This is a genomic window from Erwinia sp. 009765445 (genome assembly GCF_058137865.1).
Genome location: NZ_JBYUWC010000026.1, coordinates 1 through 53,280 on the forward strand (window position 1 = coordinate 1; position 53,280 = coordinate 53,280).

A 53,280-nucleotide genomic window follows, 5' to 3' on the forward strand; every position below is an offset into this window, starting at 1 on the left:
TTCCTGAACCTCTCAACCCGGCGGCCTGTAAGCCGTTGTTCCGTGTCGATGGAGGCGCATTATAGGGAGTTCCTGACCGCTGACAAGCGTTTATTGCAAATAAATGACTGACAGCGTCATTTTTCAACAAAGCGCTTTTTTTTACTGCGTTTTGTCTGATAATGCAGCAAATTCATGGGCAAACCGACTCACCTGCTCCCAGTCTGTGTAGTCCACTTCTTTTGTCGCATCCGTTTCGCCTCCGGTCATACGCATAATCAACTGGATCATGATGCGATCAAAGAACCTATAACGTGGGTAACGCAGCGCACCAGCGAAAACCGCACAGCAGTCTGGCTCCCACGGAGAGTGCAGCAGGAACTTCCGCGTATAGGCATTAGTTTGTGGAGTACGCTTTTCCGGTTTGCGGGCGGTAAGGTTCACCGAGAAAAAACCAGAGGGACGTTTACGCAGTTCCTGGAGATGTTGCTTAACGAACTTCACCACTTTTGGGTGGAAGTGACCATAGCGAATCGAAGCCCCAATCAGCACACGGTCGTATTTCGTCCAGTCAACCGCATTGGCATGCAGGATATTGACCAGATCGCACTCCTGCTGCTCTTTAAGCTGGTTAGCGATATAAGAAGCAATCTCGCGGGTCTGCCCGTCACGGCTGGAAAACAGAATTAACGCTTTCATATAAGAACTCAACAAAAGTTATTCGCGCCAGAAGGTCGGCGTGAACAGGACTAACAGCGTGAAGACCTCAAGGCGACCAAAAAGCATAGTCAGGATCAAAATCCATTTCGCCGTATCATTCATGGTAGTGAAGTTATCCGCCACCACCCCTAACCCCGGCCCCAGATTATTCAGCGTTGCCGCAACGGCAGCAAAGGCTGAAAAATCATCCACGCCGGTGGCAATAATCGCCAGCATACTCAACAGGAATACCAGCGCATACGCTGAGAAGAATCCCCATACCGCTTCGAGGATGCGTTCAGGCAGCGCCCGCTGCCCTAGCTTAATGGTATAAACCGCATTTGGGTGCACCAGCCGCTTCAGTTCGCGGTTACCCTGCTTGAACAGCAGCAGGATACGGATCACCTTCAGTCCGCCGCCTGTTGAACCGGCACAGCCACCAATAAAAGCGGAACAGAGCAGCAAAACTGGCAGGAACAACGGCCAGCGCGCGATGCTGTCCGTGGTGAAACCGGCGGTGGTCGCCATCGACACGACCTGGAAGAAAGCCTGATTAAGCGTTTGCAGCCCGGTACTGTAGACATCGTGGAACCAAAGCACCACGGTGCAGATGATCACCAGCGTCAGCTGCACGCCAATAAACATACGGAACTCCGGATCGCGCCAGTAAACACGAAGGCTGCGGCCACTCAGCAGGGAAAAGTGCAGGCCGTAGTTACAGCCGGAGATCAGCAGGAAAATGGCGATGATAGTATTAAAAGTCGGGCTGTGGAAATAACCGATACTGGCGTCATGCGTGGAGAAACCGCCAATGGCGATAGTGGAGAAGCTATGCCCAATCGCATCAAACAGCGGCATTCCCGCCAGCCAAAGCGCCAGTGCGCAAATCACCGTCAGCAGCACATAAATCAGCCACAGTGTTTTAGCCGTCTCGGCAATACGCGGCCGCATCTTATTGTCCTTCAGCGGCCCCGGCATTTCGGCACGGTACAGCTGCATCCCCCCTACTCCGAGGATTGGCAGGATAGCCACCGCCAGCACAATGATCCCCATACCGCCCAGCCACTGCAACATTTGCCGGTAGAACAGAATTGCTTTCGGCAACGAGTCCAGCCCCACCAGCGTGGTAGCCCCGGTGGTTGTCAGGCCGGAAAAGGATTCAAAGAAGGCATCGGTCACCGACAGGTTCGGATGCTCGGCAAAAATGAAAGGCATCGCCCCCACGCTGCCCAGCACCGTCCAGAACAGCACCACGATCAGAAAGCCTTCTCGCGGCTTCAACTCACGTTTCTGTTTGCGATTCGGCCACCACAGCAGCGAGCCGATCAGCAGTGCCATAAAGAAAGTCTGGGTAAATGCACGCCCGGCACCGTCACGGTAGATCAAAGCCACCAGCCCCGGGACAATCATGGTTCCCGAGAACAGAATGACCAGTAAACCCACGATGCGGGTAATGGCACGAAAATGCATGCAGCCGTTCCTTTCCTGACAGTAAATAGATTATTTGAGCGGAGCGAGGTGCAGCGCCCCTCTGCTGAAGTCCGTGAGATTTTGCGTAAACCCGGCAACCTGTGCATGAGGCAGGGCCAGCGTCAACGAAACGTATTGTAAAAATTCGCAGTGCTGTAATTGTCCATGAAACCGGACAATCATTCTTTCGATCTCAGACAACTGCGCATAATCGCAAGTGAGCATAAACGTCAGCATCGGCACTTTTTGCAAGCGAGGTAATAACTTAAGCGCCTGCTGCACACCACCGCCATATGCCTTCACCAATCCGCCCGTGCCTAACTGAATGCCGCCATAGTAGCGGACCACCACGGCGGTTATCTCCCCAATATTATTACCCATCAATTGAGCGAGCATTGGTTTGCCTGCCGTACCTGAAGGTTCGCCATCATCAGAGAAACCCAACTGCTGAGAATCCGCCGGCGAACCGGCTACCCATGCCCAACAGTGATGCCGGGCGGTTGGATGCTCGCTTTTCACCCGCTGTACAAAGGCGCGAGCCGCTTCCACACCGTCAGTATGGGCTAACAGCGTGATAAAGCGGCTTTTTTTGATTTCCTCGCTGAAGCTGAACAGCTCCGCAGGGATGTCATAGGCGTCCATCAGTCCAGCTTCAAATCCCGCGTCATATTTTCCACGCCCTGCTCGCGGACCACCACGTTATCCTCAATTCGGATCCCGCCATAAGGTTTCAGTGCGTCAATACGCGCCCAGTCGAAGTGCTGGCTGAATTTACCTTCACGCCATGGGGCCAGCAGCGAGTCAATAAAGTAGATACCCGGCTCAATGGTCAGCACCATGCCTGGCTCAAGAATGCGGGTGAAGCGCAGATAAGGATACTGCTGTGGCGCGGCCAGGTGCGTGCCATGGTCATCCTGCATAAACCCGGCGACGTCATGTACCTGCAGCCCGAGCGGGTGGCCCACGCCATGCGGCATAAACGGCCCGGTCAGATCTTCCGCCACCAGCGCTTCTTCGCTCAGCCCTTTCACCAGTTGATGCTTCAGCAGCAGCTTCGCAATACGCTGGTGCATTTGCTGATGGTACTCGGTGTAGCGCACGCCCGCTTTCAGAGTGGCAATCAGCGCCAGCTCTTCTTCATTCATGTCTCTGACCAGCTGAGCGTATTCGCTGTCAGCTTTCGCGGCGTAGGTCCGGGTCAGATCTGCAGCATAACCGTTGTATTCGGTACCGGCATCAATCAGGAAGCTGCGTGACTCTTCCGGCGGCAGGTGATCCAGTTTGGTGTAGTGCAGCACCGCAGCATGTTCATTCAGCGCAATGATATTGCCGTAAGGCACGTCGATATCACGGTGGCCGGTTGCACTGAGGTAGGCATTGTTGATATCAAACTCACTCATGCCGGACAGGAAGGCCTCCTTCGCCGCACGATGACCGATCACCGCCGTTTTCTGCGCTTCACGCATGCAATACAGCTCGTAATCCGTTTTATAAGAGCGATGATAATGCAGGAAATCCAGCGCCCCTTTCGGGTTGATCTGCTCAGCTTTGATCCCTAACTGGGTTGCGCGTTCCGGCACCGGGCCGATATAGGCGATGTTCTGACGTTGAGCTGGCAGCAGCTGGCCGATCTCATCGGCTTTCTTCAGCGCCATGATGTCGATTTCATCAGTCCAGAAGCTTTGCGGCAGTGGCTCGACGTTATGCCAGTAATCCACCGGGGAGTAAAACCACAGCTTCGGCTTATTCACGCCATCCACCCACAGCCAGCAGTTTGGTACGGAGGTCACCGGCACCCAGGCTTTAAACTGCGGATTGACCTTAAAGGGATAGTCATGATCGTCCAGGAAAACCGTCAGCAGTTCTCCGGAGTGGATCAGCATGCCGTCCAGTTTAAAGCGGGCTAAAACCTGCTGCGCACGCGCCTGCAGCGTTTTGATATGGTCCTGATACAGGTTAACCAACGATTCCATCTCATTGCCTCCGTTAACACCAATTTGAGCGCATCTTATCACAGCCGTTTGCCCGATGCCGTTTTGCCGCGCCTGTGATCTTGTTTGCAAATAAGCAAAGTATCGTTTGCAAATAATTAACATCCCTTCCACACTCCTGATCATCTGGTATGACCAGATCCCCTTATCGCGGCTTCAGGAGATTAACATGCTCTACCAAGGCGAAACCCTTACCTTGAACTGGCTGGACCATGGCGTCGCCGAACTGGTGTTTGATGCTCCCGGCTCGGTAAACAAGCTGGATACCCAAACCGTCGCCAGCCTGGGTGAGGCGATCTCAGTGCTCGAAACGCTGCCAGAGCTGAAAGCCGTGCTGCTCAGCTCGCGCAAACCGGCCTTTATCGTCGGAGCCGATATCACTGAATTTCTCTCGCTGTTTGCCGCCCCGGCGGAAAAACTTTCGCAGTGGCTGGCTTTTGCCAATGGCATCTTCAATCGCCTTGAAGATTTGCCGGTTCCGACCCTGGCGGCCATACAGGGCTATGCCCTCGGTGGCGGCTGTGAATGCGTGCTGGCTACCGATTTCCGCATCGCCACGCCGGATGCCCGCATTGGCCTGCCGGAAACGAAGTTGGGCATCATGCCCGGTTTTGGCGGCTCGGTTCGTTTGCCACGCCTGCTCGGCGCTGACAGCGCACTGGAAATTATCGCCGCAGGTAAAGATGTGGATGCGCAAAAAGCGCTGACCGTCGGCCTGGTGGATGCGGTGCTCCCCGCCGAAAAATTGCGCGAGGCCGGGATCAAAATTCTGCTTGAGGCCATTGAAGGTAAGCAGGAGTGGCGCGCGCGACGTCAGCCTAAGCTGCAACCGCTCAAGCTGAGCAAAATTGAAGCCGCAATGAGCTTCACCGTTGCCAAAAGCATGGTGTTGCAGACTGCCGGTAAACACTACCCGGCACCGATGACCGCAGTAAAAACCATTGAAGCCGCTGCCGGTCTGGGCCGCGACGAAGCGCTGAAGCTGGAAACTCAGGCTTTTGTGCCGCTTGCCCGTTCTGACGAAGCGCGGGCGCTGGTCGGCATCTTCCTGAACGATCAGGCGGTGAAGGCCAAAGCGAAAAAACTGACCCGCGAAGTGGAAACGCCAAAACAGGCAGCCGTGTTGGGCGCTGGTATTATGGGCGGCGGCATTGCTTATCAGTCGGCATGGAAAGGCGTGCCGGTGATGATGAAGGATATCAACCCGGCCTCGCTGGAGCTGGGTATGAAAGAAGCCGCCAAGTTGCTGAACAAACAGCTGGAGCGCGGCAAAATTGACGGCATGAAGCTGGCTGGCGTGATCGGCACCATCCAGCCAACGCTGAGCTACGAAGGCTTTGAACGGGCGGACATTGTGGTCGAAGCGGTGGTAGAGAACCCGAAAGTGAAAGCCGCCGTGCTGGCTGAAACGGAAGGCCATCTGCACGAAGGGGCAATCCTGGCATCCAACACGTCCACCATTCCTATCAGCCAGTTAGCAAATGCTCTCAAGCGCCCGGATAATTTCTGTGGCATGCACTTCTTCAACCCGGTGCACCGGATGCCGTTGGTTGAGGTTATTCGCGGCGAGAAAACGTCTGACAGCACGCTGGCGAAAGTCGTGGCCTGGGCCAGCAAAATGGGCAAAACGCCGATTGTGGTCAACGACTGTCCCGGCTTCTTCGTCAACCGTGTGCTGTTCCCCTACCTTGCCGGTTTCAGCCTGCTGCTGCGCGACGGTGCGGACTATCGCCAGGTGGATAAAGTGATGGAGAAACAGTTTGGCTGGCCAATGGGTCCGGCCTGGCTGTTGGACGTGGTAGGGATTGATACCGCACACCATGCGCAAAGCGTGATGGCGGACGGCTTCCCGGACAGAATGAAGAAAGACTATCGCGATGCGGTGGATGTGCTGTTTGAGGCGAAACGCTTCGGACAGAAAAACCAGCTTGGCTTTTATCGTTGGGAAACTGACAGCAAAGGAAAACCGAAAAAGGTGGCCGATCCGGCGGTGGATGAGCTGCTGCAAAGCATCTGCAAGACGAAACGGGTTTTCAGCGATGACGAGATTATCGCCCGCATGATGATCCCGATGATCAATGAGGTTGTGCGCTGTCTGGAAGAGAAGATTATTGCCACGCCTGCAGAAGCGGATATGGCGCTGGTTTACGGCCTCGGCTTCCCGCCTTTCCACGGTGGCGTGTTCCGCTATCTGGACACTCAGGGCAACGCCCGTTTCGTCAGCCAGTCCGAGCCTTTAAGCCAGCTGGGCGCCCTGTATCTGCCTCCGGCCGGCCTGCGGGATAAAGCGCAGCGCGATGAGAGCTGGTATCCCCAGGTAGCGCCAATTGGCGATGCCATTTTAAAAACGGCGTGAGGATAAGAAGATGGGAAAAGTTGTAATTGTTGATGCCGTACGCACGCCGATGGGACGTTCCAAAGGCGGTGCTTATCGCCATGTCCGCGCGGAAGATCTCTCTGCCCATCTGATGCGTAACGTGCTGAGCCGCAACCCGGCACTCGCCGCAGAAAGTCTGGACGATGTTTACTGGGGCTGCGTGCAGCAGACGCTGGAGCAGGGCTTCAATATTGCCCGTAACGCGGCCCTGCTGGCTGAGATCCCACACCGGGTGCCGGCCACTACGGTTAACCGCCTTTGCGGTTCTTCAATGCAGGCGCTGCACGATGCCGCCAGAGCGATTATGGTTGGCGATGCCAGTGCGTGTCTGGTTGGCGGCGTGGAACATATGGGCCACGTGCCGATGAGTCACGGGGTGGATTTCCATCCCGGCCTGAGCAAAACCGTGGCGAAAGCCGCTGGCATGATGGGCCTGACCGCAGAGATGCTGGCGAAGATGCACGGCATCAGCCGTGAAATGCAGGATGCATTCGCCGCCCGCTCGCACCAGCGCGCATGGACTGCCACTCAGGCAGGGCACTTTGCCAGCGAAATTGTCGCCACCAGCGGCCATGACACCGACGGCGTACTGAAACGTTATGATTATGATGAAGTTATTCGTCCAGATACCACCGCTGAAGGTCTGGCGGCCCTGCGACCGGCGTTTGATCCGGTCAACGGTACGGTCACGGCAGCAAGCTCTTCTGCGCTGTCAGACGGTGCGGCAGCCATGCTGGTGATGAGTGAGTCCCGCGCCAGAGAGCTGGGCCTGAAACCCCGCGCTTATATCCGCTCTATGGCGGTAGTGGGCTGCGATCCGTCGATCATGGGCTATGGCCCGGTGCCTGCGTCAAAGCTGGCGCTGAAAAGGGCGGGTCTGAGCGTCAGCGATATCGACCTGTTTGAACTGAATGAAGCCTTCGCGGCCCAGACGTTGCCATGTATTAAAGACCTGGGATTAATGGACGTTCTGGATGAAAGGGTCAACCTGAACGGTGGCGCGATTGCGCTTGGTCACCCGCTGGGGTGCTCCGGCGCGCGCATCAGTACCACATTGTTAAATCTGCTGGAACGGCGTGACGCTCAGTTTGGCCTGGCGACCATGTGTATTGGTCTGGGTCAGGGGATAGCGACCGTCTTTGAGCGAATCTGATACGTTGACTGGAAGTTACACTGCTGTTCTTCCCGCCTGTCAGGGGCGGGTTTTTTCATTCAGGGGCAGAGTGCTCCACCCCTGAAAAATCAGATGAAAGCGAAGGCATCGCCGTACATCTGATCCTCTTTAGCTCCGCGCTCGGCACAGAAACGTTCCCGGGCAATTTTCGCCATCTCAAAACGTCCGGCAATATAGATGTCATGACCGGCCAGGCTGCCGTAATCATTCATCACTGCCGTCAGCACCGTGCCATTACGCCCTTCCCAGCCCGGTTCAGGCTGTTCGACCACCGGAATGATCTTCAGATTAGGATGCTTGACCGCCAGCGCTTCCAGCTCTTCCATATCATAGAGGTGCTTCAGCTCGCGGCCGCCCCAGTAGAGCGCGATATCGCGATCCGGCTGCTGCGACAGGGCAGTGAGCAGGATAGAACGCGCGTAAGAGAAGCCCGTACCACCCGCAATCAGGATCAGCGGACGATCGCCCTCTTCCCGCAGCCACGCATCACCGTGCGGAATATCCACGGTGATTTTTCGCTGCTGCTGGATCCGCTCCATCACCGCCATGGCGTAGAGGTTCAGCTCCGAGGCACCAATGTGCAACTCAATGATGTCTTTTTCCATCGGCGTGGATGCCAGGGAGAACGGACGCTTGTCCCGCTCATCCATCACCACCATCAGATACTGACCGGCACGGAAGCTGAAGTCGGCCTCTGGCACCATCCGTACCCGGTAAACGGTATCGGTAATTGCTTCTACCGAGATCACTTTACAGCTTAACGTTGTCATGCGTTCCCTCTGTCGGGTCGAACAATTATTTGCCGGGCGCAGTTTTGCGCCCGGGCGTCTTACTGAAGATAGCTAACTCATCCCAGATCGCATCAATTTTTGCCGTAACGGCAGGATCTTTGCGGATCGGGCGCCCCCACTCACGCTGGGTTTCCCCCGGCCACTTGTTGGTGGCATCCAGGCCCATCTTCGAGCCAAGGCCGGAAACCGGCGAGGCAAAATCCAGATAGTCGATTGGCGTGTTTTCTACCAGCACCGTGTCTCTGGCCGGATCCATACGTGTGGTAATCGCCCAGATCACGTCATTCCAGTCGCGCGCGTTCACGTCATCATCGCAGACAATAACAAATTTCGTGTACATAAACTGGCGCAGGAATGACCAGACGCCCATCATCACCCGCTTGGCGTGGCCTGCATACTGCTTTTTCATGGTGACCACGGCCAGCCGGTAGGAACACCCTTCCGGTGGCAGATAGAAATCCACAATCTCCGGGAACTGCTTCTGCAGGATCGGGACGAAGACTTCATTCAGCGCCACGCCCAGCACTGCAGGCTCATCCGGCGGACGGCCAGTGTAGGTTGAATGATAGATTGCATCCTGGCGCTGCGTAATGTGCGTGACGGTAAATACCGGGAAGCTATCCACTTCATTGTAGTAACCGGTGTGGTCGCCATAAGGGCCTTCCGGTGCCATTTCACCCGCCTCGATATAGCCTTCCAGCACGATTTCAGCGCTGGCCGGAACTTCAAGGTCATTGGAGATGCACTTCACCACTTCGGTTTTGGTGCCACGCAGCAGTCCGGCAAAAGCATATTCCGACAGGGTATCCGGCACCGGCGTCACCGCGCCGAGAATGGTCGCCGGATCGGCACCCAGCGCCACAGCTACCGGGAATCGTTCACCGGGATGCTGCCGTGACCACTCCTGGAAATCCAGCGCGCCGCCACGATGCGACAGCCAGCGCATAATCAGCTTGTTTTTGCCAATGACCTGTTGACGGTAAATCCCGAGATTTTGCCGCTCTTTGTTCGGCCCACGGGTGACCGTCAGGCCCCAGGTGATCAGCGGAGCAGCATCTTCCGGCCAGCATTTCATCACCGGAATTTTGTGCAGATCCACCTCTTCGCCCTGCCAGATTTGCTGCTGGCAGGGAGCGTCCCGCAGGCGTTTGGTCGGCATATTCAGGACCTGTTTCCACTGCGGAATTTTATCGAAGAAATCACGGAAACCCCGCGGTGGTTCTGGCTCTTTCAGGAAAGCGAGTAACCGACCCACGTCACGCAGTGCCGTCACCTCCTCCTGGCCCATGCCCAACGCCACCCGGTCCGGCGTACCGAACAGGTTACAAAGCACTGGCATGCTATAACCTTTGGGATTTTCGAATAACAGCGCCGGGCCGCCAGCCCGCAGGGTGCGGTCGGCAATTTCGGTCATTTCAAGATCGGGATCGATCTCTTGCGTAATGCGTTTTAATTCTCCGCGCTGTTCAAGCAGAGAAAGGAAGTCGCGTAAGTCGTGGTATTTCATGACTTCTCATCAATACGGTCAGTGAATCGGCCATTATAGGGAGGATTAAAGCAGGATGCTTAGTTTTTCGAGTCGGATTTTGTTATTCTTAACGTCCCTGTAATTGTGAAGTGACGTTATGGAATCCTGGTATTTACTTTATTGCAAACGTGGGCAGCTGCTGCGCGCGAAAGAACATCTTGAGCGCCAGGCGGTTCATTGCCTCAGCCCGATGATTGCATTAGAGAAATTGGTACGTGGCAAGCGCACTCAGGTGAGCGAACCGCTGTTCCCGAACTATCTGTTTATTGAGTTCGATCCGGAAGCCATCCACACCACCACCATCAGTGCAACCCGTGGCGTCAGCCATTTCGTTCGCTTTGGAAGCCTGCCCGCTAACGTGCCGTATGATGTGATCGCCGCTTTGCAAGCCGATCAGCCCGAAACGCTGGTCGATCCCGATCTGCCGCAGCCGGGTGACCGGGTCATTATCACTGCGGGCGCTTTTGAAGGATTGAAGGCGATTTTTACCGAGCCGGACGGCGAAGCGCGTTCCATGCTGCTGCTTAACCTGCTGAATAAGCAAATCATGCGCAGCCTGGACAACAAACAATTCCAGAAGCTCTGAGGCTTCTTCTCCCCCTGCTGCCCGCCGCGTCTACACTGGCTAAACGGTCAGCCTGAACAATTCCCGGGCATTACGATCGCACTGCTGTCCCAACGCTGGCGCCTCCTCACCACGTAACGCCGCAACCTGCTCAACAATATGCGGTAAAAAACAGGGTTCGTTGCGGCGTGATACCGGGCGGGGACGCATATCACGCGGGATCAGATATGGTGCATCTGTTTCCAGCAGCAGGCGATTCTGTGGTATCAGCGGCATCAGATCGCGCAGTTCCATCCCGCGACGTTCGTCGCACACCCAGCCAGTAATTCCGACATAAAGTCCTGCAGCCAGGCAGGCTTCCAGCTCTGCACGGGTGCCGGTAAAGCAGTGGATCACCGCACCGGCCAGTTTCGGCAGCCACGGCGTCAGGATAGCCATAAAGCGGTCGTGCGCTTCGCGGCAGTGGAGAAAGACGGGCAGTCCCACCTCTGCGGCCAGCGCCAGTTGGGCATCGAAGGCGTAGGCCTGCTGCTCGGGTTCGGAGACATTACGGTTAAAATCCAGCCCGCACTCGCCAATCGCCACCACCTCCGGGCTTTCAGCCAGACGCTTCAGCGTGGCCGCCGTTTCTCCTGACCATTCACTGGCGTGATGAGGATGGACGCCCGCGGTTGACCAGCAATAGCCCGGTCGGCGTGTGGCCAGGCTCTGCGCCTGCTGGCTTTCCAGCGCGTTGGTCCCGGTGATCAGTAAACCGGTCACCCCTGCATCTTTCGCACGTTTAACGACCTGATCGCGATCTTTCGCGAACTGCGTGCTGGTCAGGTTAACCCCGATATCAAACATAGCTTGTTCCAAACAGTAACCGCCCTTTCGGGCGGTTATTTCACTTCAACGAGGCGGAGCCAGAAAAGCTATTCTTCTGTCCCGGCTTCATCCTGGTCGTTGTCTTTACGCCCTTTGCCAACGTAGAAGCGGGCGAAGAACACTCCCACTTCAAACAGGCAGTACATTGGGATTGCCAGAAGCGTCTGCGAGAAAACATCCGGTGGCGTCAGTAACATGCCCACCACAAAAGCGCCGACCAGTACGTACGGGCGCTTTTTCTTCAGTTCTTCAGGTGTTGTCACGCCGGTCCAGCACAGCAACACAATGGCAATCGGCACTTCAAAGGAGACGCCAAACGCCATAAACAACGCCATCACAAAATCGAGGTAGTTGTTGATGTCGGTAGCGATCACCACGCCCTGAGGGGCGGTCTTGGCAAAGAAGCCAAAGGCCAACGGAAAGACAACAAAGTAGGCGAAAGCCATCCCCACATAGAATAGGAATGAACTGGAAAACAGCAGAGGCATAACCAGCCTGCGCTCATGCCGGTACAGCGCAGGCGCAATAAAGGCCCAGATCTGATAGAGGATCACCGGCACCGCAAGGAACACTGAGACAATTATCGTCAGCTTGATCGGGGTGAAGAACGGCGAGGCAACATCGGTCGCGATCATGCTGGCACCCGCTGGCATCTGTCTGATTAGCGGTGCAGAAACGATCTGGTAGATATCATTGGAGAAATAAGCCAGGCAAAGAAAAATCGCCACAACGGCGATGATGCAGTTCAGCAGACGCTTACGGAGTTCAATCAAATGACTGATAAGCGGTTGGGTATCTTCAACAGCCATGTTTAACGTTGCTCTCCCGGTTGAGTGGTGGAAGCAGGAGCACGGCTGGACAGGATTGAAGGTTCCGTGCCTGTCGCTGCCACAGGCACCGGCTCAGCAACTGCCGCAGATCTCTGCGCTGACGCACTGGCCGCTTCAGAGACGTGCACCACCGGTTCAGCGGTTTCTGCCGGCGCGGTTGCAGCCTGAGGGCACGCGGGCGCTTCAGGCGCCTGCGCCGGCGCACTGGCCTGATGGTCAGCATCCGCTGGCGTTACGCCATCGTGAGATTCGGCAGGGTTTTTCACCAACGGATTATGGATAGTGTGGGCTTCATCATCGGCTTTTTCGTTCTCGCCCAGGTAGGAGCGCTTCATGGATTCCGCCGACTGCTTCAACTCTTCCATTGAGGCTTTCAGCTCTGGCGTCAGACTGTTTTTACTCGCCTCTTCGACCTTTTTCAGGCTGTCCTGCAGCTCCTGCAATTTCAGCTCCTGAGCCAGTTCATTCTGCACGCTGGTTGCCAGCGATCGCAGAGCCCGGATCCAGCCAACGACGGTTCTGACCGCCACCGGTAAACGCTTGGGACCCAGCACCACAAGCCCGATGACGAAGACCAATATCAGTTCACTAAAGCCTATGTCGAACACGGTTTATACCTTGTCGTTCTTAACGTCTTCTTTCCTGGCTTCTGTCTGCTGTTTGTCAGCCAGTTTGGCATTGAAATCAGCATCATCGGCGTGTTTTTTTTCATTCTCATCTTCATCGCTCATGGCTTTTTTAAAGCCCTTGATGGATGACCCCAGATCGGAACCCATGGTACGCAATTTATTGGTACCAAAGAGAAGAACCACAATTACGGCAATAATTAATAACTGCCAGATACTTATACCGCCCATATTTTGCCTCTGATAATCAGTTGTAATGCCAGTTTTGCAGTATATAACAGCTCAGGGCGCGCTGACGATGAACAAAGCAACGCCAACTAACTCCTCAGGCCCTTTTTACTTTTCATGACAATCAGACCGTTTTTCGCCAGCCTATCAGCCAGGTCACCAGTCCGGCAGCGATCATTGCTGCGGAAATCAGATCCCATTGTGGCCGGGTCAGCAATATCGCCGTTCCGCTCAGCAACAGGGTTGCGCCCACCCCGAACAGGTAACGCGACTGATGCTGCCTGACGCGCTCCCCTTTCAAATCGGTGGTCAACTTATCCACGCTGTGCTGCAAATGCTTGTGCTGACGGAGGCTGTCGTAAAACAATTCAGGCAGTTCTGGCAGTTTTTCCGCCCAGAACGGAGCCTTTTCCTTCAGCGCACGGACGATAGCCGGGATGCCGATCTGATCTTTAATCCAGTCTTCAAGGAACGGTTTGGCGGTTTTCCACAGATCAAGCTGCGGATACAGCTGCCGTCCCACCCCTTCAACATACAGTAATGTTTTCTGCAGGAGAACCAGCTGAGGCTGAACTTCCATATTGAAGCGGCGTGCGGTGTTGAATAAATTCAGCAGCACGTGGCCGAAAGAGATTTCCGCCAGCGGCTTTTCAAAAATAGGTTCGCAGACCGTGCGGATGGCAAATTCAAAATCTTCCACATTGGTGTCTGGCGGAACCCAGCCAGAATCCACGTGCAGTTCGGCCACCTTGCGATAATCGCGGTTGAAGAAGGCGATGAAGTTCTCCGCCAGGTAGCGCTTGTCTTCTTTGTTCAGCGAGCCGACGATGCCGCAGTCGATCCCGATATACTGCGGATCTTCCGGATGGTCATAGCTGACGAAGATATTGCCGGGATGCATATCCGCATGGAAAAAGCTGTCGCGGAACACCTGGGTGAAGAAGACCTGCACGCCGCGCTCGGCCAGCAGCTTCATGTTGACGCCCTGCTGCTCAAGCTGCACCACATCATTTACCGGAATACCGTAAATGCGCTCCATCACCAGCATGGTTTCGCTGCAGTAGTCGGAGAAGATTTCCGGCACGTAGAGCATTTTGCTGTTGTCGAAGTTCCGGCGTAGCTGGATGGCGTTTGCCGCTTCACGCAGCAGGTTCAGCTCGTCGATCAGGGTTTTCTCGTAATCCGCCACCACTTCCTGCGGGCGCAGACGGCGGCCATCAGGCAGCAAGCGCGGTACCCAACGGGCCATACGTTTGATCAGCCGCATATCCGCTTTGATCACTGGTAAAATATCCGGACGGATTACTTTGATCACCACTTCCTGACCGTTTTCTTTCAGTGTGGCGGTATGCACCTGAGCAATGGAAGCGGAAGCCAACGGTTTGATCTCGAAATCATCAAAACAGGTTTCCACTCCGCAGCCAAGCGACTGTTCAATCTGCTGTTTTGCCAGCACGCCATCAAACGGCGCAACACGATCCTGCAGCATCGCTAACTGATCGGCTATGTGCGGCGGGAACAGATCACGACGGGTGGACATCATCTGGCCGAACTTGATCCACACCGGCCCCAGTTGCTCTAAAGACAGACGTAAACGTTCACCCAACGGCTGGCTCTTGTGCTGGTTCGGCATCCAGAAGAGGCACTTGCGCCAAAGGCGCAGCGGCAGCGCCAGCCGGGTTTTCGGGATCAGCTCATCAAGGCCGTAACTGAGGAAAATGCGGATGATAAAGTAGAGGCGACGTAGTTCTCCGAAGGTCATTTGCCCTCCAGCGAGTTCAGTCGGGCTTCCAGAGCGGAGAGTTCGCGAGACGTCGCGTCCACCTCTTCCGCAAACCAGGCCAGCTCGAGATTACCGGGCGCCAGACGCCACTCTTCCGTCAGCGCCTGGCTCAGGTAGCCCTGTTTGCGCTTCAGGTCGCCACTGAAAAACTGCACACCCCGGCGGGCAAACTGGCTGATGCCCTGAGCAACAATATCCCCGGTCCACGGCGCGAGGTACTCGGCCGGATCCAGTTCGGCCAGGTCGATCAACGCAGAGAACTGCTGCACAACCTGCAGATCCCCTGTCACTTCCAGCTCGCCGCTGCGGATCAGGCTGGTTAATTGCTGACGATCGCGCAGCTTACGCAGCGTGGCAAGCCGGGTTTTCACCAGGCAATCCGGCGTGTCGTTCCAGTCACCAATCACATCCACCTGCTTTTCACTGAAGATGAACGTGATCGGCTGTTTCAGCTCAGCCAGCTCAATTGCCAGGCTTTTGCCATTCAGGCGTTGACGTGCTGCTTTCAGGCCGCGATCGCGATACAAAACCTGATTAAGTGCTGTTTCCAGCCCCGCGGTTAACAGCGGCGTTAAGGTCATGCGCTTTCCTGTTTAAAACTTGAACCCGCGGTGCAGCGCTACGATGCCACCGGTGAGATTATGATAGGTGGTGTTTTCGAAGCCGACGTCTTCCATCATCTGTTTCAGCGTCTCCTGATCCGGATGCATGCGGATGGATTCTGCCAGATAACGATAGCTTCCGGCGTCCTTCGCCACCAGCTCGCCAATGCGCGGCAGGATATGGAATGAGTAAGCGTCATACGCTTTGTTCAGCGGTTCCAGCACTGGCTTTGAGAACTCCAGCACCAGCAGACGTCCGCCCGGCTTGAGCACGCGAAACATTGAGGCCAGAGCCTTCTCTTTTTCGGTGACGTTACGCAGGCCAAAGGCGATGGTAATGCAGTCGAAGTAGTTATCCGGAAAAGGCAGCGCTTCCGCATTGGCCTGAACGTAGTTCACATTGCCAACGATACCGATATTACGCAGCTTTTCGCGGCCCACTTTCAGCATTGAGCTGTTGATATCGGCCAGCACCACTTCGCCAGTCTCGCCCACCAGGCGCGAGAATTTTGCCGTGAGGTCACCGGTACCGCCCGCCAGATCCAGCACTCGCTGGCCGCGACGCACGCCACTGCAGTCGATAGTGAAACGCTTCCAGATGCGGTGAATACCGAACGACATCAGATCGTTCATCAGGTCATATTTGGCCGCAACGGAATGGAAAACATCAGCCACCATTTCAGCTTTTTCGCTTTTGGCCACGGTCTGGAAGCCAAAATGGGTGGTGTCCTTTGATTCATCTGCCATTTGTTTTGCCTGCTCTGCAATCAATATTCTGCCAAGTGTATCAGAGTCGCGCAGGTCAGGCACGGCCTTGCGGTTTATTCATTCACGCGCGCTGGCCCACTTTTTTCCTCTGCGTCAAAGAGCCCGTCATCCCACTCATCCTCTGACTCTTCAGGGGTTTCCGGCATCGCCTGCTCCACCAGTCGGGGATTGATTGGCCGTTTCACCTCCACCCCTAACTGGCGGAAGCTTTCGGTCTGGGCAATCAGGTTACCGCGCCCTTCCGACAGCTTTTTCATCGCCTGTCGGTAGCTGTCCTGCGCCCGGTCGAGATTCTGCCCCATTGCCGACATGTCATCGACAAACAGGCGCATTTTGTCATACAGCTTCGCTGCCCGATCGGCAATTCGCTGGGCATGGCGGCTCTGATGCTCATAGCGCCACAAATTATTAATGGTGCGCAGCGCCACCAACAGCGTGGTTGGGCTGACCAGCATAATATTCAGGTTAAGCGCTTCGTTGATCAGCTCGGGCTGGCGATCGATGGCTAACAGGAAGGCCGGTTCAACCGGGATAAACATCAACACATAATCCAGCGAGCGTAAACCGGGCAATTGTTGATAATCTTTACGGCTCAGCAGGCGGAGATGGCCCCTGATGGCGGTGATATGCTCACTGATGGCCGCTTCCCGCGTAGCCTCATCCTCGCCGTTAAAATAGCGTTCGTAGGCGACCAGCGTCATCTTGGCATCAATGACCACGTCCTTGCCCTGCGGCAGGCGCACGATAACGTCCGGCTGCATGCGCCCGTTCTGTTCCAGCTGGATATTGACCTGGGTTTCGTACTCATGGCCTTCCCGCAGGCCGGAAGCTTCCAGCACCCGGCTCAGCACCACTTCTCCCCAGTTGCCCTGGGTTTTATTATCGCCTTTCAGCGCTTTGGTAAGATTAATCGCTTCCTGCGCCATCTGCGCGTTGAGCTGCTGAAGGTTACGGATTTCATGGGAGAGGGTGTGACGCTCACGAGCTTCCTGGCCGAAGCCTTCCTGCACCTGGCGACGGAAGCCTTCCAGCTGCTCGCGCAGCGGTGCGATCAGGCCATTGAGGCTCTGCCGGTTTTGTTCATCGACCCGGCGGCCACTGTTTTCAAAGATGCGATTTGCGAGGTTTTCAAACTGGGCGTTGAGGCGCTGCTCGCTGTTGGTCAGCAGGCGCTGCTTCTCCTCTGCCGCCATGCGCGTCTCTTCCAGGCGGATGGTGACTTCGCGAAGCTCCGCTTCCTGAGCGCTGCTGATTTCCAGCTGGTTGCGCAGCTCTCGGGTAAGCTGCTCGGCTTCATTACGCCAGTGGTCGAGGTGATGCAGCTTTTCCTGCGCGGCAGAGAGTGAGCCGTGCAGCTGGCGCAGCTCCAGCTCGTTCTGTTTTTGCGCCTGCTGCTGATCTTCAATTTGCTGAACCAGCCGTCCGCGCTCCTGCTGTAGCTGTTCGGCCGACTGCAGCAGCAGCAGCCGTTCCGTTTCCTGTCGGGCGGAAAGCCGCTGACTTCTGAACGAGGCAATTAACCAGCCTGCCAGCAGCCCGGCCAGGCCAATACAGATGCCGTAACTGATTGTTGCATCCACGCTATTTCTCCCGCACGTACTTAACTACGGGAAAAGGTAGAGCGGCACTGTATGAATGTCCAGATAAAAACGATCAGAGCAGCTTACGGGCAGCGTCAACCACGATACGCACTGCATCGCTTTCGGTTTTCTTCATCATTTCCGCGTCAGGGATTTCCTGCTGGGTGCGGTTTACGATCACCCCGGCCACCATCCCGGCGCGCAGGCCCTGGCTGGCGCACATGGTCAGCAAGGTTGCCGATTCCATTTCATAGTTCAGCACGCCCATCTGCTGCCACTCTTTCATCGAATTCTGGAAGCGGCTGACGACCCGGCCGGAATAAGTGTCGTAACGCTCCTGCCCCGGATAGAAGGTATCTGAGGAAGCGGTGATGCCGATATGGGTTTTGGCCCCGGCCTCTTTAGCGGCTTCGACCAGTGCGGTAGTACAGGCAAAGTCTGCCACTGCCGGGAACTCCAGCGGGGCAAAGTGCAGGCTGGCACCGTCCAGACGCACCGATCCGGTCGTCACCAGCACGTCGCCGACATTGATTTCTGGCTGGATGGCACCAGTAGTACCGACGCGCAGAAACGTACGCACGCCCAGCTGAGCCAACTCTTCCACGGCGATAGAGGTGGAAGGGCCGCCAATTCCGGTGGAGCAGACGATCACGGCTTTGCCGCCAATCTCGGCACGCCAGGTGGTGAATTCCCGGTGGGAAGCCAGATGCACGGCATTGTCCATCAGGGCGGCAATTTTCTTAACCCGCTCGGGATCGCCAGGCACGATGGCCAGAGTAGCTCCCTGCAAATCTGCTTGTGTTAAACCCAGGTGAAAAACGTCTGACTGTGCCATTGCAAACTCCTGTGACGGCAAAAGGTGGCGCGAGGTAGGAGCGCCACAGTAACGGAAATCTGACCGGTATTGTGTGAGAGGACTCACTATGCATAATGAAAGTTACATCAAATCTGCATAAAAGAGTGATACCACTCACATTTAATCACTCTTTCCTCCCGGCGTGCCACAACTTGCCCCGCCGGATCCTCTTAGCCAGTGGTAAAGATGAGAAGAGAGCAAGCACCTGGCCCAAACGTAATCCTGGCTATAGTTAGCTGATTGCGCTAATGCATGCACGGAGAGGACAATGAAAACCGAAGATAATATGACTCAAAAACTGAGCAATAATGGGTTCGCTCCTGCGGTATCGCCTGCCGCATCGACTACCATCACGACCGAAAGTGACGCCATCCTGTCTGGAGAAACCTCCATCCCGACTCAGGGTGAAAACATGCCCGCGTTTCACGCAAAGCCCCGTAACGCCAGCGGCCCCCTGCCGGTGATTCTGGTGGTGCAGGAGATCTTTGGCGTGCATGAGCATATTCGCGATATCTGCCGCCGTCTGGCGCTGGACGGTTATATGGCGGTAGCGCCGGAACTCTACTTCCGTCAGGGCGATCCCCAGGATTACAACGATATTCCGACGCTGTTCAGTGAGCTGGTCAGCAAAGTGCCGGATTCTCAGGTGCTGGCCGACCTGGATCACGTGGCCAACTGGGCCTCCCGCCACGGCGGTGATATGCGCAATATGGCCGCGACCGGCTTCTGCTGGGGCGGGCGCATCACCTGGCTGTACGCCGCGCACAATCCACAGCTGAAGGCTGCCGTGGCCTGGTACGGCAAGCTGGTCGGTGATAAAACTATGAAGCAGCAGAAGCAGCCGGTCGATATCGCTGTCGATCTGACAGCGCCGGTGCTGGGTCTGTACGGTGGGAAAGATGACAGCATCCCGCAGGATACGGTGGAAACCATGCGCCAGGCGCTGCGGGCAGCCAATTCAAAATCTGAAATCGTGGTCTATCCTGATGCCGGACACGCTTTCAATGCCGACTACCGCCCCAGCTATCACCAGGAGTCCGCGAAGGATGGCTGGCAGCGGATGCTGGCGTGGTTTAAGCAGCACGGCGTGGAATAACCATTAAAAAGGGCGCCTGACGGCGCCCTGAGCACAACTACACCGAAATCAGGCTTCTGCTTTACGCAGGTTCTGCGCCGCTTTCACCATGTTAGCCAGCGCCTGACGGGTTTCCGTCCAGCCGCGTGTTTTCAGGCCACAGTCCGGGTTAACCCACAGACGTTCACCGGGAATGCGCTGTGCGGCTTTCAGCAGCAATGCTTCCATCCATTCCACGGTCGGCACGTTAGGTGAGTGAATGTCATATACGCCCGGGCCAATTTCATTCGGATATTCAAACTCTTCGAACGACTCCAGCAGCTCCATATCTGAGCGGGACGTTTCGATAGTGATCACATCCGCATCCAGTGCCGCAATGGAATCCATGATGTCGTTGAACTCGCAGTAACACATGTGGGTGTGGATCTGCGTGTCGTCCTGCGCCACAGCGGCGTTCAGACGGAAGGCATCAACGGCCCACTTCAGGTATGCGGCCCAGTCGGACTGACGCAGCGGCAGGCCTTCGCGCAGGGCTGGCTCATCAATCTGGATGATGCCGATACCGGCTTTTTCCAGATCTTCCACTTCATCACGCAGCGCAAGAGCAATCTGTTTGGCGATGATTTCACGTGAAACGTCTTCTCGTGGAAACGACCAGCACAGAATGGTGACCGGACCGGTCAGCATACCTTTGACAGGTTTTTCGGTCAGAGACTGGGCATACTTCGCCCACTCAACGGTGATGGCTTCAGGACGGCTGACATCGCCGATAATCACCGGTGGCTTCACGCAGCGTGAACCGTAGCTCTGCACCCAGCCGTTCTGGGTAAAGGCAAAACCGTCCAGGTTCTCACCGAAATATTCAACCATGTCATTACGTTCCGCTTCGCCGTGAACCAGCACGTCCAGCCCTAAGCGCTCCTGCTCCACGATGGCCTGCCTGATATGCTCAGCGATGCCGGTGCGGTAGTGGCTGCCATCCAGGCGGCCCTGTTTGAAGTCCAGGCGCAGGCCGCGGATCTCAGTGGTCTGTGGGAAAGAGCCAATGGTGGTGGTTGGCCATGCCGGCAGCTGGAAGCGATCGCGCTGGGCTTTGGCACGCACGCTGTAGCTGCTGTCGCGCTGGCTGTCTTTCGCCACGATTGCCGCCAGACGTTTGCCAACCGCAGCATTGTGAACGCGGGTTGAGTTACGACGGGCACGGATTGGCGCGCTCCACGCTTCCAGTGACTGCGGATTGTTGTTGTTCAGCGCGTTGCTCAGTAGCGACAGCTCGGCACATTTCTGCAGGGCGAAGGCAAACCAGCTTTTCACCTCATCATCCAGGCGGGTTTCAGTGCTGAGATCGATTGGGCTGTGCAACAGTGAACAGGATGAACCAATCCACAGCTGCTGGCGCTTACCGGCCAGAGGCTGCAGACGCTCAAACCAGCTGCTCAGATCCGCACGCCAGACGTTTCGACCGTTGATCACCCCAACGGACAGCAGCCAGTCGGCAGGCACTTTGTCATTCAGCACGGCGATATCGTCTTTACCGTGAATGAGATCAACGTGCAGACCCTGTACTGGCAGCGCACGGATGGTGTCGATGTTGGTGCCAGCGCTTTCGAAGTAGGTAGTCAGCAGCAGTTTGGTTTTACCCTGCAAGGCTTCATAAGCCGGTTTGAAGGCGTTCAGCCACTCCGGTGGCAGCTCCAGCACCAGCGCAGGTTCGTCGATCTGCACCCATTCGATGTCGCGCTTCGCCAGTTCGGCCAGCACCTGCTGGTATACCGGCAGAATGTCTTTCAGCAGGCTCAGGCGATCAAACTGCTCGCCTTTCACTTTGCCCAGCCACAAATAGGTTACCGGACCTAACAGAACAGGTTTCACTTTGTGGCCCAGGGTCAGTGCTTCATCCACTTCATCCAGCAGTTGAGTCCAGCTCAGCTTAAACTGCTGACCTTTAGTGAACTCAGGCACCATGTAGTGATAGTTGGTGTTAAACCATTTGGTCATTTCAGCCGCGGCTGCCGGTTCACCGGTTGGTGCACGGCCACGGCCCAGACGGAATAAGGTATCCAGATCGACAGAACCGTCTTTGTTCTGGTGACGGGCAGGCACGTTGCCGAGCAGCAGGCTGGTAGTCAGGACATGATCGTACCAGGCGAAATCGCCAACCGGCACCAGATCCACACCGGCCTGTTTCTGCTGCTGCCAGTGGCGGGCACGCAGTTCACGGCCAACAGCCAGCAATTCTTCCTGAGTGCTGTTTCCTGCCCAGTAGCTTTCCAGAGCTTTTTTCAGTTCGCGGCGCAGTCCAACACGTGGGAAGCCGAGCGTATGGTTCAGTATTGTCATCAGTTCTTTCCTCAGTAGCCGCCCGTTGTCGTTGCAATCAGGCTTTTAGACGTCCAGATGTTTACACATCTATAATCAGCAGGTACTGTAATAACCACAAGCGCAAATTGTTCATTGTCGATGTGAAGGACTCTCATGATCGAACTCAAACACCTGCGGACGCTGCAGGCGCTGCGAAATACTGGTTCACTGGCCGCCGCTGCGGCGCAGCTCCATCAAACGCAGTCGGCGTTATCCCATCAGTTCAGCGACCTGGAACAGCGTCTGGGCTTTCGTTTATTCGTGCGCAAAAGTCAGCCGCTGCGCTTTACGCCGCAGGGTGAAATTCTGCTGCATCTCGCCGAGCAGGTACTGCCGCAGATTCAGCATGCGTTGCAGGCCTGTCACGAGCCGCACCAGACCACCCTGCGCATCGCCATTGAGTGCCACAGCTGTATTCAGTGGCTGACCCCGGCGCTGAGCAATTTCCGCCAGAGCTGGCCGCAGGTGGTAATGGATTTCAAATCAGGCGTAACCTTTGACCCGCAGCCTGCACTGCAACAGGGCGAGCTGGACGTGGTGCTGACCTCGGATATCCTGCCGCGCAGCGGGCTGTTCTATTCACCGATGTTTGATTTTGAGGTGCGTCTGGTGCTGGCTCCGGACCATCCGCTGGCGCAGGTTGAACATATTTCACCTGAGGATCTGGCGAATGAAGTGCTGATGATCTATCCGGTGCAGCGTCAGCGCCTGGATATCTGGCGGCATTTTCTGCAGCCTGCGGGCGTCAGCCCGGCACTGAAAAGTGTCGATAACACGCTGCTGTTGATTCAGATGGTCTCCGCCGGGATGGGGATTGCCGCGCTACCGCATTGGGTGGTGGAAAGCTTTGAACATCAGGGACTGGTGGTAACCAAAACCCTGGGAGATGGCCTGTGGAGCCGCTTATACGCTGCAGTGCGCGACGGTGAGCAGCGCCAGCCGGTCGTGGAAGCCTTTATCCGCTCTGCCCGCCAGCATGCCTGCGATCACCTGCCGCTGGTGCGGGATGCCTCGCAGCCGGGGACACCTCTGCCCCCACCTCTGCCGCTCTGAATGCATCGCCAGCGTTTTGCTGGCGGTTTTCCTGTTTATGCCGCCATTTCTCTCTATAATGCGCCCAATGCCCTTTGTTCCCTGATGAGAGTTTTATGACTAATAACGACGTCCTTCGCAGCGTGCGCTACATGCTTCAGTTAAACGATGCCCAGGTTGTAGCCATCCTGGCACTGGCCGACACTGAAGTCACCGAAGCCGAAGTGCACAGTTTTCTGAAGAAAGATGATGAACCCGGCTTCCGTGCCTGCCCGGATGTGGTGATGGGTTATTTTCTTAACGGCCTGATTTTCCAGCGTCGCGGCAAAAGCGAGGACGCTCCGGAGCCGTCGATTGAACGCAAGATGACCAATAACATCATCATGAAGAAACTTCGCGTGGCGTTCGATCTGAAAACAACCGATATCCTTGAGATCCTCAAGCTGGCGGATTTTGCTGTCGGTCAGTCTGAAATTGGGGCGATTTTCCGCAAGCCGGGCCATAAAAATTACCGTGAGTGCGGTGACCAGATTTTACGAAATTTCCTGAAAGGGCTGACCATGAAAGTTCGTCCTTCTGCCAGTAAACCAGCCTGAATTTAACGGCAGCCTCAGGGCTGCCCATTATTTCTGTTTTAAAATAATACTACTGTTATTTAAGAAACAATCAGATCTCCTCCTTCCAATCATTCCATAACATTTTAAACAAGCGTTTAATATAATTTGACTTATCCATTGCGCAGCAATAATATTTTAAAGGGCCACAAACAAATTAAATAAATCACCATGAAAAGGAATTAATCATGAGAGAACTGAACGTTTCTGAAATTAATGAAGTCAGCGGCGCAGGTAAAATCCAGGACGGAGCGGCTAATTTTTTCGGTTCGCTTTTTACCAATATTTTTAAATCCGCTTCTTCTGCACTGACCGATCTGGGATACACCGAGGATCAGGCTTCTGCAGCAGGCCAGGATCTGGGCAGCCGCATTGGCGGTCTGATTGAAACTCAGATTAATAAAGTGATTGATGCGCTTGGTTCACTGGTTAAATAAATAACCAGCAAACAACATCGGGAAGTTTTAACCTTCCCGATGTCCAATAATATTTAAACCGCGCTCTTTTTAATTATCCAGTGTCGGTGAACCCATAACGATGAAAATATAACCGCTGAGCCAATAATGAAACTTGGCCAGTGCGGCTGCTGTTGCCAGATCGCCAGGTTAACCAGCAGTCCGGCAGGCACATGCATATTATTCATAATCCCCAGCGTACCCGCATCCACCTGAGTTGCACCGTAGTTCCACATAAAATAGCCCAGACCAGAAGCCGCAACCCCCAGCCAGATCAGAATGCCCCACTGGAAGGTAGTGGTCGGTAATTTATGCGGATTTCCCCACAGGAACCAGGCCACTATCGCCACGCTGACCGCGCCGATATAGAACCATGAAAAGGCAGTATGCTGCGGCATCGGACGTGTTTCCTGCAGGCGCTTATAGCCCACCATCCCCACCGCAAAACAGATATTGGCCAGCTGGACCAGCAGCAGACCAAACCAGAAGTGATCGCTGACTTTGTCATAACGGATAATTGCTGCACCCGCCACCGCCAGCAGCGCGCTGAGCGCATAACCAAAACGAATGCCGCGCCCTGCCAGCAAATCATAAATGAGTGTCACATACAGCGGTGTCATCACGGTAAACAGCAACAGTTCCGACACGCTGAGATAGAGATAAGCCTGGAAGCTGATGAGATACATGATCCCCAGCTGCAAAGCTCCCACCGCCATATACAGCAACAGCGTTGAAGCCCTGTACCCACGCCAGCGCAGGAACGGCAGGAACACGACAGCGGCCAGCAGCAGGCGGATCAGGACCGAGAACCAGGTGTCTACCTGCCCGGCCAGATATTCGCCAATCAGGCTGAAGGAAAATGCCCACAAAATTGTGGTGACAATCAGTAGCGTCACAATAGAAAACTCTGCAGTGAAAAGTGCGGCCAGTGTAGCGAAAATCAGTAACCTGCAGGAAACTATCTGATTGACATGTGCGTAATCTATAATCAGCTAAATTCGCAAACTGTCATAAAAATGTAACATTTGCGTGACTCTTCACACTCCTGAACGCCGTTTACCCTTATCCTCTGCGCGAAATGGAACATATCGTTCTGCGATAACGAGCATTAAGTTTCCATAACGCGCCAGCAGGCGTGAATAAAGAGAATAAACTGCGCCATTGGAGGCCACCATGTTAAGTATTTTTAAGCCAGCAGCACATCAACATCGGGTTGATGCCGCTAAGGTAGATCCGCTCTACCGTAAACTACGCTGGCAAATTTTTCTGGGGATATTTTTCGGTTATGCCGCTTACTATCTGGTGCGCAAAAACTTTGCGCTGGCGATGCCGTATCTGGTTGAGCAGGGATTTTCACGCGGCGACCTCGGCTTCGCCCTGTCGGGAATTTCCATCGCCTATGGTTTTTCCAAGTTCATTATGGGCTCCGTATCGGATCGCTCTAATCCCCGCGTTTTCCTGCCTGCCGGGCTGATCCTTGCTGCGGCGGTGATGCTGTTTATGGGGTTCGTTCCCTGGGCCACTTCCAGCATTATGGTGATGTTTGTGCTGCTGTTCCTGTGCGGCTGGTTCCAGGGCATGGGCTGGCCACCCTGCGGCAGGACTATGGTCCACTGGTGGTCGCAGAAAGAGCGCGGTCGTATCGTCTCGGTGTGGAACTGTGCTCATAACGTTGGCGGGGGACTTCCGCCGCTGCTGTTCCTGCTGGGAATGGCCTGGTTTAACGACTGGAAAGCCGCGCTGTATATGCCCGCGTTTGGTGCCATCCTGGTGGCGATTATCGCTTTTGCCCTGATGCGCGATACGCCGCAATCCTGTGGCCTGCCGCCAATTGAAGAGTACAAAAATGACTATCCGCCGGACTACGATGAGAAACATGAAGAGGAACTGACGGCGAAACAGATCTTTATGCAGTACATCCTGCCGAATAAACTGCTGTGGTATATCGCCCTGGCCAACGTGTTCATTTACCTGCTGCGTTACGGCATCCTCGACTGGTCCCCAACCTATCTGAAAGAAGTGAAGCACTTTACGCTGGATAAATCCTCCTGGGCTTACTTCCTGTATGAGTACGCGGGTATTCCCGGCACGCTACTGTGCGGCTGGATGTCGGACAAAGTGTTCCGTGGCAATCGTGGTGCAACTGGCGTGTTCTTTATGATCCTGGTGACCATCGCGACGGTTATTTACTGGATGAACCCGGCGGGCAATCCCGGTGTGGATATGGCCTGCATGATCGTGATTGGCTTCCTGATTTATGGTCCTGTCATGTTAATCGGTTTACATGCTCTGGAACTGGCACCGAAAAAAGCCGCAGGTACGGCCGCAGGCTTCACTGGACTGTTCGGTTATCTAGGTGGCTCTGTCGCCGCCAGCGCCATTGTCGGCTACACAGTTGATTTCTTCGGCTGGGATGGCGGGTTTATGGTGATGATTGGCGGCAGCGTGCTGGCAGTCGTTCTGCTGATCATGACCATGATCAGTGAGAACCAACACAAGCAACAGCTGGCGGAGAAAAATGATGCTTAAAACGCTGATAGCAACCCTGATAATGGCTTCTTCACTGTGCGCAATGGCCGCCGGAGAAGAGAAGATTGTGATTGCCCATCGTGGCGCCAGCGGCTATCTGCCGGAGCATACTCTGCCGGCAAAAGCGATGGCTTACGCTCAGGGAGCGGACTTTCTTGAGCAGGATCTGGTGATGACCAAAGACGACCAGTTGGTGGTGCTGCATGACCACTACCTGGACCGTGTGACGGACGTCGCCGATCGCTATCCTGACCGTGCACGCAAGGATGGCCGTTACTACGCCATCGACTTTACCCTCGCCGAGATCAAAGGCCTGAAATTTACCGAAGGCTTTACGGTGAAGAATGGTCAGAAAGTGCAGACCTTCCCGGACCGCTTCCCGATGGGCAAATCTGATTTTCGCGTGCATACCTTTGCGGAAGAGATCGAATTTATTCAGGGCCTGAACCACTCCACCGGTAAAAACATCGGCATCTATACCGAAATCAAAGCACCGTGGTTCCACCGCCGGGAGGGCAAGGATATCTCGGCAAAAGTGCTCGACGTGCTGAAGCAGTACGGTTACACCAGCAAAAGCGACAATGTTTACCTGCAGTGCTTCGACTACAACGAGGTGAAGCGCATTAAAACGGAGCTGGAGCCGCAGCGCGGCATGAACCTGAAAATGGTGCAGCTGATAGCCGAGACTACATGGGATGAAACCCAGGAACAGAAAAACGGTAAGTGGGTGAACTACAGCTACGACTGGATGTTCAAACCTGGCGCGATGAAAACCCTGTCACAGTACGTTGACGGTATCGGGCCGGATTATCACATGCTGGTGGCAGAAGGTACCACGAAAGGCCATATCAGCCTGACTAATATGGTAAAGGAAGCGCATCAGAGCGGTCTGGTGGTGCATCCTTACACGGTGCGCGCCGACCAGTTACCTGACTGGGTTGATAATGTCGATCAGCTCTATGAGGTGCTTTACCATCAGGCCGGGGTGGACGGGTTATTTACCGACTTCCCGGACAAAGCCCTGCATTTCCTGCAGCGCTGACCGGCTTCCGCCCCTGAGCCATCAGGGGCGGGAACCGCACAGATCAAACGTTATACAGCTTACGCAGATAATTCGGCACCGCGTTATCCGCGTTGCTGCCAATCACTTCCAGCGCCGGCAGTAAATCCTTCAGACGCTGATGAGAGTTGCTCATAATGCAGCCTTTTCCGGCCATGCTCAGCATCTCTTTATCGTTCATGCCGTCGCCAAAGGAGATGCAATCTTTCAGGCTGTAGCCCAGTATTTGCGAGACCGCATCCAGCGCATGACCTTTGGAGACGCCACCCGCCATCACTTCCAGACAGGTCGGCAGCGAGAAGCTGACGTTAACCCGGTCGCCCCAGCGGGCAATCAGCGTCTCTTCCAGCGGGACCAGCTTGTCCGGATCGCCGCAGGTGAAGAACACCTTGCTGATGCCGTCCGTCGGCAGTGAGCCTGGCTGATAGATCTGATAGTTGAAGTCGGACTCACGGAAAAAGTCCATCTCTTCAGGGCGATGGCGGTTAAGGAACCACTCTTCATCACGGTAAATATTGGTGAAGATATCCGGGTTGCTGTGGTGCATGGCAAACAGCTCAAGAGCGATGTCTTCATCCAGGTTGTGGCTGAAAATCAGCTCTCCGGCGGTGTTGTGCACGCGCGCGCCGTTTGAGGTGATCATAAAGGCATCAATACCCAGGCTGTCACGCATCTGCGCCACATCGATATGATGGCGGCCAGTAGCAAAAATAAAACTCACCCCTTTGCGGGTCAGCAACTGTAGCGTTTCGCGGGCAAAAGGAGATAAACGGTGATCCGGAGACAACAGGGTGCCATCAAGATCGGAAGCAACGATAGGGTACATAAAACCTCTGGTTAATCTGTTATCGGGGTGCCTGTTGCTCCCCGCTAATGGAATCCACATCTGAGTCGTGCAAAATCAGGGATGCCGGGCAAAAAATGCCACGATGGCCTCCAGCGCTTCGGCACGCATGCTGTCTTTTTCAAATAAGATCTCATGACGCGCACCGTTGATAACCTGCGGTTTACCCCCTTCACAGGGCTGCCCCGCGGCGGTCATAGCCTGGCAGAAGAGATCCTGGGCCCGGTTATCAACCACCTTGTCGCTGCCTGCCTGCAATAGCAGCAGCGGTGTGGAAATGTCTTTTGCTTTACTGATAATACTTTGTCCTGCCAGCATCCCTTCCCGCACCCAATGGTAGGTGGGGCCGCCAACCCGCAATCCCGGATCGTCCGCGTAAAAACGTAGGTTGCGCCGGTAACGCTCGTGGCTGTGGGTCAGTTGATTAATGCCAAACGGACGCGGCCGCCATTTTCCGGTCCCTATCGCATAACCATCGCGGAAGGTCGGGCGCTTTTCCGCCCAGTCCAGAATATGGTTTGCCATCCACTGCGGCATTGGCAGGTATATGCCAAACATCGGCGAAGCCAGCACCGCGGCATCAAAGGCTTTCGGCTGCCTGGCGATCATCAGCGCCATGATCGCCCCACCCATCGAGTGGGCCAGCGCATAGCGATGACGATAATGGCGGCTGGCGATCTCTTTCAGATACAGCGTTTCGAGATCGTCGACGTAATGATCGAATGCTTCCACGTGCCCACGGTGGGAATCCTGCAGAAGCCGCCCGGACCGCCCCTGTCCGCGATGATCGATAATCACCACATCATAGCCGCAATGAAACAGATCGTAAGCCAGTTCCGGATATTTCACATAGCTTTCAATACGCCCCGGGCACAGCAGGATAACTTTGTCATGTTGCGGCGAGATGAAACGGACATAGCGAATCGTGACGTTATCGACTCCGGCGAACTCACCCTCTTCCCGGCTCTGCCAGAAATCAAGCAGCGGGCCGGTTGCAAATGCCGCGAACGCTTTTTCTCGCGTTGGCCAGCCGTTATTCTGCTTACCCATCGGCTAACTCTCTTTAGCTCTCATCGCCCGGAATGACCTGCAGTCCTCCCGTAGCGCAACCGTCAACAATGACGTATTGTGTCATACTTCTGCGAGTTCAGGGAGCGTTACCCATGACCATCGAATGGTGGCTGGCCTATCTTTTAACCACCAGTATCTTAAGTCTTTCACCCGGTTCCGGTGCAATCAACACCATGAGTACCGGCATCAGCCATGGCTATCGCGGGGCGGTGGCTTCCATATCCGGCCTGCAGGTCGGGCTGGCGGCGCATATTGTGCTGGTCGGCATTGGCCTGGGGGCGCTGTTTTCCCAGTCGGTGCTGGCCTTTGAAATTCTGAAATGGGCCGGGGCCGCTTATCTGGTCTGGCTGGGCATTCAGCAGTGGCGTTCCGGCGGTGGGATCGACCTGCAGGCGGTGGCAAAGGCTATGCCACGTCGCCGACTGTTCAAACGTGCGGTGCTGGTAAACCTGACCAACCCGAAGAGCATCGTCTTCCTGGCCGCGCTGTTCCCGCAGTTCATCATTCCGCATCAGCCGCAGGCGATGCAGTATCTGGTGCTGGGTGCCACCACGGTGGTGGTCGATATTCTGGTGATGATTGGCTATGCCACGCTGGCCACGCGCATTGCGGGCTGGATTAAAGGACCAAAGCAGATGAAGCTTCTCAATCGGACGTTTGGCGGGATGTTTATGGCAGTGGGCGCGCTGCTGGCTTCTGCCCGGCGCATTGCCTGAATGAAAAGGCCGGGTTACCCCGGCCTGAACTCTTAGCGTGACAGGATCAGGTGAATGCCGAATCCGGCAAACAGCGCCCCGGCAACGCCATCAATCCACTTCGTCGCTCGCTGATATCCACGGCGCATCGCTGGCAGCGCAAAGATGCTGGCGACCAGAGTGAACCACGCAAAGGTCTCAGCGATAATCAGCAGAAACAGCCCCCAGCGCGCGCCCGATCCCACATCATCACCGACAAACAGAGAGAACACGCTGCCAAAATATATAACGGCCTTCGGGTTCGCCAGATTGGTCAGGAACCCTCTCATCAGGCTGCGTCCATTGCGCGACAGTTCTACCGCTTTCTCCTGCGGTGGCAGAGGATTCTTATGCTGCTGACGTGCTGAGCGCAGCATCTGCCAGCCCATCCACAACAGATATAATCCTCCCGCCACCATGATGATCTGGTGCAGCCATGCCATCTTTTGCAGGATCAGATTCAGGCCCATCAGCGCCACGCCTGCCCAGATGACAATCCCCATGGTGATCCCCAGCACGCCCAGCATCGCCTCTTTACGCGAGCGGCTTGCCGCCGTTTGCGACACAAAGAAGAAGTCCGGACCCGGGCTCATCAGAGCCACAAGGTGCACCAGCGCAATGGTCAGAAACAACATCAGCATTTTCTATTCCTTAAATACGGGGGAACTACTCTTCGCCGTCAACATGCTCGCGGATCATCACCATAAATGGTTTTCCGAAACGTTCCAGCTTGCGCTGGCCGATACCGTTAACGCTGAGCATTTCAGAAGCCGTCAGCGGCATCTGCTCGGCCATCTCAATCAGCGTGGCGTCGTTGAACACCACATAAGGCGGAATGTTTTCTTCATCGGCAATGGCTTTGCGCAGTTTGCGCAGCTTGGCAAACAGCTTACGGTCGTAATTGCCGCCGAAAGATTTTTGGTTGTTGCTGCGCGGCTTGATGCTGACCAGGCGCGGCACGGCCAGCATCAGCGGGGATTCTCCGCGCAGTACCGGGCGGGCGGCTTCCGTCAGCTGCAGGGCCGAATGCATGGCGATATTTTGCGTCACCAGGCCGAGGTGGATCAACTGGCGCAGTACGCTGACCCAGTGTTCGTGACTCTGCTCGCGACCGATGCCATACACCGGCAGCTTGTCATGCTGCATATCACGGATGCGCTGGTTGTTGGCCCCGCGCAGGATCTCCACGATGTAGCCCATCCCGAAGCGCTGACCGACGCGGTAGATGCTCGACAGCGCTTTCTGCGCCTCCACCAGGCCATCATAGCGGCGTGGCGGATCGAGGCAGATATCGCAGTTATCACAGGGCTGCTGACGGCCTTCGCCGAAGTAGTTCAGCAGCACCAGACGACGGCAGGTTTGCGCCTCGGCGAAAGCCCCCATCGCATTCAGCTTGTGGCGTTCAATATCCTGCAGCGGCCCGGGTGCTTTCTCATCCAGACAGCGACGCAGCCACGCCATGTCCGCCGGATCGTAAAGCATCAGCGCTTCAGCTGGCAGACCATCACGCCCTGCGCGGCCGGTTTCCTGATAGTAGGATTCGATATTGCGAGGAATGTCGAAGTGCACCACGAAGCGAACGTTCGGTTTATTGATGCCCATACCGAATGCCACCGTAGCCACCACGATTTGCAAATCGTCACGCTGGAAAGCTTCCTGCACCTGAGCACGGTGAGCGTTATCCATCCCGGCGTGATAGGCCCCAACGCTGAGGCCCCGGCTTTGCAGACGGGCAGCGGTGTCTTCCACCTTCGCCCGACTGTTGCAATAAATGATGCCGCACTTGCCGCGCTGGTCCTGTACGTAACGGATTAGCTGCTCGGTTGGCTTGAACTTCTCCACCAGCGTATAGCGGATATTGGGGCGGTCGAAGCTGCTGACCTGGATCAGCGGATCGTTCAGCTGCAGCAGGCGCACAATGTCGTTACGGGTCGTTTCGTCTGCGGTAGCGGTCAGCGCCATCACCGGCACCTCAGGTAACCGCTGACGCAGCTGCCCGAGCGCGCCGTATTCAGGACGGAAATCATGGCCCCACTGAGAGATACAATGGGCTTCATCCACCGCCAGCATCGCCGGGTTCCAGTGCAGCAGGTTGTCGAGGAAGTTGTCCATCATCAGCCGCTCAGGCGCGATGTAAAGCAGCTTAACCCGACCGGTACGGCAACCGGCCAGCACTTCCTGCTGCTCTTCCCGCGTCTGGGTGGAGTTCAGGCAGGCCGCCGCCACGCCGTTAGCCAGCAGCTGATCCACCTGATCTTTCATCAGAGAAATCAGCGGCGACACCACCAGCGTCAGCCCTTCCCGAACGAGTGCCGGGATCTGGTAGCAAAGCGATTTGCCGCCGCCGGTCGGCATGACCACCAGGCAGTCACGCCCTTTCAGCGAGGCCTGAATAATGGTTTGCTGACCCGGACGGAATTGCTGGTAGCCGAAGGTATCCTGTAAAACCTGCTCCGCCAGCGCTTCCTGATCAATCACTGCAGCCGTAGACACGTATTCCCCAAATCTGATGGTGGGCGCACTGAGAGCTTCAGCCCGCCCGGAGAGCATTAAAACAGATCGTTCAGCATCACGCCGACACCAACCCGGGTTTGACGGTGGTTATAGTCAATCAGGGATTCACCATAGCCACTAAAGACTTGCGTGTAGAAGCGAACGTGTTCGCTCACCGGATAGCTCCAGCCTAACTGTGCGCCGCCGTAGCCGCTGTTCCAGTTGTAGTTGCTCTGCAAGCTGAAGACGCTGGCACCCAGCTGATAGCCCACAGTCAGGCGATAATACCCCATGTACCTGGTGATATCCGGGTTATCATCATTATTTTCACTTTCTGGGATGCGGTACCAAGGTTTTGCCTCCACCAGCCAGTTACCGTTCTGCGCCATCAAACGGGCATAGACACGGTTCCAGCTGCGGGACGTCGGCTCTGAGCGGCCATTAGACTGGTGATTCAGACCCATTTCCACATCGCGCAGCGTCCAGCCAGCAAAGTTGTAGTCCGTTGCCCAACCCAGGAAAATCTGTGGCTGATAGTCGGTTTCACGGAACGGTGAAGATCCGCCGCGGTTAGACAACTGCCACCAGGAGTCCTGAGTATACGATGCCGCCAGCACCGAGTTATCGCCCAGAATGCCGCGCCACAGTGGGAAAGCCAGGCTCAGCTGGAATTTCACTTCGTCATGCCTGGCTTTATCCGCCCAGTTATAAGACTGGATCGCCTCTTTATTGATATTGCTGGTATCGGTATAAATAACGTAGTTGCTTTCATACGGATACAGGACGAAAGGATTGTCATGCTTTTCCAACAGGTTAGCAATGATACTACCACGGACGGCCGGCTGGTCATGAACCTCTGTCACCGTGGCTTCTTGTGCCAGAACTAACGAGGGAAACAGGAGTGCTGCAGTGAGCACTCCTTTCAGCATCTGCATAGTATTCTCCAGAGCAAAAACGAAATAAGTGGGTAAAAAGCATGCCATTCTACACACAAATAGTGGCCGGGATTAGCGATGATTTTCTAAAGCGATCGCCGCTATTCTTTTGGCCCTCTCATTTATTCTGTAATGCCCGGAAATGATTGAACCATGCTGGATTTACCGCTGTGCCACCGCCAGTATCCGGCTGCACGGTATACGAGAGATACACACTGTTGAGCAGCCAGGGAATTTTGTCAGGACCAAAGTTTCTGGTCACCTGAACATTCTGTTCAAAACCATAGGTAGCAACGGCCAGCCGCCCGGTATCACGGAAAATCTTCATCTGATTACGCAGGTAATGTTGACGGCTTTCGAACCAGGGACTGAGCGCCAGGAAATTATCCCAGCGCTGACGGGGGAAAGGATGCAGGGTTGCCGCCCTGATAACCTGCCAGTTCAACCGGTTTCGCGGCAGATTGTATCTGGCGGCATAAGCTGCGGAGATCGGCTTATGCATATTTTGCCGCCACCAGGTCACCAGTGAGAACTCCGTCACCAGAAACGTCTGGTCGGGGCGCATGCGCGGCAAAATATAGTCGAGGAAGGGACGCGAGGCCTCCGGTGAAGGCACATGCGGATGGATATCAACGCCCTCAATATCTGGCGTGGCTTTGACAAACGCCATCCAGCGTGCCGTTGACGGCGTGCGGTTTTTCGGCAAATCCAGCCGGTTGAGCGCCCCCATATATAAGTGCGTTTTACACTCTCTGCTGCAGTGGGCTTTGCGGTAGGCAATCACTTTTGCCACCATCGCCTCATAAAAAGTATTGAGGTCTGCATTACGATCCTGCGGACGGCTTTCAATATAGGGTTCATTGCCGATCACCAGAATATCGGCCTTCCCCATCACCTGCGGCAGGACCTGACCCAGCCGGGCAAGCTGCTGCTGAAAATCAGCGCTACCGGGCTGAGGAAAGTCACGATTAGGGAAGGGCCATTTGAGCGTCAGAATGGTTTTATAGCCTTTCGCTCCCGCTTCGAGGATCGTGCTGAGAGTACCATTGGCTCCGCCCCGCGGGCTGACTCGCGGCATCGGCAGAAATAAGCGGATCCACTCTGCATCCGCTCGCTTAAGATGTGGATAATTAACATCTTCAAAGTGTTCATTGAAGTTGGCACCAAGCGCGCCCTGGGCCAGTAATGGCGCGGGAGAAAACAGCAATGCCGCGCAAAGAAGATAAATTTTTCGCATTTGTTTCGATCCACGGGTTGTTCATGGCAAACTGAGGCAACCCTATCGACCTTAGTTCATCTCCTCTGGCTGGCAACCGGGAAAGCGATTTTTTCCTCTTTCCAACGCGATATGAAACAATTTTAAATCGCTGGTCTGCTAAAGTATTTCGCTGTGTTTTCCGCAAAGGATTTTCGAAAAATGTCTGCTGTTCCCCTCAGTCAGGACGCCGCTCGCCGCCTGATCGGTGAGATTTTTGTTGATGACATGCCGTTCAACCGCGCCCTTGGCCTGCGGCTGGATCGGCTGGAGCCTGATTACGCTGAACTGAGCTTTGCCAATCAGCAGCAGTTGGTCGGTAACGTCGCGCAAAAGATTCTGCACGGCGGGGTGATTGCCTCGGTACTGGACGTGGCGGCCGGGCTGGTTTGCGTCAGCAGCGCTCTGACCCGCCAGGACAGTATCACTGAAGGGGAGTTGCGCCAACGACTGTCGCGCATGGGCACCATCGACCTGCGCGTTGATTATCTGCGCCCGGGACGGGGGGAACGTTTTATCGCAAGCAGCAGCCTGCTACGCGGCGGTAATAAGGTCTCCGTGGCTCGCGTTGAATTGCACAATGATGCAGGCGTCTATATTGCCAGCGCCACGGCGACTTATCTGACGGGCTAGCCCTCAGCGCTCACCATTCTGCGTATTCTGAATCTAAAATCTGCCTCTGAAGGAGTCTGTCCCCATGGACGCGCAACAAACAAAGCAGGGAGTCTTCTTTGCACTGGGTGCCTATTTTATCTGGGGCATCGCACCCGCCTATTTCAAGTTAATCCAGCAGGTGGATGCCGGGGAGATCATGACACACCGGGTGATCTGGTCATTCTTCTTTATGCTGATTCTGGTTGGCGTTACCCGTAACTGGCCGAAGGTTAAGCTTACCCTGCAGCAGCCGAAAAAGGTGCTGCTGCTGGCGGTGTCCGCCACGGTAATTTGCTGTAACTGGCTGATTTTTATCTGGGCGGTAAATAATCACCATATGCTGGAAGCCAGCCTCGGCTACTTTATCAATCCGCTGTTTAACGTGCTGGTCGGGATGGTGTTTCTCGGTGAGCGCTTCCGCCGGTTGCAGTGGCTGGCCGTACTGCTGGCAGCCTGCGGCGTGCTGGTACAGCTGTGGAAATTTGGCTCGGTGCCGATTATCGCGCTGGGGCTGGCGGTGACCTTCTCTTTCTACGGCCTGCTGCGTAAGAAAATCGGCGTGGATGCGCAAACCGGCATGCTGATCGAGACCAGCTGGTTGTTGCCAGTGGCGGCCATCTATCTGTTTGGCATCGCCGACAGCAGCACCAGCCACCTGACACAAAACCCGATGTCGCTGAATCTGTTACTGGTGGCTGCCGGTATCGTAACCACCATTCCGCTGATGCTGTTTACAGCTGCCTGCACACGGCTGCGGCTCTCCACCGTAGGCTTCTTTCAGTATCTTGGCCCAACGCTGATGTTCCTGCTGGCCGTGGTGTTTTATGGCGAACAGCTGACGCCGGACAAGGCCGTCACCTTCAGCTTTATCTGGGCCGCGCTGACGCTGTTTATCTTTGATGCTCTGTGGACGATGCGGCGTCGGGAGGTTCGGTCGGCCTGAGACTGATGGAGCTGAGGTTAAAGACGGGCAGGAAGGTTAAGGTGGTGTGTGAGCAGGGAGAGTTGTTCATCCGCCTGGCTGAGGAGTGATTGGCGGCTAAAAAAATCCCGGCTCGATGGCCGGGATTTTTTTACAAATATTACTAACGATTAATTCCTAAGCGGATCACTTCGGTTGGAAATATAGGTTGTAAAATTAATTCATCATTAAAAATAAATAATTTTTTTGACAGAGCTGTGACGTCATAAAGGTTTTCAGCAATTAAAGGAAAATTTGACCTAAAAACAGGAATGTTTATATCATCAGAAAAAAAAGCTCTGTTGTCTTTTGTTTTTCTTCCTTAATGCTTCATTAATACCCTCATAGTCTGAAGATTCAATCTCTGTCCAGATTATATTTCCATTAGCGAAAGGATACTTATATAACATATCGATAGCTTCTTTTTCATCCTGACCGTTGAGCATGCTAAAATCAGAACTAAGAGCTTATTTACACTCATCAAATAAAGTCATTTGGTTTGCCTGTTTAACTGTTTTAATATAGTTTTAAATAATTTCTCATTGTCCTCAAACGGTATAACCTGTCTGACTGATTTTCCTGGTCCTTTGCCTTGAGAGTAGTCCCATATATTGATGTGAGTTCCTTTTTCCGGCTCATAATCGACACGCCTGCCAACTTTTCCATCGCTGGATTGACGTCCAGTTACTTTTCCATTTCCTGCACTTACCCCTAATCGGCCAATAACAGGTTTAGAGTCAGCTCCTAAATTACCCACAATACCTAATGCCTTGTTTCGGGCACTTTCCCAATTCTTCTCGGCTTTAAGTATTGTTTCAATTCGGTTAGCCGCACCAGGCACTTTTTTACCCGGCAATATAATCCCGGCCAGCATCCCGCCAGTCGCTTCCAGCGCTGCCTGATTACCGTCAGCCGCCTGTTTGATAGTGTCGGCTACCGCTGACCAGGTTTCACCCTGCATCAGCGCTTTCACGCCGTCAGCCACCGCCTGATTCTTCCCGGACAGATCGCTCAGCGCCTGACTACAATAGCTGTCCCCCGGCAGCACATGATGCCAGCGCCATCGGACAAAGCACGAATGAAAGAACAAGAGCAGCCCGACGGCCGTAATGAAAAACAGAACAGGCTAAGCGACCCAGCATTGACTTTTCCCTGTCAAAAGCTGATTTCATTGTACCGGACTGACCGCCTGCCTCTTTTGGGCAATGCTGAACAGCCTGTTAAAATCAGCAAATCCGTCTGAAAATAACCATAAAATTTAATGGATACTAAGGCGGATTATTCTTATTTACAACAAAAAATATCAAAATGTAAGCAAACGAAACATCATCGTTTTATAAAGGCAACTGACAGGAATTTTATAGTTGATAACTCAAAATTAAGCTGACTGCCGGTCAGCATTTGCATCTTCCGGCAGACATTACGCGGTGCTTACAGCCAGTTCTTCCGCTTAAAGTAAGCGTAAGGGGCCAGGCCAGCCAGGATCATCAGGCAGATAGCGCCAGGGTAACCAAAGCTCCACTTCAGCTCCGGCATAAACTCAAAGTTCATGCCGTAACTGGAGGCCACCAGCGTTGGTGGCAGGAAGACCACCGACACCACCGAGAAGATTTTGATGATGCGGTTCTGCTCGATGTTGATAAAGCCCATCGCCGCCTGCATCAGGAAGTTCACTTTCTGGAACAGCGACTCGTTGTGCGGCAACAGGGATTCGATATCCCGCAGGATTTCCCGCGCCTGCTCAAGCTGGTTGGCAGGCAGACGCGCCTTACGCACCAGGAAGTTAAGCGCTCGCTGGGTATCCATCAGGCACAGGCGCACCTTCCAGCCGATATCTTCCAGCTCTGCCAGCGTGGACAGCGCGGCGTCAAACTCATCGCCCTGGTGCCCTTCCATGATCACCCGGCTCAGCTTTTCCAGATCGCTGTAGATGTTCTCGATTTCATCCGCCAGCTGTTCAATTTTGGTTTCGAACAGGTCCAGCAGAAGCTCATAGGCGTTGCCGTCGATCAGCACCTGGTTACGTGCACGCATACGATAGAGGCGGAAAGCAGGCAGCTCACGCTCACGCAGGGTATAGAGACGCCCTTCACGAATGGTAAACGCCACCGTGGAGTTACCGGCGTGGTCGTCAGCATCTTCATAGAAGAAAAAGGAGTGAATATGCAGGCCATCTTCGTCTTCAAAGAAACGGGCAGATGCCTCAATGTCTTCCAGTTCAGGACGGGTTGCCAGGCTCTGGCCCAGCTCGTTCTGTACGCGATCGCGCTCACCCTCTTCAGGCTCAATCAGGTCCACCCAGACCGAACTGACCAGTTCATCGTTGGGTTCTTCCAGCTCGAGACGAGTCAGGCGGCTGTGATCAAGTTTAAATGCGCTCAGCATAGCTGTACTCCCAAATCGTAATAACGTGGGACTGGCGCTTGAACACGGGAAACGGGGCGTTTCAGGTCGATCTGACTCAGAGCGACGCAAAAGAGGGTCGCCAACAACCACGAAGGCTATCGGCAGAAGAGGATAGCCTTAGGAGTTGTACCTGGTGTCCAGGTCAATGAGCCAGTATCTACTGGGTGTGTCCAAGGCGAATGTCCTCTTAGGGTAATGGTGCGCGCATGTTACGCTGTGCTGAAAATGGCGTCAACAGCAACCCCGGATAATAAGGATTCGAATGAAACAGATTACCCGTTCCGACATCAGCCACATGAGTGAACAGGCTGCCAGCGTGGCCCGCCTGCGTTCGCACCGCACTCTGCATGAAGAACTCAGCGACCCGGTACAGCGTCTGGCCATCGCCATGGAGCCGGGCACCTACATCCGCCCGCACCGCCATCCGCAGACCTGGGAGCTGCTCACGCCGCTGAAAGGTCGCTTCGTGGTGCTGCAGTTTGATGACGCAGGAGAAGTGACCGATCGCACCGTGCTGGGCGAAGAAGTTTTGTTACAGGAAATGCCGGCTTTCACCTGGCACACGGTGCTGTCTCTGGATGAAGGCGGCGTGATTTTTGAAGTGAAGCATGGCCCTTATCAGGCGCTGACGGAAGATGACTGTCAGCACTGGGCACCTCAGGAAGGAGCCGAAGGCACTGCTGAAGTAATGGCCTGGTATGCCAGCGCGCAGCCGGGCGACCGCTACTCAAGCTGATGCTGACGGAACGGCGGTATCTTGCCGCCGTCCCAATTGGCTCAGACTGTTTCCAGCTTCGCGTAAGCAGCCACCAGCCACTTGATCCCCTGCCCCTGGAAAGCCACCTGTAAACGGCTGTGCTCGCCGCTGCCTTCCAGGTTCACAATAGTGCCTTCGCCAAATTTGGCATGGCGCACGCGCTGACCAAGGGCAAAGCCACTGTCATTCTGAGAAACTGGCGTGCCCATGCGCTGATGGCTGACCGGGCGGCTGACGCTGGCGCGCAGGCGAACTTCTTCCACGCACTCTTCCGGTAGTTCACCCACGAAGCGCGACGGACGGTGGTACACCTCTTTGCCATACAGACGGCGGGTTTCGGCATAGGTGAGGGTCAGTTTCTGCATCGCCCGCGTCACGCCAACGTAGGCCAGGCGGCGCTCCTCTTCCAGCCTGCCACCTTCATCCAGCGACATCTGGCTCGGGAACATCCCTTCTTCCATGCCGACGATAAACACCTGCTTAAATTCCAGGCCTTTCGCCGCATGCATGGTCATCAGCTGCACAGCATCCTGCCACTTATCTGCCTGGCCCTCGCCTGCTTCCAGCGCGGCATGCGACAGGAAAGCCTGCAGCGGCATCAAATCTTCATCTTCGTCCTGATAGCTGTACTGCCGCGTGGCGTTGACCAGCTCCTCAAGGTTTTCGATTCGCGCCTGGCCCTTCTCACCCTTCTCCTGGTCGTACATCAGCCACAGGCCCGAATCTTTAATCACCCGGTCAGTCTGCACGTGCAGCGGCAGCTCGCTGGTCTCCTGCGCTAACGAGTCCACAAGTTCGGTGAAGCGTTGCAGCGCAGAGGCGGCACGGCCTGCCAGCGCTTTTTCCTGCAGCAGAGCGCGGGCGGTTTGCCACAATGTAAGCTGCCGTTCACGAGCCGTCTGCCGCACCACATCGAGCGTGCGATCGCCAATGCCGCGCGTCGGCGTATTCACCACCCGCTCAAAAGCAGCGTCGTCATTACGGTTGGCAATCAATCGCAGATAAGCCAGCGCGTCTTTGATTTCCTGGCGCTCGAAGAAGCGCATGCCGCCATAGATGCGGTAAGGCATGCTGGTCTGTAACAGCGCCTCTTCCAGCACGCGCGACTGGGCGTTGCTGCGGTAGAGGATGGCGCAGTCGTTCAGCGCGCCGCCGTTTTCCATCCACACCTTGATGCGGTTGACCACAAAGCGCGCTTCATCCAGCTCGTTAAAGGCGCAGTAGATGGCGATAGGCTCACCGTCGATGCCATCGGTCCACAGCTCTTTCCCCAGCCGTCCATTGTTATTGGCGATCAGGGCGTTAGCGGCTTTCAGGATGTTGTTGGTGGAGCGGTAGTTTTGCTCCAGGCGGATGGTCTCAGCGCCGCTGAAATCGTTAAGGAAACGCTGGATGTTCTCCACCTGCGCCCCACGCCAGCCGTAGATCGACTGGTCATCATCCCCGACGATAATCACTTTGCCGCTGTCACCCGCCAGCATTCTGATCCATGCGTACTGGATGTTGTTGGTATCCTGGAATTCGTCCACCAGGATATTGGTGAAGCGCTCACGGTAGTGATTAAGGATATGCGGTTTGTTCAGCCACAGCTCGTGTGCCCGCAGCAGCAACTCGGCGAAATCCACCAGCCCGGCACGGTCACAGGCTTCCTGGTAGGCCTGATAAATTCTCAGCCAGGTCTGCTCCACCGGGTTGCCGTAGCTCTCAATATGTTTTGGTCGCAGGCCTTCATCTTTCTTGCCGTTGATGTACCACATTGCCTGACGGGCGGGCCACTGCTTCTCATCCAGATTCATCGCCTTGATCAGGCGCTTCAGCAGGCGCAGCTGATCTTCGCTGTCCAGGATCTGGAAATCCTGTGGCAGGTTGGCATCCAGATGATGTGCACGCAGCAGACGATGAGCCAGGCCGTGGAAAGTGCCAATCCACATGCCGCCCTGACTGGTGCCGATCAGCTGCTCAATACGGTGACGCATCTCGGCGGCGGCCTTGTTGGTAAAGGTCACGGCCATGACCGAATACGGCGAACAGTTCTCTACCGCCAGCAGCCAGGCAATGCGGTGCACCAGCACGCGCGTTTTACCACTTCCCGCGCCCGCCAGCACCAACAGGTTGCTGCGCGGCGCGGCAACGGCCTCGCGTTGTTTGTCATTCAAGCTGTCGAGCAGGTCTGAAACGTCCATAGGCACCGTCAGGAAAGAGGGAGCAATCAGCACTCCACTGGATATTTAACCAGCTTATTATATCAGCGCGGTCAGCGATGCCAACCGCGAAATTTCTAAAGTGGGCAGCAGACGGCTGTCAGCAATGTGCATCAGGTTGCCCTCATGCAGATTGATCCAGCAGGCCTGCATCCCGCAGCGCACGGAACCCGCCACATCGGTGGTCAGGTCATCGCCGACATGCAGAATACTTTCCAGCGGCAAACCCAGCTTTTCCGCCGCCAGCTGATACATATCTTCAAAAGGTTTGGCGCGGCCATCCGGACCGGCACGCAGGATAAATTTGAAGTATTTATCCAGCCCGAACAGGTGTGGTTCAGCGTTGCCGTTGGTGATCGCCACCAGCGGGATGCGTTTTGCCAGAGCAGCCAGCGTTTCGTGCGTTTCATCCGGCACATCAATCTGGCTGCGCCAGTGGGCGAAGTTCGCCATCACCGCACGTGAACCTTCATCAGCTTCACGTCCGTTCAATCCGACATTGAGCATCGCCAGTTCAATGGCGCGACGACGCCATTCGCTGACGTCGTGGTAAATTTCAGGTTCCTGCTCACGCAGGCTGTCGCGCAGCTGCTGATACTGCTCCACGCTGAACTCGCTCAGCGAAGGATGCCAGGACTGCAGGAAAGCGTGGGACTCTTTCGTGGTGCGACGGATCACCGGATGGTTATCGTACAGCGTGTCATCCAGGTCAAAGGTCATCGCTGCTATCGGCCGCAGCGGGCGGTAAAAATGCATCAGGATTTTCCTCGTTTGGCACGGGGATGGGCGGCATCGTAAACCGACGCCAGGTGTTGGAAGTCAAGATGGGTATAGATTTGCGTGGTGCTGAGGTTGGCGTGGCCCAGCAGCTCCTGCACCGCACGCAAGTCGCCACTGGATTCCAGCATATGAGTGGCAAAGGAGTGGCGCAGCTTGTGCGGATGAATATGGCTGGAGACGCCCTGCTTCACGCCCCACTCGGCAAAACGTTTCTGCACGTTGCGGGCCGAGATGCGTTTTCCCTGCTTCGACAGGAACACCGCATTGTCTTCCGGCGCAAAAAGCTCGCGCATTTCCAGCCAGTGCTCCAGCCACAGCACCGCCGTGCGACCAACCGGAAGGCGTCGCTCTTTGCTGCCTTTACCGATCACCCACACTTCGCCGGAGGCCATATCGAGATGGCCGGTATCAATACCAACCAGCTCCGACAGACGAAGACCGGCACCGTACATGATTTCCAACATTGCCCGGTCACGCACTGCCAGCGGATCGTTCAGGTCGATCTCCAGCAGACGATCAACTTCATCGACATCAATATTTTTCGGTAAATGGCGCGGTGCACGCGGAGTGGCGACGCCCTTAGCCGGGTTAGCCTTCAGCCTGCCCTGGCTGATTTGCCAGTCCAGAAAACTGCGTAAAGCAGAGAGGCGCAGTGCCAGGCTGGCGGGTTTTAACCCGGCACGGCGGCTGCGGGCGGCCAGCGAACGAACCTGTGCCGCATCCAGCTTCTCCCAACTGCCGAGCTTCATTTCATCCAGCAGGGTGATACAGGCGGTCAGCTGACGTTGGTAACTGGTCTGGGTCAGCGGGCTGAGCTGGCGCTCCACCTTCAGATAACGCAGAAAGCCCTCTACGGCAGACTGTAGAGGGGAGCCGCCATTCATGCGCGTTCAACCCAGCGCAGCAGCAGCTCCGGCAGCATTTGTGACAGATGCTGGAGCAGCACCGTGCCCATTCCGGGCTGGTAATGCTGGTTATCACGGCTGCTGAAGATCAACACGCCGAGGTCGCCCTGCTCGCCCATCAGCGACATGGCAACCGAGCCGATGGCTTTCGCCTGGGGCAACAGCAGCAGCAACTCGGGGCCGTTCAGGCTGCCAAGATAGTGATGCTGTTTGCCCAGGCGCTGAATGCGGATGGATTCGAAGGCCTGACGCGGCAGCGCCAGCTGCGTGAAGTCGGAAGGCGCGCCAATGCGCCACTTCTCGCTGAACAGCCGCACGTTAGCACCGGCCAGCCCCAGCTCGCGCGCCCAGCGATGCAGGCGGTTCAGCATGTCATGCAGGCTGGAAGCGGAGGCAAGGCGGGCCTGCAGCGTTAGCAGACGGTCGAACAGCTGCTGGTTAGCGCTGGCCTGCTCCATCAGCAGGGTAATCTCTTCTTCCAACTGGCTGATATGGTTACGCTGACGACCCAGCTGCCACTCCACCAGCGAAACGGTTCCGCGTACCGGATGCGGCACCAGCATTTGTTCAACCTGGCGGGCATTGCGGATAAAGAAGTCCGGATTTTGCAGCAGGTAATCGCTGACTGCACGATCGTCCAGCAGGACGCTTTCCGCCTGGAGTTCCCCGACATTTTTCATAAATGAATAAATCCGTCATAAACGTGAGTGGCAGGACCGGTCATATACAGCGAGTGACCCGGGCCTTTCCAGGCAATGTTTAAGCTGCCGCCGGGCAGATCGACGCGCACTTTTTCCGCCAGCAGCGTCTGCTGAATGCCAACCGCCACGGCGGCGCAGGCTCCGCTGCCACAGGCTTGCGTTTCACCCGCTCCGCGCTCATACACGCGCAGGCGGATGTGCTCGCGACTGACAACTTCCATAAAACCAACGTTTACCCGCTCCGGGAAGCGCTCGTGGCTTTCCAGCACCGGACCGAGCGATTCCACCAGCGCGGTTTTCACGCTGTCCACCTGCAGCACGCAGTGCGGATTGCCCATCGAAACCACACCACACATCACCGTCTGTTCAGCGGCACGCATCAGATAGAGGTTTTCAGCTTTGTTGGCGCGGAACGGCACCTGCTGCGGTTCGAAATTCGGCTCGCCCATGTTCACGCACACCAGTTCATCCTGGGTCACGCTGAGCACCATGCGCCCGGTCTGGGTACTGACGCGGATATCGCTTTTATTGGTCAGCCCTTTCAGGCGGACAAAGCGGGCGAAACAGCGCGCGCCGTTGCCACACTGGGCCACTTCGCTACCGTCAGCATTAAAGATACGGTAATGAAAATCGAGGTCAGGATCGTACGGCGGTTCAACAATCAGCAGCTGATCGAAGCCGATCCCCAGATGACGATCCGCCAGACGACGGATCAGCTCGGGAGAAAAATAGACGTTTTGCGTCACGGCATCGACCACCATAAAGTCATTGCCCAGACCGTGCATTTTGGAGAACTGCATTTTTAGCTCCAATGAGTGCGTCATAGTTGACTCTGCCGGTTAGCCATCCGAACCTGTGGAGGTTGTCGTTGACTGCTGCACTTCAGTGGCCGGTGGTTTGGTTACCGGTGCGGTCTGTTTCTTCGGTTGTTCCTGCGGCGGGAAATACAAAGGCCCTTTCAATCCGCATCCCACCAGGCTGGCTACAGCCAGCACCAGCGCCATCCGGCAAATCACTTTGTTCATGCTTATTCTGCTCGTTATTGATGCCTGTTGGTTGCCTATCATCGCAGGTGAAGTACTAAAAGCAACAGGAAAAGGTGATCGAATGTCGCAGAAGGGAAACAGCATGCACTGCGCCTGAGTGCCTGAAATGGTCTGCGGCAGAGCGGGACCCTGCCACAGTGGCATCAGTGCATCTGGTAGCGCTGAGCGTAATCGGTGTTGGCATCGTTATCCGACACCGTGGCACACAGCTGCGCCAAAGTCTGACTGCGGAAAGGGATCACCTGGAAGCGCTCGTCCAGCTGCACAATCTGATAGAACTGCGGCAGGTTGAAGTTGATAAAGCTGGAGCCGTAGGTAAAACGATCGTGAGACGATGAGTAGAAGCGGCTCACATCACGCACCAGCTCTTCCTTACTGCCTTCACAGTGGTGATAAATCTCTACCCGGTTAGTTTCATCCAGGATGTAGATATTAAAACCGTGATCGTCCTGAGTATCTTCGAAGAAGAACTGGATAATCCCCTCGCTGGCGTAGCCGTTCACCACTGCTGGCAGACGCGCCTGATCGGTTTCCACCTTGATCGACAAGCCGTGCAGCTTGTTGTTGGAGATGGCTCCGTAGAACTCCACGGCATTCTCCAGTTTCTGCACCGACACGCTCAGGCGTTCAAAGAACAGGCCCCAGGTCTGCCCGGCCACGCGCACGGCTTTAAACCGGCCAGGCTCCTGGCGTGTACTCGAAAGGCGCAGCTCGATGCATTCTGACACCAGTTGCTGCACGCGAGTGCGGATCAGCCCACGCAAATGCTGGCTGTAGCAGAACACCTCAACAGAATCTGGCGGAGCCGCATCCTGATGCATTTTGCCGAGAATGGTCTTCAACCCTTCAATCATCGCCTGCTCGCCGTTGAAATGCAGCGTTCGCACTTCATTCCACGAGTTGCGGTACAACAGGTCGATACTGCCGATCAGGCACTGTTGCTGCTGGCCGAAGCTGAACACGTCCAGCTTACGGAAATCAAAATGCACCACCTGATTGCGGAAGACGGCGGTCGGATCGTGTTCCAGGTTGACGATAATCGCCAGGTGACGAATTTCACACGGGCTGTAGAGCGCCTTCGCTGTCGGCGATGGCAGACGCAGCGGGAAGTGGTGCGAGACATCCGCCACCAGCTCCTGCAACCGGGCCAGATCGCAGATTTCGTTGCCTTTAATATGCAGGCGGGTTTTGCTGGTCAGCAGGCCGTTGAACCACGCCCAGGCCACCAGCTTGTTGAGGTAGCGGTTATATTCCAGCGGCTGATGGCTGATGATCGACTGCATGTCCGGCGACTGGTTATACAAATACCAGCCGGCACGGTTAGCCCGGCCATGCGGCACGTGGATAAAGGTCAGATGCTGTTCAGACAGGTCAGGCGAGATCTGCGGGTTAACCAGCGTCACTTTACCCGGCAGCGCTTCGAAGGCCGCATACAGCTTACGGGTCAACACACCAATATCCTGCGGACTTGCGCTGACGCTCAGGTTATTGCGGCGCGCAAAGCGGATCAGGTTGCGATAGCTCTGCATCATCGCATCAAGCAATTCGTTATGTGCTTCACGCACTCGCCCGATTTTCCAGTCAGCACGGCTGTCCAGAATCTCCACGCGCTGTGCGTCCCAGCCCCACTCGGTGACCAGCTGGCTGAGGATCTCACGCCGCCAGCCGGACTCTTCGGTTTCCACCGAGAGTTTTTCGCAGACCTTCAGATAGAAGCAGCGGCGAACCAGGTCAAGACGGGCATGGTCATCAATGCTGGTGAGGTAATGCGTCACTCTTTCCAGCATCATGCAATACGGGTCGAGGCCGTACGAGACAATTTCGCCATCGTGCAGGCGCTGTTTAATGTCCATCGCCAGCAGCCGGGTAGACGGGTATTCCCAGGAGTAGGCTTCCAGCAGCAGCGTTTTCAGCACGGCCTTATATGGCGAGTCGATGCTTTTATACAACTGCCACAGACTGGCCCCGAAATACTCTTCAGCAGAGAGCGTGTCCAGCCCTCCCAGATCCAGCCACTCGTTCGGCGTCAGAACCCCTTTCTGGTACAGCGACATGACGTAGTCGTCGTAGTGCTCTTCTTCTTCGCCGGGAACCATGTTCCACAGGATACGCTTACCGGCCAGTCGCACGGCGGTACGGTAGAACTCATCCAGCAACAGGATATGCTGGGTGGAACCGCAATCTTCGCCGCCCAGACTGCCACTTTCGTTGTGGCGGAAGCGATTTTCGTCGATCAGGAAGAAGCTGACTTCCACCCCCATCGCCGCACACCACTTTTGCAGAAGAGTGCATTTTTTCTGCAGGCAGAGGCGCTCTTCATTATCCAGCCATGACTGGTGGCAGACCCAGATATCAAGGTCCGAGGTGAGATTCTGACCAACGGAGGAGGTGCTGCCCATAGAGTAGACGCCGGTAATCGGCATCTCGCCCTGCGGAGGGATCGCGACGCTTGATCCGGATTTCCCTTCCAAATCATTAAGATAGCTTATCTGGTTTTCATCAGGCGTGTAGAAGCTGATGCCATGTGGAACGTTACCTTCAAGATAACCCGGCATCAGCGGATGATGATAATGTAATAAGGTTGGCAGCAGACTGTATACCTGCTGGAAGGCAGGTCCCATAGCAGCCAGGGCGCGATCGACGCGCAGCTGGTTGATGGCATCCAGTCTCTGTTTCAGTGTCTCTATGTAGAGGTACAAGACGTCTCGCCTGATTATCCCAGTGCTTACAAAAAACCCTGTTTCCGAAATCCGCCGCTTGATTTAAAAATAGTCGTGCGAAAAATGCTGGAAACGTGATCAATCTAACACCAGGCTGATTGACCGTAAAGAAAGTTGCGCTACTTAACAGTTTAGCACGTTTTACAATCGATCTGCCTCAAGATCCCTCAACACGCCTCTTCCCTGCCGTTTAAACCCGCGGAAACTGACAGCATTCCCGTATCAATGATAGGATAATCAATGAACGATAAAAACGGTAACAAGCATGTTAGACAAAATTTTAAGAATTGCCACCAGGCAAAGTCCGCTTGCGCTATGGCAGGCACATTATGTTCAACAGCGCCTGATGGCCTGCCATCCGGGGCTTCGCGTTGAGCTGGTGCCGATGGTGACCAAAGGGGATGTGATCCTCGATACCCCGCTGGCCAAGGTCGGCGGCAAGGGCTTATTCGTCAAAGAACTGGAGCAAGCGCTGCTGTCCGACCGCGCTGATGTTGCCGTTCATTCGATGAAAGACGTGCCGGTAGCCTTCCCGGAAGGGCTGGGGCTGGTCACGATTTGCGAACGGGAAGATCCGCTTGATGCCTTCGTGTCTAATCAATTCGATTCTGTCGATGCCCTGCCACAGGGTGCAGTGGTGGGCACCTCCAGCCTGCGCCGCCAGTGCCAGCTCAGCGCACGCCGTCCGGATCTGATTATCCGTTCCCTTCGCGGTAACGTCGGTACGCGGCTGGGGAAACTCGACGCCGGTGACTACGATGCCATTATTCTGGCTGTCGCCGGGTTAAAGCGTCTGGGACTGTCCGATCGTATCCGCCACGCTATGCCAGCCGAGGAGTCTCTGCCAGCTGTGGGCCAGGGCGCGGTGGGAATTGAGTGCCGTCTTGATGATGCTCAGACCATCGCCCTGTTGGAAGCGCTGAATGATGAAGACACCTCGGTGCGGGTTAAAGCCGAGCGCGCAATGAACACCCGCCTGGAAGGGGGCTGCCAGGTGCCGATCGGCAGCTATGCGGTCCTCAATGGCGATGAGCTGTGGCTGCGTGGCCTGATCGGTTCACCTGACGGCACCGAGATGGTCCGTGGCGAGCGCCGTGGCCCGCGTGCAGATGCTGAGAAAATGGGCATTTCACTGGCGGAAGAGCTGCTGAACAACGGTGGACGTGAAATTCTGGCCGAAGTCTATCAGGGGAATCCTCCCGAATGACCATTCTGGTAACCCGACCCGAACCGGCCGCTGACGAGCTGGTCAGCCGTTTGCGTCAGGCGGGAAAGGTTGCCTGGTCAATGCCGCTGATCGAATTCACACCGGGAACAGGGCTGGGCAACTTGCCCCGCCAGCTCGCATCGTTGCAGGAAGGCGATCTGGTGTTTCTCCTGTCGCAGCACGCCATTCATTATTCTCAACCCGCTCTGACACGAGCCGGAGCCGCATGGCCCGCAGACCTGAACTATTATGCTATAGGTCGCACCACTGCGCTGGCCCTGCATGCAGCCAGCGGGCTGGATGTTATCTGGCCCCATGAGCGTGAAACCAGCGAAGTGCTGATACAATTACCTGCGTTACAAAAAGTCGCCGGAAAGCAGGCTTTGATCCTGCGGGGCAATGGCGGACGTGAACTTCTGGCAGAAACCTTGCAACAGCGCGGAGCTAATGTACAGTTTGTTGAGTGCTATCAACGCTGTGCAAAGCACTATCAGGGTTCAATAGAGGGTAAGCGCTGGCGCGACCGCGGTATCACCACTCTGGTGGTCACCAGCGGTGAAATGCTGCAACAACTTTATTCGCTGTTCCCCGATATAGATCGTGAGGAATGGCTTCTGCACTGCCGACTGGTTGTCGTCAGTGAACGTTTGGCTGCCCGCGCCAGGGAACTGGGTTGGCGCGATATCAGGGTGGCCAATGGTGCCGATAACGACGCGCTGCTGCGGGCGTTACAATAAACTTAAATATGGGATGTGCCACAATGACGGAACAAAAAGATTCCTCTGCCATGGTTGATGAGACCACCCCAGCGGTAGAGATCTCATCACCAGAACAACAACCAGGCCGTAAGTCGCGGAATACCGCCACGGCGCTGGCTGTTCTGGCGATTGCAATCGCGCTGGCTTCAGGCGTCGGACTTTATATTAACGGGAAACATAAGACAGACCAACTGACCGCGGCCAATCAGGCACTGGCGAACCAGCTGTCCGAGCTTCAGCAGCAGTCAGTCGGCGACAAGCAGACCCTGGTGCAGCAGCTGACCACGCAGACCAGCGCGCTGGACACGGCCCGTCAGCAGCAGGCCGCCATGAGCCAGCAGCTTGACCAGTTAAAAGAGAAAGTCGCTACCATTTCCGGTAACGATGCACATACCTGGCTTCTGGCTCAGGCCGATTATCTGGTGAAACTGGCTGGCCGGAAGCTATGGAGCGATCAGGATGTCACCACTGCTGCCGCCCTGCTGAAAAGTGCGGATAACAGCCTGGCTGAAATGAACGATCCGAGCCTGATTGAGGTACGTCGTGCGCTGACCAATGACATCAGCTCGCTGTCTGCGGTGAGCCAGGTCGATTACGACGGCATTATCCTCAAGCTGAACCAGCTCTCCAACGGCGTGGATAACCTGCGCCTGGCCGATAACGACAGCGACGATTCCCCGATGGATGCCGACAGTGGCGAACTCTCCTCTTCGCTGCACGAATGGCGTCAGAATCTGGTGAAAAGCTGGCACAACTTTATGGATGACTTTATTACCATCCGCCGCCGCGACGCCACTTCAGAGCCTTTGCTGGCACCAAACCAGGAAGTCTATCTGCGTGAGAACATCCGTTCGCGGCTGCTGATTGCCTCTCAGGCGATTCCCCGCCACCAGAACGAGATCTACAAGCAGTCAATCGACACGGTCTCTGCCTGGGTGCGTGCCTGGTACGATACCAACGATCCTGCCACCAAAGCCTTCCTCAGCCAGCTGGATGAACTGAGCCAGCAGAGTGTGTCGATGGATGTGCCGGATGCGCTACAGAGCCAGCCGTTGCTGGATAAACTGATGCAAACGCGCGTGCGCAACCTGCTGGCCCAGCCCGGCACCGGGCAACAGCAGCAGGGAGAATAAGCATGCTCAAGGTTCTGATACTCTTTCTGTTACTGATGGCCGGTGTGGTGCTTGGCCCGATGCTGGCCGGTCACCAGGGCTACGTCCTGATCCAGACTGATAACTGGAATATTGAAACCAGCGTCATCGGCCTGGCGATCGTGCTGATCCTTTCGCTGATTGTGATCCTGTTTGTGGAGTGGCTGCTGCGTCGGTTATTCCGCACCGGGGCCAGAACGCGCGGCTGGTTCAGAGGCCGCAAAGGCAATCGCGCCCGCAAGCAGACCAATGCAGCGCTGATGAAGCTGGCCGAAGGCGATCACCGCCAGGCGGAAAAACTGCTGTCGCGTAATGCCGACCATGCCGAACAGCCGGTGGTGAACTACCTGCTGGCCACTGAGGCTGCGCAACAGCGCGGTGATGAGATCCGTGCCAATCAGCACCTCGAAAGAGCGGCTGAGCTGGCTGGTAACGATCAGCTACCGGTAGAGATCACCCGTGTGCGCATTCAACTGGCCCGGAATGAGGACCATGCCGCGCGTGGCGGTGTCGATCGTCTGCTGGAAGTGGCTCCGCGCCATCCGGAAGTACTGCGCCTGGCTGAACAGGCTTACGTACGCACCGGTGCCTGGGGCTCATTGCTGGATATTCTGCCAGCGATGGAGAAAGCCCAGGTGTCTGACGATACCCATCGCCTGGCGCTGCAGCAGGAAGCCTGGCTGGGGTTAATGAATCAGGCGATGGCCGATCAGGGCAGCGAAGGTCTGAAGCGCTGGTGGCAAAACCAGAGCCGTAAAACCCGCCATGAAACGGCGCTGCAGGTGGCGATGGCTGACCACCTGATCGTCTGTGATGACCATGAAACGGCGCAGCAAATCGTGCTGGATGGACTGAAGCGTAATTACGACGAGCGTCTGGTGCTGCTGATGCCGCGGCTGAAAACCGGCAACCCCGAGCAGCTGGAAAAAGCGCTGCGTCAGCAGATCAAACAGCACGGTGCCACGCCTCTGTTGCACAGCACGCTGGGCCAGCTGCTGATGAAGCATGGCGAGTGGGAGCAAGCCAGCGAAGCCTTCAGGGAAGCGCTGAAGCAGCGTCCTGATGCGTTTGACTACGCCTGGCTGGCCGATACGCTTGATCGTCAGCACAAGCCGGAAGAAGCGGCGGAAATGCGTCGGGACGGCCTGCTGCTGACGCTGAAGAATACGCCTTAGCGTCAAAGCATCTGTCACGAGCCGGGTTAATTACCCGGCTTTTTTTTGCCTGATTTAAGGTCGGGGCAAAAAAAAACACCTGCCAGTCCGGCAGGTGTAAAAGATCAGGTCGGTAAGACAATTTGGCTGATACCTGACTCAACGTAGTGTCCTGGTCCCATTAAGGTCTTACGACGATAGTGGTGGGTGGACAACAGGTATCGTAAAGGGCTCTGCATCATTCCCGGGTTTATGAAGCGTTAGCAAACATAAGGAGTGGAATGAGCATCTACACGGTTATTATTGCATAAGCCGTGCCAGGTCAGAATTGGTGGATAAAAAAAATTTAACTTATTGATAAATAGATGCTTTAACATGAGTATTTTTTGAGACTCTCTTTGCAGCACCGTCGCTAATCTGCAACATTCCCTTCACTGTGCGTCGCCATCTGGAGACAATCAGCGCATAGTTAAGTAAGTTCGTTATAAATCATAATGTTAGTTGTCTCTTAAATGAGACAAAGCGTCCCTTCCCTGGTTGCCGTACGGCTCAAACCTCCTTCGGAGGTCCTCATCCTTTATGGGCTACAGATGCAAAAAGGCCAGCTCGAAAGCTGGCCTTTTCTGAATGTGGTCGGCGAGAGAGGATTCGAACCTCCGACCCACTGGTCCCAAACCAGTTGCGCTACCAAGCTGCGCTACTCGCCG

General features: G+C 55.5%; 50 protein-coding genes, 1 tRNA gene and 1 pseudogene. 17 read left to right on the forward strand and 35 right to left on the reverse strand.

Annotation, left to right across the window (positions count from 1 at the left end; translation table 11 throughout):
- Positions 1–141: 141 nt before the first annotated feature.
- The 4 genes from hemG to pepQ are packed head-to-tail and all read right to left on the reverse strand — an operon-like array spanning position 142 to position 4,121.
- Positions 142–678: a menaquinone-dependent protoporphyrinogen IX dehydrogenase gene (gene hemG, locus AC3Y5R_RS22045; protein WP_489923117.1), complete on the reverse strand. Its 537-nt coding sequence runs from the start codon at positions 676–678 to the stop codon at positions 142–144.
- A gap of 18 nt (positions 679–696) precedes the next feature.
- On the reverse strand, positions 697–2,148 hold the full coding sequence (gene trkH, locus AC3Y5R_RS22050) for a Trk system potassium transporter TrkH (RefSeq protein ID WP_489923118.1): 1,452 nt from the start codon (positions 2,146–2,148) through the stop codon (positions 697–699).
- A gap of 30 nt (positions 2,149–2,178) precedes the next feature.
- Entirely contained in the window at positions 2,179–2,790 is a 612-nt protein-coding gene (locus AC3Y5R_RS22055) for an IMPACT family protein (protein ID WP_489923119.1), read from the reverse strand.
- Positions 2,790–4,121 carry a Xaa-Pro dipeptidase gene (pepQ, locus tag AC3Y5R_RS22060; protein WP_489923120.1) on the reverse strand — a complete coding sequence of 444 codons (1,332 nt, stop codon included), beginning with the start codon at positions 4,119–4,121 and terminating at the stop codon, positions 2,790–2,792. Before pepQ ends, AC3Y5R_RS22055 begins: the two co-directional genes overlap by 1 nt.
- Positions 4,122–4,308: 187 nt before the next feature.
- Between pepQ and fadB the strand changes: the two genes are divergently transcribed.
- Together fadB and fadA are read left to right on the forward strand one after the other, a co-directional pair.
- Positions 4,309–6,495, forward strand: coding sequence for a fatty acid oxidation complex subunit alpha FadB (gene fadB / locus AC3Y5R_RS22065; RefSeq protein WP_489923121.1), 2,187 nt, complete (start codon positions 4,309–4,311; stop codon positions 6,493–6,495).
- Between the two features lie 10 nt (positions 6,496–6,505).
- Complete coding sequence (gene fadA / locus AC3Y5R_RS22070) at positions 6,506–7,669, forward strand: acetyl-CoA C-acyltransferase FadA (RefSeq protein WP_489923122.1); 1,164 nt, start codon at positions 6,506–6,508, stop codon at positions 7,667–7,669.
- Between the two features lie 89 nt (positions 7,670–7,758).
- On the opposite strand, the gene fre is transcribed toward fadA, so the two are convergent.
- Together fre and ubiD are read right to left on the reverse strand one after the other, a co-directional pair.
- Positions 7,759–8,460 (reverse strand): NAD(P)H-flavin reductase, encoded by a 702-nt coding sequence (gene fre, locus AC3Y5R_RS22075; protein WP_489923123.1) that lies wholly within the window; start codon positions 8,458–8,460, stop codon positions 7,759–7,761.
- 25 nt (positions 8,461–8,485) lie between these two features.
- Positions 8,486–9,988, reverse strand: a complete 1,503-nt coding sequence (ubiD, locus tag AC3Y5R_RS22080) for a 4-hydroxy-3-polyprenylbenzoate decarboxylase (RefSeq protein WP_489923124.1) — start codon at positions 9,986–9,988, stop codon at positions 8,486–8,488.
- 118 nt (positions 9,989–10,106) lie between these two features.
- Between ubiD and rfaH the strand changes: the two genes are divergently transcribed.
- The gene (gene rfaH, locus AC3Y5R_RS22085; protein ID WP_158781999.1) at positions 10,107–10,595 is read left to right on the forward strand and encodes a transcription/translation regulatory transformer protein RfaH; all 489 of its coding nucleotides are present in this window, start codon (positions 10,107–10,109) and stop codon (positions 10,593–10,595) included.
- Between the two features lie 39 nt (positions 10,596–10,634).
- On the opposite strand, the gene tatD is transcribed toward rfaH, so the two are convergent.
- The 9 genes from tatD to udp all read right to left on the reverse strand — a co-directional run bounded on the left by tatD (position 10,635) and on the right by udp (position 18,693).
- Positions 10,635–11,420, reverse strand: coding sequence for a 3'-5' ssDNA/RNA exonuclease TatD (gene tatD / locus AC3Y5R_RS22090; protein ID WP_489923125.1), 786 nt, complete (start codon positions 11,418–11,420; stop codon positions 10,635–10,637).
- A gap of 68 nt (positions 11,421–11,488) precedes the next feature.
- On the reverse strand, positions 11,489–12,250 hold the full coding sequence (tatC, locus tag AC3Y5R_RS22095; protein ID WP_489923126.1) for a Sec-independent protein translocase subunit TatC: 762 nt from the start codon (positions 12,248–12,250) through the stop codon (positions 11,489–11,491).
- A 2-nt stretch (positions 12,251–12,252) separates the two neighbouring features.
- On the reverse strand, positions 12,253–12,879 hold the full coding sequence (gene tatB / locus AC3Y5R_RS22100; RefSeq protein ID WP_489923127.1) for a Sec-independent protein translocase protein TatB: 627 nt from the start codon (positions 12,877–12,879) through the stop codon (positions 12,253–12,255).
- 3 nt (positions 12,880–12,882) lie between these two features.
- The gene (gene tatA / locus AC3Y5R_RS22105) at positions 12,883–13,128 is read right to left on the reverse strand and encodes a Sec-independent protein translocase subunit TatA (protein WP_158781995.1); all 246 of its coding nucleotides are present in this window, start codon (positions 13,126–13,128) and stop codon (positions 12,883–12,885) included.
- Positions 13,129–13,249: 121 nt separating this feature from the next.
- Complete coding sequence (gene ubiB, locus AC3Y5R_RS22110; RefSeq protein ID WP_489923128.1) at positions 13,250–14,887, reverse strand: ubiquinone biosynthesis regulatory protein kinase UbiB; 1,638 nt, start codon at positions 14,885–14,887, stop codon at positions 13,250–13,252.
- Complete coding sequence (ubiJ, locus tag AC3Y5R_RS22115) at positions 14,884–15,489, reverse strand: ubiquinone biosynthesis protein UbiJ (RefSeq protein ID WP_489923129.1); 606 nt, start codon at positions 15,487–15,489, stop codon at positions 14,884–14,886. The genes ubiB and ubiJ overlap by 4 nt, the downstream gene beginning before the upstream one ends.
- Before the next feature lie 12 nt (positions 15,490–15,501).
- Positions 15,502–16,257 (reverse strand): bifunctional demethylmenaquinone methyltransferase/2-methoxy-6-polyprenyl-1,4-benzoquinol methylase UbiE, encoded by a 756-nt coding sequence (gene ubiE / locus AC3Y5R_RS22120; RefSeq protein ID WP_489923130.1) that lies wholly within the window; start codon positions 16,255–16,257, stop codon positions 15,502–15,504.
- Positions 16,258–16,331: 74 nt separating this feature from the next.
- Positions 16,332–17,858 (reverse strand): DNA recombination protein RmuC, encoded by a 1,527-nt coding sequence (rmuC, locus tag AC3Y5R_RS22125; protein WP_489923131.1) that lies wholly within the window; start codon positions 17,856–17,858, stop codon positions 16,332–16,334.
- Between the two features lie 73 nt (positions 17,859–17,931).
- Entirely contained in the window at positions 17,932–18,693 is a 762-nt protein-coding gene (udp, locus tag AC3Y5R_RS22130) for a uridine phosphorylase (RefSeq protein ID WP_158781990.1), read from the reverse strand.
- A gap of 289 nt (positions 18,694–18,982) precedes the next feature.
- On the opposite strand from udp, the gene AC3Y5R_RS22135 reads away from it, so the two are divergent.
- A complete protein-coding gene (locus AC3Y5R_RS22135; RefSeq protein WP_489923132.1) occupies positions 18,983–19,810 on the forward strand; it encodes a dienelactone hydrolase family protein in 828 nt (275 codons plus the stop codon).
- Positions 19,811–19,858: 48 nt separating this feature from the next.
- Here AC3Y5R_RS22135 and metE read toward each other — a convergent pair whose 3' ends face one another.
- Positions 19,859–22,129, reverse strand: a complete 2,271-nt coding sequence (gene metE / locus AC3Y5R_RS22140; RefSeq protein WP_489923133.1) for a 5-methyltetrahydropteroyltriglutamate--homocysteine S-methyltransferase — start codon at positions 22,127–22,129, stop codon at positions 19,859–19,861.
- A 135-nt stretch (positions 22,130–22,264) separates the two neighbouring features.
- Here metE and metR point away from each other — a divergent pair, with 135 nt between their 5' ends.
- From metR to AC3Y5R_RS22155, 3 genes are all read left to right on the forward strand, one after another.
- On the forward strand, positions 22,265–23,203 hold the full coding sequence (gene metR / locus AC3Y5R_RS22145) for an HTH-type transcriptional regulator MetR (RefSeq protein WP_489923134.1): 939 nt from the start codon (positions 22,265–22,267) through the stop codon (positions 23,201–23,203).
- Between the two features lie 95 nt (positions 23,204–23,298).
- Positions 23,299–23,778, forward strand: a complete 480-nt coding sequence (locus AC3Y5R_RS22150; protein ID WP_489923135.1) for a YehS family protein — start codon at positions 23,299–23,301, stop codon at positions 23,776–23,778.
- Between the two features lie 206 nt (positions 23,779–23,984).
- Positions 23,985–24,233, forward strand: coding sequence for a hypothetical protein (locus AC3Y5R_RS22155; RefSeq protein WP_158781985.1), 249 nt, complete (start codon positions 23,985–23,987; stop codon positions 24,231–24,233).
- Positions 24,234–24,286: 53 nt separating this feature from the next.
- On the opposite strand, the gene AC3Y5R_RS22160 is transcribed toward AC3Y5R_RS22155, so the two are convergent.
- The gene (locus AC3Y5R_RS22160; RefSeq protein ID WP_489923136.1) at positions 24,287–25,147 is read right to left on the reverse strand and encodes a carboxylate/amino acid/amine transporter; all 861 of its coding nucleotides are present in this window, start codon (positions 25,145–25,147) and stop codon (positions 24,287–24,289) included.
- Between the two features lie 277 nt (positions 25,148–25,424).
- On the opposite strand from AC3Y5R_RS22160, the gene glpT reads away from it, so the two are divergent.
- Both glpT and glpQ read left to right on the forward strand, forming a co-directional pair.
- On the forward strand, positions 25,425–26,780 hold the full coding sequence (gene glpT / locus AC3Y5R_RS22165; protein WP_489923137.1) for a glycerol-3-phosphate transporter: 1,356 nt from the start codon (positions 25,425–25,427) through the stop codon (positions 26,778–26,780).
- 22 nt (positions 26,781–26,802) lie between these two features.
- A complete protein-coding gene (gene glpQ, locus AC3Y5R_RS22170) occupies positions 26,803–27,822 on the forward strand; it encodes a glycerophosphodiester phosphodiesterase (RefSeq protein WP_489923157.1) in 1,020 nt (339 codons plus the stop codon).
- Between the two features lie 43 nt (positions 27,823–27,865).
- Here the strand turns inward: glpQ and yigL are convergent, their stop codons facing one another.
- Both yigL and pldB read right to left on the reverse strand, forming a co-directional pair.
- Positions 27,866–28,666 (reverse strand): sugar/pyridoxal phosphate phosphatase YigL, encoded by an 801-nt coding sequence (gene yigL, locus AC3Y5R_RS22175; protein WP_489923138.1) that lies wholly within the window; start codon positions 28,664–28,666, stop codon positions 27,866–27,868.
- A 75-nt stretch (positions 28,667–28,741) separates the two neighbouring features.
- Positions 28,742–29,734 carry a lysophospholipase L2 gene (pldB, locus tag AC3Y5R_RS22180; RefSeq protein ID WP_489923139.1) on the reverse strand — a complete coding sequence of 331 codons (993 nt, stop codon included), beginning with the start codon at positions 29,732–29,734 and terminating at the stop codon, positions 28,742–28,744.
- Between the two features lie 113 nt (positions 29,735–29,847).
- Between pldB and rhtB the strand changes: the two genes are divergently transcribed.
- The gene (gene rhtB / locus AC3Y5R_RS22185) at positions 29,848–30,471 is read left to right on the forward strand and encodes a homoserine/homoserine lactone efflux protein (protein ID WP_489923140.1); all 624 of its coding nucleotides are present in this window, start codon (positions 29,848–29,850) and stop codon (positions 30,469–30,471) included.
- Positions 30,472–30,503: 32 nt separating this feature from the next.
- On the opposite strand, the gene rhtC is transcribed toward rhtB, so the two are convergent.
- From rhtC to AC3Y5R_RS22205, 4 genes are all read right to left on the reverse strand, one after another.
- On the reverse strand, positions 30,504–31,130 hold the full coding sequence (rhtC, locus tag AC3Y5R_RS22190; protein ID WP_489923141.1) for a threonine export protein RhtC: 627 nt from the start codon (positions 31,128–31,130) through the stop codon (positions 30,504–30,506).
- Positions 31,131–31,155: 25 nt separating this feature from the next.
- Positions 31,156–32,982: an ATP-dependent DNA helicase RecQ gene (gene recQ, locus AC3Y5R_RS22195; protein WP_158781978.1), complete on the reverse strand. Its 1,827-nt coding sequence runs from the start codon at positions 32,980–32,982 to the stop codon at positions 31,156–31,158.
- A gap of 56 nt (positions 32,983–33,038) precedes the next feature.
- A complete protein-coding gene (gene pldA, locus AC3Y5R_RS22200; protein WP_489923142.1) occupies positions 33,039–33,917 on the reverse strand; it encodes a phospholipase A in 879 nt (292 codons plus the stop codon).
- Positions 33,918–34,035: 118 nt separating this feature from the next.
- Complete coding sequence (locus tag AC3Y5R_RS22205) at positions 34,036–35,154, reverse strand: hypothetical protein (RefSeq protein WP_489923143.1); 1,119 nt, start codon at positions 35,152–35,154, stop codon at positions 34,036–34,038.
- 180 nt (positions 35,155–35,334) lie between these two features.
- Between AC3Y5R_RS22205 and AC3Y5R_RS22210 the strand changes: the two genes are divergently transcribed.
- Together AC3Y5R_RS22210 and rarD are read left to right on the forward strand one after the other, a co-directional pair.
- Positions 35,335–35,805 carry a thioesterase family protein gene (locus AC3Y5R_RS22210; RefSeq protein WP_489923144.1) on the forward strand — a complete coding sequence of 157 codons (471 nt, stop codon included), beginning with the start codon at positions 35,335–35,337 and terminating at the stop codon, positions 35,803–35,805.
- Positions 35,806–35,869: 64 nt separating this feature from the next.
- The gene (gene rarD, locus AC3Y5R_RS22215) at positions 35,870–36,769 is read left to right on the forward strand and encodes an EamA family transporter RarD (RefSeq protein WP_489923145.1); all 900 of its coding nucleotides are present in this window, start codon (positions 35,870–35,872) and stop codon (positions 36,767–36,769) included.
- Positions 36,770–36,911: 142 nt separating this feature from the next.
- Here the strand turns inward: rarD and AC3Y5R_RS22220 are convergent, their stop codons facing one another.
- The 4 genes and pseudogenes from AC3Y5R_RS22220 to ysgD form a co-directional block, all read right to left on the reverse strand.
- On the reverse strand, positions 36,912–37,067 hold the full coding sequence (locus tag AC3Y5R_RS22220) for a CDI toxin immunity protein (RefSeq protein WP_489923158.1): 156 nt from the start codon (positions 37,065–37,067) through the stop codon (positions 36,912–36,914).
- 210 nt (positions 37,068–37,277) lie between these two features.
- A pseudogene (locus tag AC3Y5R_RS22225) lies at positions 37,278–37,706 on the reverse strand (hypothetical protein); the annotation flags it as partial.
- Positions 37,707–38,218: 512 nt separating this feature from the next.
- On the reverse strand, positions 38,219–39,172 hold the full coding sequence (gene corA / locus AC3Y5R_RS22230; protein ID WP_489923146.1) for a magnesium/cobalt transporter CorA: 954 nt from the start codon (positions 39,170–39,172) through the stop codon (positions 38,219–38,221).
- 138 nt (positions 39,173–39,310) lie between these two features.
- Positions 39,311–39,367, reverse strand: coding sequence for a YsgD/CorL family protein (gene ysgD, locus AC3Y5R_RS22235; RefSeq protein ID WP_369699783.1), 57 nt, complete (start codon positions 39,365–39,367; stop codon positions 39,311–39,313).
- 88 nt (positions 39,368–39,455) lie between these two features.
- On the opposite strand from ysgD, the gene AC3Y5R_RS22240 reads away from it, so the two are divergent.
- On the forward strand, positions 39,456–39,929 hold the full coding sequence (locus tag AC3Y5R_RS22240; RefSeq protein WP_489923147.1) for a WbuC family cupin fold metalloprotein: 474 nt from the start codon (positions 39,456–39,458) through the stop codon (positions 39,927–39,929).
- Positions 39,930–39,970: 41 nt separating this feature from the next.
- Here the strand turns inward: AC3Y5R_RS22240 and uvrD are convergent, their stop codons facing one another.
- The 7 genes from uvrD to AC3Y5R_RS22275 all read right to left on the reverse strand — a co-directional run bounded on the left by uvrD (position 39,971) and on the right by AC3Y5R_RS22275 (position 48,282).
- Positions 39,971–42,133, reverse strand: coding sequence for a DNA helicase II (uvrD, locus tag AC3Y5R_RS22245; protein ID WP_158781971.1), 2,163 nt, complete (start codon positions 42,131–42,133; stop codon positions 39,971–39,973).
- 57 nt (positions 42,134–42,190) lie between these two features.
- On the reverse strand, positions 42,191–42,907 hold the full coding sequence (gene yigB, locus AC3Y5R_RS22250; protein ID WP_489923148.1) for a 5-amino-6-(5-phospho-D-ribitylamino)uracil phosphatase YigB: 717 nt from the start codon (positions 42,905–42,907) through the stop codon (positions 42,191–42,193).
- Complete coding sequence (gene xerC / locus AC3Y5R_RS22255) at positions 42,907–43,815, reverse strand: tyrosine recombinase XerC (protein ID WP_489923149.1); 909 nt, start codon at positions 43,813–43,815, stop codon at positions 42,907–42,909. Before xerC ends, yigB begins: the two co-directional genes overlap by 1 nt.
- The gene (locus AC3Y5R_RS22260; RefSeq protein WP_489923150.1) at positions 43,812–44,516 is read right to left on the reverse strand and encodes a DUF484 domain-containing protein; all 705 of its coding nucleotides are present in this window, start codon (positions 44,514–44,516) and stop codon (positions 43,812–43,814) included. The genes xerC and AC3Y5R_RS22260 overlap by 4 nt, the downstream gene beginning before the upstream one ends.
- Positions 44,513–45,337 (reverse strand): diaminopimelate epimerase, encoded by an 825-nt coding sequence (gene dapF, locus AC3Y5R_RS22265; RefSeq protein WP_489923151.1) that lies wholly within the window; start codon positions 45,335–45,337, stop codon positions 44,513–44,515. The genes AC3Y5R_RS22260 and dapF overlap by 4 nt, the downstream gene beginning before the upstream one ends.
- Before the next feature lie 39 nt (positions 45,338–45,376).
- Positions 45,377–45,562 carry an LPS translocon maturation chaperone LptM gene (lptM, locus tag AC3Y5R_RS22270; protein WP_158781966.1) on the reverse strand — a complete coding sequence of 62 codons (186 nt, stop codon included), beginning with the start codon at positions 45,560–45,562 and terminating at the stop codon, positions 45,377–45,379.
- A 164-nt stretch (positions 45,563–45,726) separates the two neighbouring features.
- The gene (locus AC3Y5R_RS22275; RefSeq protein ID WP_489923152.1) at positions 45,727–48,282 is read right to left on the reverse strand and encodes a class I adenylate cyclase; all 2,556 of its coding nucleotides are present in this window, start codon (positions 48,280–48,282) and stop codon (positions 45,727–45,729) included.
- A 286-nt stretch (positions 48,283–48,568) separates the two neighbouring features.
- On the opposite strand from AC3Y5R_RS22275, the gene hemC reads away from it, so the two are divergent.
- Genes hemC through hemY form a run of 4 tightly spaced genes read left to right on the forward strand, consistent with a single transcriptional unit; the run spans position 48,569 to position 52,594 of the window.
- Positions 48,569–49,510, forward strand: coding sequence for a hydroxymethylbilane synthase (gene hemC / locus AC3Y5R_RS22280; RefSeq protein ID WP_489923153.1), 942 nt, complete (start codon positions 48,569–48,571; stop codon positions 49,508–49,510).
- Positions 49,507–50,247: a uroporphyrinogen-III synthase gene (gene hemD / locus AC3Y5R_RS22285; RefSeq protein ID WP_489923154.1), complete on the forward strand. Its 741-nt coding sequence runs from the start codon at positions 49,507–49,509 to the stop codon at positions 50,245–50,247. The genes hemC and hemD overlap by 4 nt, the downstream gene beginning before the upstream one ends.
- 23 nt (positions 50,248–50,270) lie before the next feature.
- Positions 50,271–51,401 (forward strand): uroporphyrinogen-III C-methyltransferase, encoded by a 1,131-nt coding sequence (gene hemX, locus AC3Y5R_RS22290; RefSeq protein WP_489923155.1) that lies wholly within the window; start codon positions 50,271–50,273, stop codon positions 51,399–51,401.
- A gap of 2 nt (positions 51,402–51,403) precedes the next feature.
- Positions 51,404–52,594, forward strand: coding sequence for a protoheme IX biogenesis protein HemY (gene hemY / locus AC3Y5R_RS22295; protein ID WP_489923156.1), 1,191 nt, complete (start codon positions 51,404–51,406; stop codon positions 52,592–52,594).
- Between the two features lie 609 nt (positions 52,595–53,203).
- Here hemY and AC3Y5R_RS22300 read toward each other — a convergent pair.
- A tRNA-Pro gene (locus AC3Y5R_RS22300) sits at positions 53,204–53,280 on the reverse strand.

What these genes read in the sequence shown, in the direction of transcription:
- AC3Y5R_RS22240 (WP_489923147.1), top strand. Translation starts at nt 39,456, where the DNA reads ATGAAACAGATTACCCGTTCCGACATCAGCCACATGAGTGAACAGGCT.
- hemC (WP_489923153.1), top strand. Translation starts at nt 48,569, where the DNA reads ATGTTAGACAAAATTTTAAGAATTGCCACCAGGCAAAGTCCGCTTGCG.
- hemD (WP_489923154.1), top strand. Translation starts at nt 49,507, where the DNA reads ATGACCATTCTGGTAACCCGACCCGAACCGGCCGCTGACGAGCTGGTC.
- hemG (WP_489923117.1), bottom strand. Translation starts at nt 678, where the DNA reads ATGAAAGCGTTAATTCTGTTTTCCAGCCGTGACGGGCAGACCCGCGAG.
- AC3Y5R_RS22135 (WP_489923132.1), top strand. Translation starts at nt 18,983, where the DNA reads ATGAAAACCGAAGATAATATGACTCAAAAACTGAGCAATAATGGGTTC.
- tatD (WP_489923125.1), bottom strand. Translation starts at nt 11,420, where the DNA reads ATGTTTGATATCGGGGTTAACCTGACCAGCACGCAGTTCGCGAAAGAT.
- dapF (WP_489923151.1), bottom strand. Translation starts at nt 45,337, where the DNA reads ATGCAGTTCTCCAAAATGCACGGTCTGGGCAATGACTTTATGGTGGTC.
- metR (WP_489923134.1), top strand. Translation starts at nt 22,265, where the DNA reads ATGATCGAACTCAAACACCTGCGGACGCTGCAGGCGCTGCGAAATACT.
- rhtB (WP_489923140.1), top strand. Translation starts at nt 29,848, where the DNA reads ATGACCATCGAATGGTGGCTGGCCTATCTTTTAACCACCAGTATCTTA.
- udp (WP_158781990.1), bottom strand. Translation starts at nt 18,693, where the DNA reads ATGGCACAGTCAGACGTTTTTCACCTGGGTTTAACACAAGCAGATTTG.
- fre (WP_489923123.1), bottom strand. Translation starts at nt 8,460, where the DNA reads ATGACAACGTTAAGCTGTAAAGTGATCTCGGTAGAAGCAATTACCGAT.
- fadA (WP_489923122.1), top strand. Translation starts at nt 6,506, where the DNA reads ATGGGAAAAGTTGTAATTGTTGATGCCGTACGCACGCCGATGGGACGT.
- glpQ (WP_489923157.1), top strand. Translation starts at nt 26,803, where the DNA reads ATGGCTTCTTCACTGTGCGCAATGGCCGCCGGAGAAGAGAAGATTGTG.
- AC3Y5R_RS22155 (WP_158781985.1), top strand. Translation starts at nt 23,985, where the DNA reads ATGAGAGAACTGAACGTTTCTGAAATTAATGAAGTCAGCGGCGCAGGT.
- AC3Y5R_RS22210 (WP_489923144.1), top strand. Translation starts at nt 35,335, where the DNA reads ATGTCTGCTGTTCCCCTCAGTCAGGACGCCGCTCGCCGCCTGATCGGT.
- pldB (WP_489923139.1), bottom strand. Translation starts at nt 29,734, where the DNA reads ATGGGTAAGCAGAATAACGGCTGGCCAACGCGAGAAAAAGCGTTCGCG.
- lptM (WP_158781966.1), bottom strand. Translation starts at nt 45,562, where the DNA reads ATGAACAAAGTGATTTGCCGGATGGCGCTGGTGCTGGCTGTAGCCAGC.
- xerC (WP_489923149.1), bottom strand. Translation starts at nt 43,815, where the DNA reads ATGAATGGCGGCTCCCCTCTACAGTCTGCCGTAGAGGGCTTTCTGCGT.
- ubiB (WP_489923128.1), bottom strand. Translation starts at nt 14,887, where the DNA reads ATGACCTTCGGAGAACTACGTCGCCTCTACTTTATCATCCGCATTTTC.
- fadB (WP_489923121.1), top strand. Translation starts at nt 4,309, where the DNA reads ATGCTCTACCAAGGCGAAACCCTTACCTTGAACTGGCTGGACCATGGC.
- pepQ (WP_489923120.1), bottom strand. Translation starts at nt 4,121, where the DNA reads ATGGAATCGTTGGTTAACCTGTATCAGGACCATATCAAAACGCTGCAG.
- AC3Y5R_RS22150 (WP_489923135.1), top strand. Translation starts at nt 23,299, where the DNA reads ATGACTAATAACGACGTCCTTCGCAGCGTGCGCTACATGCTTCAGTTA.
- uvrD (WP_158781971.1), bottom strand. Translation starts at nt 42,133, where the DNA reads ATGGACGTTTCAGACCTGCTCGACAGCTTGAATGACAAACAACGCGAG.
- ubiD (WP_489923124.1), bottom strand. Translation starts at nt 9,988, where the DNA reads ATGAAATACCACGACTTACGCGACTTCCTTTCTCTGCTTGAACAGCGC.
- rarD (WP_489923145.1), top strand. Translation starts at nt 35,870, where the DNA reads ATGGACGCGCAACAAACAAAGCAGGGAGTCTTCTTTGCACTGGGTGCC.
- corA (WP_489923146.1), bottom strand. Translation starts at nt 39,172, where the DNA reads ATGCTGAGCGCATTTAAACTTGATCACAGCCGCCTGACTCGTCTCGAG.
- yigL (WP_489923138.1), bottom strand. Translation starts at nt 28,666, where the DNA reads ATGTACCCTATCGTTGCTTCCGATCTTGATGGCACCCTGTTGTCTCCG.
- hemX (WP_489923155.1), top strand. Translation starts at nt 50,271, where the DNA reads ATGACGGAACAAAAAGATTCCTCTGCCATGGTTGATGAGACCACCCCA.
- rfaH (WP_158781999.1), top strand. Translation starts at nt 10,107, where the DNA reads ATGGAATCCTGGTATTTACTTTATTGCAAACGTGGGCAGCTGCTGCGC.
- tatC (WP_489923126.1), bottom strand. Translation starts at nt 12,250, where the DNA reads ATGGCTGTTGAAGATACCCAACCGCTTATCAGTCATTTGATTGAACTC.
- tatA (WP_158781995.1), bottom strand. Translation starts at nt 13,128, where the DNA reads ATGGGCGGTATAAGTATCTGGCAGTTATTAATTATTGCCGTAATTGTG.
- yigB (WP_489923148.1), bottom strand. Translation starts at nt 42,907, where the DNA reads ATGCATTTTTACCGCCCGCTGCGGCCGATAGCAGCGATGACCTTTGAC.
- hemY (WP_489923156.1), top strand. Translation starts at nt 51,404, where the DNA reads ATGCTCAAGGTTCTGATACTCTTTCTGTTACTGATGGCCGGTGTGGTG.
- trkH (WP_489923118.1), bottom strand. Translation starts at nt 2,148, where the DNA reads ATGCATTTTCGTGCCATTACCCGCATCGTGGGTTTACTGGTCATTCTG.
- glpT (WP_489923137.1), top strand. Translation starts at nt 25,425, where the DNA reads ATGTTAAGTATTTTTAAGCCAGCAGCACATCAACATCGGGTTGATGCC.
- AC3Y5R_RS22055 (WP_489923119.1), bottom strand. Translation starts at nt 2,790, where the DNA reads ATGGACGCCTATGACATCCCTGCGGAGCTGTTCAGCTTCAGCGAGGAA.
- rhtC (WP_489923141.1), bottom strand. Translation starts at nt 31,130, where the DNA reads ATGCTGATGTTGTTTCTGACCATTGCGCTGGTGCACCTTGTGGCTCTG.
- AC3Y5R_RS22260 (WP_489923150.1), bottom strand. Translation starts at nt 44,516, where the DNA reads ATGAAAAATGTCGGGGAACTCCAGGCGGAAAGCGTCCTGCTGGACGAT.
- pldA (WP_489923142.1), bottom strand. Translation starts at nt 33,917, where the DNA reads ATGCAGATGCTGAAAGGAGTGCTCACTGCAGCACTCCTGTTTCCCTCG.
- AC3Y5R_RS22205 (WP_489923143.1), bottom strand. Translation starts at nt 35,154, where the DNA reads ATGCGAAAAATTTATCTTCTTTGCGCGGCATTGCTGTTTTCTCCCGCG.
- metE (WP_489923133.1), bottom strand. Translation starts at nt 22,129, where the DNA reads ATGACAATACTGAACCATACGCTCGGCTTCCCACGTGTTGGACTGCGC.
- ubiJ (WP_489923129.1), bottom strand. Translation starts at nt 15,489, where the DNA reads ATGACCTTAACGCCGCTGTTAACCGCGGGGCTGGAAACAGCACTTAAT.
- ubiE (WP_489923130.1), bottom strand. Translation starts at nt 16,257, where the DNA reads ATGGCAGATGAATCAAAGGACACCACCCATTTTGGCTTCCAGACCGTG.